Here is a 57671-nt window from a genome sequence, read left to right on the forward strand (position 1 = left end):
TTGGCTGTTACAACATGAGAAATTGCTCCATCTGTTGCAATATCCACTTTAAATGAACCATTGGAATGGCGATCCGCACGAGACAATGCTTGTACGTCAATCATCTCTTGAACACCTTTTTCAGTTTCAATCACAACCTGCTCCTCGTCTGTTGCTTGAACAACTGCCACAATTCGGTGAGGGTTTGCTTTTAACTCTGTTAATACTTTTAGTCCACGTTTTGCACGACTCGCTACTTCAACTTCAGCGACATTCATTTTCTTTACGGCCCCACGCTGTGTCACAATTACTACATAGTGGGTAACATCAGGCTGTAACACATTGACTCCAACTAAGGCTTCTCCATCTTTTAGTGTGATCCCTTTCACACCGCCTGTTTTCACACCTGTAACTGGTAACTCCTCCATAGGGAAACGAATCGCATAGGCTGTATCCGTTGTGAGCATCAGCTCCACGTCATCTGTTACAAATGATGCATAGATCATCGCATCACCAGCCTTGACGTTCATCGTTTTAATTGGCTTTGAATAACGTGTTACCGCATAGTCTGCGAGTGGTGAGCGCTTAATTTGGCCATCTTTTGTGGCTGTGAAGACATACGTATTTGGCTGTTCAAATGTTTCGAAGCCATAAACCGCAATAATGGATTCATCTTCCCCTGTTGGCACAATACTTGAAATATGCTGGCCGAGATCCTTCCAGCGTATATCAGGCAGCTCATGAACAGGCTGATAAATATAATTGCCTCGATTTGTGAACAGCAATAGATGGTGCTGTGTATTTAAGTTTGCTTCATACAATAAATAATCTGAATCCTTCATGGCAAAATCTTGCCCGTTTGAAGCGGCATGAGAACGTGTGGATGTACGTTTAATATAACCATCCTTCGTTACTGTTACGACAACCTCTTCACTTGGCACAAGGACATCCAATGTAATTTTAATTTCTTCAATTTCTTGCTCAATCTTCGAGCGACGAGGCTCTGTAAAGCGTTTCTTAATATCTAGCAACTCTTGTTTAATAACACGCACAAGCTTAGCCTCACTTTGCAGAATCCCCTCTAGCTTCGCAATTAACTTATTTAACTCGTCCTGTTCCTGACGTAGCTCTGTAATATCCGTATTCGTTAAACGGTATAATTGCAGGCTTACAATGGCCTCTGCCTGTACCTCTGTAAAATCAAACTTCGCTTGTAAATTAAGCTTCGCATCCTTCTTATCATTAGAAGAACGGATCGTCGCAATGACTTCATCTAAAATGGAAAGGGCTTTAATTAATCCATCTACAATATGGGAACGATCCTTTGCCTTTTGTAAATCATAAATGGAACGGTTTGTTACCACTTCTTTTTGATGGGCAATATACGCATCTAGCAATAATGGCAATGTCATCATCGTTGGACGACGATTATGAATGGCAATCATATTAAAATTATAAGCTACCTGTAAATCCGTTGTTTTAAACAAGTACTGTAAAATTCCTTGTCCTGGTACATCCTTTTTCAGCTCAATTACGACACGTAAGCCTGTACGGTCTGATTCATCTCGAATTTCTGCAATGCCTTCTAGTCGTTTATCTACACGTTGCTCATCAATTTTTTTCACAAGATTCGCTTTATTTACATCATATGGTAACTCAGTGATAACAATTTGCTCTTTACCACCCTTGATTGGTTCAACAACTGCTTGTGCACGGACGATGATTTTACCACGACCTGTTTCATATGCCTTTTTAATGCCATCAACACCTTGAATGATTCCACCCGTTGGGAAATCAGGTCCTTTAATCACCGTCATCAATTCATCTACAGTAGCATTAGGCTTGTCTAAGCGCATCAACACAGCATCCAGTACTTCATCTAAGGCATGTGGCGGAATATCTGTCGCATAACCAGCGGAAATTCCTGTAGAGCCATTGACTAAAAGGTTAGGAAAACGTGCTGGTAATACAGTTGGCTCCATATCCTGATCATCAAAGTTTGGCACAAATTCGACCGTTTTCTTGCCAATATCTCGTAGCATTTCAGCGGCAATAGCTGATAGTCTCGCCTCTGTATAACGCATTGCAGCTGGAGGATCGCCATCTACCGAGCCATTGTTCCCGTGCATCTCAATAAGCATATGACGTGCCTTCCAGTCCTGACTCATCCGTACCATCGCTTCATACACAGAGCTATCGCCGTGTGGATGATAGTTACCAATTACATTACCCACTGTTTTTGCGGATTTACGGAACGGCTTATCATGTGTGTTGCCTTCCGTAAACATCGCATATAAAATACGGCGCTGTACTGGTTTAAGACCGTCACGTGCATCAGGCAACGCGCGGTCTTGAATAATATATTTACTATAGCGACCAAAACGGTCACCCATTACTTCTTCTAACGGTAAATCTTGAAACTTTTCTGTACTACTCATGCTTGGTCCTCCTCTTGTTGGATGAATTCATTCTCTAAAATGTTAGAATCATCCTCCATACCGAAGTCTACATTGGCTTCGATCCATTTACGACGTGGTTCCACCTTATCACCCATTAACGTCGTGACACGTCTCTCCGCTCGTGCACCATCCTCGATTGTGACACGAATCAATGTCCGTGTTTCAGGGTTCATTGTTGTGTCCCATAGTTGGTCTGCATTCATCTCACCAAGACCTTTATAGCGCTGTAATATGTAACCCTTTCCAACCTTCTTGATAGCCTTTTGTAAATCACTTTCTGTCCAAGCATATTCAATGACTTCTTTTTTCCCTGTACCTCTTGAGACTTTATAAAGCGGCGGTAGTGCGATATAGACCTTTCCAGACTCAATGAGCGGACGCATATAACGATAGAAGAATGTTAATAGCAAGACTTGAATATGTGCCCCATCCGTATCCGCATCGGTCATGATGACTACTTTATTGTAGGCAGAATCCTCCACCGCAAAATCCGTACCAACACCTGCCCCAATCGCATGGATAATCGTTGAAATTTCTTCGTTTTTCATAATATCCTGTAGCTTGGCTTTCTCTGTATTGATTACCTTCCCGCGCAATGGCAGAATCGCTTGGAATGTACGGTCACGACCTTGTTTAGCAGAGCCACCCGCAGAATCACCCTCGACTAAATACAGCTCATTTTTTGCCGCATTACGTGACTGAGCTGGTGTTAATTTTCCAGATAAAATCGTACTACCCTTTTTGTTTTTCTTGCCATTTCGTGCATCCTCACGCGCTTTACGAGCTGCTTCACGCACTTGCTGCGCTCGAATCGCTTTACGAACAAGAGAAGCTGATAACTCTGCATTTTCCTCTAGCACATACAAAATTTGCTCAGACACTACACTATCTACTGCAGAACGAGCCTCACTTGTCCCAAGCTTGCCCTTTGTTTGTCCTTCAAATTGCAGTAAATGCTCTGGGATACGAACAGACACGATCGCTGCTAAGCCCTCACGAATATCTGTCCCCTCAAGGTTTTTATCCTTGTCCTTTAACAGGCCAATTTTTCTTGCATATTCATTAAAGACACGTGTCAATGCTGCCTTTGCACCCGTTTCATGTGTACCACCATCACGTGTACGGACATTATTAACGAATGATAAAATCGTTTCTGAATAACCATCGTTATACTGGAAAGCGAACTCTACTTCGATTTCATCCTGTACGCCTTCTACATATTTTACTGGATGAAGGACATCTTTTTCCTCATTCAAATACGCAACGAAAGCCTCGATGCCATTCTCATAAAAGAACACATCGCTCTTGCCTTCCTCGCGCTCATCAATTAATTCAATTTTTAAGCCCTTTAATAAAAAGGCTGATTCACGTAATCGTTCTGCTAACGTATCATAATTGAATTTTGTGACAGAGAAGATCGTTTCATCTGGTAGGAAATGAACAAGCGTTCCTGTCTGCTTGGTCTGCCCAATATTTTCAAGTGTTGTGACAGGCTGTCCACCATGCTCAAAGCGTTGACGATACTTTTTACCATCGCGATGGATTGTCACCTCTAAAAATGTTGAGAGCGCATTCACAACGGAAGAACCAACACCATGTAAACCTCCACTTGTTTTATAGCCACCTTGACCAAATTTACCACCAGCGTGTAGCACTGTAAAAATAATTTCTGGTGTCGGTTTGCCCATTTTATGCATACCGGTTGGCATCCCACGTCCAAAGTCGCGCACACTCATACTTTGATCTTTATGAATTGTGACAATAATATGAGATCCAAAGCCAGCCAGTGCTTCATCCACCGCATTATCTACGATTTCATACACAAGGTGATGAAGTCCACGGCCATCCGTAGAACCGATATACATGCCAGGTCGTTTGCGTACCGCTTCTAATCCTTCTAATACTTGTATAGCGTCATCATTATAGACGCTAGGTGACTGTTTATTCGTCAAAAAAATTCCCCTCCAAAAAACAAACACATGTTCTATTTATGTTCTCATCCTAATAATAATAGCATTTCCTGTCAATAGCTAGCGACAGGTCCAATAAAATTTTAAAATTTGCTCACAGTTTTGATCTTTTTTATTAATAGTAAACATCTTCAACAGTTGCTTAAAATTGGTATTTGAGCAAGACAGACTGCTTCTAGCTTCCATCATCATTTGACGCATTGAAGCCTACTTAGTTGCAAAATAAAGTTGTGATGCTTGCAAATAAAAGCACACTAACTCGTGCCTTGCGATTAAACAGGATAAAGTTAGACTTCTATTCTACCAAAGGAATGAGCGATTGACAAAATTGCCATTTTGCCTATATTTTTATAAAGGTTTTAGTGCTTCCTACAAATTTATGTCTAAAAGCCTAGTCCTCACTAATAGATTCTCTTTTGTATTGATTCAAGACTTCGGATGAAATCTCCTTCATAACATTGTAGATTAGCAAGAAAAAGTGTAAAATACTTGTTACAAACTATTAGTACCAAGTGATGGACTATGAATGAAAGGAGTCCAACTATGATCAATGGACTTATTATTTTATGTGCTTATCTAATCGGCTCTATACCTTCTGGATTATGGATAGGCAAAATTTTTTATAATACCGATATTCGTGAACACGGGAGCGGTAATCTTGGTGCGACCAATACTTTTAGAACATTAGGGAAAAAGGCTGGTATTATTGTTACGGTGATGGATGTCTTAAAAGGAACTGCCGCTGTCTTACTCGTGACACTTCCTGTTTTCTCTGATACTACACTCCACTCTTTATTACTGGGTCTTGTCGCTGTTATCGGTCATATGTTCCCGATCTTTGCCAACTTCCGTGGTGGGAAAGCTGTGGCAACGTCAGCTGGTGTATTATTAGGCTATTCTTGGCCACTCTTTGTCCTACTATTTATTACCTTTATTGTGACATTAAAAATCACAAAAATCGTCAGCTTAACATCGATGATAGCCGCTTTAGTAGCGCTTATCTATGCAATCGTTTATTATTTTATTACAGGTGACTTTGCATTAGGCATCTTGGTAGCCTTTTTATTTACCTTTATTATTTATCGTCACCGTGCCAATATTGCTCGTATTAAAAACGGCACCGAACCAAAGGTAAAATGGCTGTAGGAAGAGAGGAGCATTTGAAATGAATATTGCATTGACAGATGAAGCCCTACAATGGTTCAAACATGAAATGGAAGTTGAACCTGGTGATACAATTCGTTTTTATGCACGTTATGGTGGCTCAAGTCCGTTTCACGAAGGCTTTTCACTAGGCATGACACGTGAGGAACCTATTGCCATAGGTGTGCAAACAGAAATTGATGGTGTTATCTATTACATTGATGAGAAAGATCTTTGGTTCTTTAACGATCACAATTTACATGTTGATGTTGATACAAGTAATGATGAATTACAATACGACTATCGTACATAAAGCAGTCTGTCCTTTCCATACATGAAAGGACAGACTGTTTTTTTATTTATTACAAAACAAGACACACGAAAGTTGCAAGGAATGTGATATTGCCACAAATAGCTAGATTTTTCATATCTCTTTCGTTTATCTCTCAAAAAAATTGTCCATTCTAAAGGTAATGAACGACCATTTGAGGAGGAAAACACATGTCCATGTCTAACAATAACGAGACCTCCCCATCCCATACAACGAACGATTTATTGTATACTTCCCTATCTAAAAATATAAAAATCATTCAACAGTCACTAGGGCATAGTAATGATATTATCATACGTGAAATTGCGATTGGAGAAACTGATCCCCATAGCCTCGCCATTATTTCCATTGATGGCTTATCGGATAAAACGACTATTTCTGATTCTGTTATCGATAAACTGATGGCAAATATTGAAGAAGAACAAGATATTGAAATAACAACCATTAATCAATATGTTCGGAATTCCTATTTAACGGTAGGCGATGTGACGAATATTGAGCATTTCACAACACTCTACAATGCCATTCTCAATGGTGAAACGGTTATTTTATTAGATGGCTTTGCCGAAGGGATTGTGACAAGTACTAGAAGTGCCAAGGATCGAGCTGTCACAGAGCCATCGACGGAATCCGTAATTCGCGGACCGAGGGAATCCTTTACGGAAACCTTGCGTACGAATACAGCGCTCATTCGTCGCAAAATAAAAAGTCCGAATCTCTGGATAAAATCACGCGTTATCGGAGATGTGACACAAACAGATGTAGCAGTGATGTATATAAATGGCATCGCCAGTGACAAAATCGTCGCAGAGGTATTGGCTCGATTAGATCGTATTAATATTGATGGCATTCTGGAAAGTGGCTATATTGAGGATTTTATTCAAGACTCAAAAAACTCTATGTTTCCTACCGTCTACAACTCTGAACGACCTGATGTCATCGCAGGTGAATTATTAGATGGCAAAGTGGCGATTCTAGTTGATGGCACACCTTTTGTCTTAGTCGTTCCAGCGCTATTTACATCCTTTTTACAATCAGCAGAAGATTATTATCAGCATTGGATGATTAGCTCACTTGTACGTATCTTGCGTTTCTTTGGTATCAGTCTAGCATTAGTAGCACCATCCTTGTATGTGGCGATTACTACCTTTCATCAGGAAATGCTACCGACACCCATGTTAATTAGCATTGCTTCACAAAGGGAAGGCGTACCCTTTCCTGCAGTAGTAGAAGCGCTTATTATGGAGGTTGCCTTTGAGGTCTTAAGGGAAGCTGGACTTCGTATGCCTCGAACAATCGGTCCTGCGGTATCCATCGTAGGTACTTTAGTTATTGGTCAGGCAGCAGTTGATGCAGGCGTCGTATCCGCTGTAATGGTAATTATTGTAGCCTTAACAGCGATTTGTAGCTTTCTATTCCCTGCCTATGGCTTATCGAATACGATTCGTGTACTACGTTTCCCATTAATGATTTTAGCTGCTATGTTTGGTTTATTCGGTGTAATGTTTGGCATTATGCTAATTATTCTTCATCTATGTAGCATTCGTTCATTTGGTGTACCTTATTTAAGCCCATTCGCACCGTTGGTATTACAGGATCAGAAGGATGCGTTTCTGCTGTTCCCGCGTAGAAAGTTACTTACACGACCTCGTTTGGTCAATCAAAAAAATATTGTTAGAGGACATAAATATATCAATGTAAAAAGCAGGAAATAACAACTGGATAAATGAGGAATGGAATATGGCAAAAATAAACTGGATTTGCTTACTATGTATCCTCACAATACTGTTAAGTGGCTGCTGGAGTAAGCGTGAATTAAATGAATTGGCCATAGTCGTAGCATTTGGCATTGACAAAATAGATGAGGAATATGAAATTACAGTTCAAATTGTTGATCCTAGTGAAGTCTCAGTGCGCCAAGCTTCCACTCAACGCTCTCCTGTCGTTAGCTATCATTCGAGAGGCGAGACCATCTTTGAAGCCATTCGGAAAATGACGACTATTGCAGCTCGAAAACCTTATTTTGCCCACCTTCAAGTGGTTGTATTAGGGGAAGATCTCGCGAAAGAAGGCATTAGTGATGCACTTGATTTAATTGTAAGGGACCATGAATTTCGTAAGGATTTCGACGTCATTATGTCTCACGAAGCAACAGCGAAGGAAGTATTAAATGTACTAACACCCATCGAAAAAGTTCCTGCAAATAAAATCTTGAATTCCCTTGATGTCTCTGAAAAGGCTTGGGGCTCCACGATAGCTGTTAATATTGATGAATTAGTCAATACGTTAACCAATAAGCATAAAGGGGCGTTAATTTCTGCTATTGAAGTTCATGGCGATAAGAAATTAGGTGTAGATCAAACAAATGTGCAACGTGTTAAAACACCTGTGCTATTACGTTATACAGGTTTAGCAGTATTTAAAGGGGATAAATATATAGGGCTACTGACTGAAAGCGAAAGCAAAAGTATTAGTTTTCTTAATGACAAAATTCAAAGTACGATAGAAATCATCGCCTGTCCTAATAAAGGGACCTTGTCTACTGAAATCACCCAATCCACTACAAAGGTGAAAGGGTCATTTAAAAACGGGAAACCGAAAATCGATGTCCATATTAATGTAGAGCAGAATGTTGGAGAGGTCGAATGTGATATCGATCTTACCAAAAATAAATCGATTGATTACGTTAATAAAAAAACAGCCCAGGGTATTGATGACCGCATTGAAAAAACAGTAGAGAAAATTCAACAGCAATATGAAGTCGATGTTTTTGGATTTGGGGATGCCCTACATCGGGCAGATCCAAAGCAGTGGAAAAAAATTAAGGATGACTGGACTTCCATTTTTCCAGATTTAGCAGTGGCTGTTCATGTAAAGGTAACAACCCAAGGTTCAGGTACGATGCAAAATTCATTATTAAACAAGCCAAAGGAGGAGTAATGAGATGGTACTAGCAGTAGCTATCTTGATTATTGCAATCATTGTTGCTCTTGTTTTTATTCCAAAGCTAAAAAAGCAACAGGATAGAAAAGCCATTATTGTATTCTCCTTTTTGCTATTTATTGGAACGGCTTTAAATATGGGGATTGCCCTTAAAATCCATATTCCTAGCCCATTAGATTTGATTACCTTTATCTTCACACCGATTAGGGATTACATTGTGTCATTCACAAAATAGAAAGATGGACTGAGAAACGGAGGGTAGCTTGATGGAAAAAGAGATAATTAGTTCAAGACAGTTTACAATCGTTACCTTTCTCTATTCTATCGGTACAGCGATTTTAATTATCCCTTCGAGTATTACTGGTGCCGCTAAGCAAGATGCTTGGATAGCGGCAAGCATTGGTGTTCTGCTCAGTTTACTGGTTCTAAAATTATTTTTAACACTGGCCAATCAAACACCGTCCCTAAACTTTATCGAGGCCAATGAAAAAATTCTTGGGCGTTTTTTCGGGAAAATCACAGCGATTTGTTTCCTGATTATGACCTTTCTTTCGGCTGGAGAATTACTTTATTTTATCGGTATTTTCATGAAAACGGAAGTTATGCCAGAGACACCGACATTAGCATTTGCCCTACTGTTCAGTATCCTTATTATGTATGCCGCTTATTTAGGGATTGAGACCTTTGCCCGTTCGGCAGAAATCCTCTTCCCATTGTTTATCTTTATTTTTATTTTTTTCGTCATTAGTATTACCCCTCAAATTACATTTGAGAATATTCAGCCTCTACTAGAAGCGACCAAAGCATCTATGTTTTATAGTATTGCACGCTTTATGAGTATCTTTTCCTTTCCATTAATTGTATTATTGATGCTCTATCCTACTGGCGTCAATGTACAGCCGTCTGCACAGAAAGGGCTATATATTGGGGCAATCCTTGGCGGAATCGTCTTAGTTACGTTGATTGTCCTATCAATTCTTGTATTAGGTCCTGAAAACACTGCATCAAGGACATTTCCTAGCTATGCCTTAGCGCAAAGAATATCTATAGGGAATTTTTTACAGCGCATTGAAATCATTATGGCATTTATGTGGATTACGTCTATATATATTCGTACATTTATGTATTTCTATACGACCGTTGTTGGCCTCGCACAAATTTTAAAGATCAAGGATCATCGCCCACTCATTATACCGATGGGGATAATTGTTATTGGACTTTCTCAAATTGTTCATCCAGATATTGTGCATTCTACTAATTATAATAATGAAATTTGGCCAATCTTTTCCTTTATTTTCACCATTTTATTACCTATACTTTTGTTGATTGTGGTAGTTATTCGCAATCGTAAATCCAAGGCTCAAAATAACGAAACACCTCAGCAGGAAACAGAAAATGACAATCAAAAAGTCTAATTTCTTCTAAGCTAGAAAAGAAATTAGACTTTTTATTAATTAAATATGATATTCGATTTCATCTACAAAATCCCATTCATATGGTGTTTCTTGGTAAACATAGTAGTTCAACCAGTTAGAGAATAATAGATGCGTATGGGCACGCCATGTATTCATCGGCACTTGTGTCGGATCGTCATTCGGGAAGTAGTTTACAGGAACGGCGATATCTATGCCCTTCGCCACATCGCGACTGTATTCATCGGCTAGCGTTGTCGCATCATACTCTAGATGCCCCGTAATCATAATATTTTTATTATCTTTTGATTGTACAATAAATACCCCAGCATCCTCTGAATAGGATAATAATCGTAGATCTGGATGATTGCGAACCTCGTCAATCGAAACAGATGTATAGCGTGAATGGGGCGCAGTAAATAAATCACTAAAGCCACGTACCAAATCTACAGTTAAATCTGTAATCACATGGGAATAGACGCCTGAGCATTTAGCAGAAAGCTCAACCTTCCCAATGCCATAATGATGATACAATGCAGCCTGTGCCCCCCAACATATATGTAGCACGGATGTCACATTCTTTTTAGACCAATCCATAATTTCTGAAATTTCCTGCCAATAGTTGACCTCTTCAAAAGCCATTTTTTCTACTGGCGCACCAGTTATAATCATACCATCATAGCGTCGGTGTCGAATCTGATTGAACGTTGTGTAGAAAAGCTGCAAATGGGATTTACTCACATTTTTAGACTCGTGTGTGGCTGTATTCAAAAAGGTAATATTGACTTGTAATGGTGTATTCCCCAATAAACGTAATAATTGGAGCTCTGTTTTTTCTTTTTCAGGCATTAAATTTAATATTAATATATTTAATGGACGGATTTGCTGTGTTTTCGCACGATCTTCTTCCATGACGAAGATTTTTTCCTCACGTAAATGTTCTCCAGCTGGTAAATTTTTCGGAATATTAATTGGCATCTTGCTTTCCCCTCTCTATAATCACTCTCTTTTAGCAAATCTTGCTTGCGTAGGATGCAACGAAATTAAAAAATCCTCCTCATTCCATACGAGATAGAATGAGAAGGATTTTTTTCACGTCCACTCTTATCTCTCAAAGGAAAAAATCCTTTGCTGGAATTAGCACCTTTCTAACAATTGTTAGAGGTTGCTGAAGCGTCATCGGGCCAAATCCCTCAGCTTCTCTTGATAAGATTATTTAATTATCTTGAATTGTAACACGAACTAGTTAGAATATCAATAATTCATAGAATATTTTGTGATTCACGCGCATGTTTCTCGGTCATTTGATGTACACTAAGCTTGCTATCTGTGGGGTTTCTACATTTAAAATTTATGGTAAACATGCCGTAATTATGTTACCATATACTTTTAGTAAGAGAGAGGAACGTGAATAGTTTGATTAAAATTGAATTTCCAAAACCAGATCTAGTAATCCGTCAACGTGAACAAGATTTAAAACCAGGTGATGTGCCGATCACACCTTACTTTGGTTTTATTGACTTCCATAAAATCACACGAGATAAAGGCGGCATTTTCTTATTCTATAATGACAAGAATGAGCTATTGTTTGTTGGGAAAGCACGTAAAATTCGTCAACGTATTAAAAAACATTTCGAGGATAATGTATCTCCGATGAAAAACCATCGTGATGAAGTGTTCAAAATTGAAGTCTATGAAGTAGAAGATCCAATGGAACGTGAAATTTACGAAACATATGCGATTAATACTTTCCGCTCTAAATATAACGTAGACAAAGTCTTTTATTAGACATCACGTAAAGAAACCGAAATCTCATTTCTAAAGGGATTTCGGTTTCTTTTATCACATAATGGTCATACGATCAATTGGCGTACTCTGACCGTTAATTCGCAAATCAATGGTATCCAGCTCAGGATTCTTGACGGTGACTTTAAAAACATAGGGTTGTGCCTCTTTCCTTTGCTCGCTGCCTTCTTCTAACTGGATAATAAGCCTATTTCCCTCAGCTGTAATACTTGCCAATACATTCCCTTTTGAATAATAAACAAGGTAATATGGAGCATCCTTTTCATGCAATAGTTGTATTCTGTCATTAGAAACGATATTTTTTTGGACATTATCTGGGACAACCGTTAGCTCATGAATCGTTGGTGGTTCGGTAGGTGGTGTAGCATTACAGGCTCCTAGCATTAGTAGGCTTATTAAACCTAGCAACACGAATTTTTTCAAGTTCCTCCCCTTCCTTATACGACTATTCTAAGAAAAAAGCTTTACGTTCCTTAGCAATCCAGTCTTCTAACTCCTGATCATCACGTTTTACTAACCGATTGATGAGCACATCATGCCATATATAATCCTCTAACAAATAAATATGAACTGGATCATTGGTGATAAAGGCCGTCTCTTGGGTAGATGGAGAATGACCATAAATCATTTCCTGACCATCTATCGATAAGATAAACCAATGCGGTGTAGACGCTTTTTTTGTATAATGTGTGGCTCTATGCTGGTCAATTGAGGCGAGATGCTCTCCTACATACAACGTAATGCCATGAACAGGAACATGCAGCGCCACCTCTTGCAAATCTTCACGTAAGGCATCATACATATCTTCCCACATCGACAGCATCACTTTTTTCTTCGCCTTCTTTAGAAGTGACTGACAATAGTTGATAATGGATTCCTTGCCCTTCAGCATGACCACTTTAGGCTCAGCTTCCTGTACTTTTTCCTCTAATTTCTCTAATTTCCCGCTTATAGACGTAAAATTCGACTCCCAGCGCTGTTGCATTTGCTGTAAGAACACAGACACAGGCATTGCCGAATAGGTCGTTTGTTCTGCGGTCTCTTCTTTTAACACGATGCCCTTTTCTACAAGGATATTTAAAATATCATACACTCTTGCACGTGGTATGCCAGAATTTTTACTAACCTGATAAGCACTGACATGACTTTGCTGAACAAGTGCCGTATAGGCCTTCGCTTCATATTCTGTAAAACCCATTTCTTTCAGCTGGGTGATTAATTCCTCCATGTAATCCCTCCATTATCTTTATTATAGGCTACCAATGTGAAGATTTGCCAATGAAAAAATGGGGTTTACAGCGCAAATAAAATTAGTTACTATTTCAGTAGTAACTAATTATAAAGAGGTGTCATATGTTGTTTGAAATCGATGTACATATTCTCATACTATTAATTTCTTTTGGATTTCTGGCGGCTTTTGTTGACTCAGTAGTGGGAGGGGGCGGTTTAATTTCACTACCAGCCTTACTATTTGTTGGGCTCAATCCAGCTGCTGCGGTTGCCACGAACAAACTAGCAGGAGCTATGGGCTCGCTCACTTCCTCTATTTCTTTCTATCGTTCTGGCCAGCTGGACATTCGCTCTGTCCTCAAATATTTTCCATCAGCATTTATCGGATCATTATGTGGTGCTTGGACTGTGCATCTGATTAATCCAGCATTACTAAAGCCATTAATGCTTGTTATGCTGGCGGCTGTTGGGGTATATACGATCCTTAAAAAGGATTGGGGTGCCGTCTCTACCGTAAAAAATCTATCTAAAAAACATTTATTTTTATTTATGCTGCTATTATTTGCTATTGGTTTTTATGATGGATTTCTTGGTCCTGGGACAGGGTCGTTTTTAATCTTTAGCTTCTTACTGGTAGGCTTTGATTTTTTAAAGGCGGCTGGTAATGCGAAGTTTTTAAATTTGGCGAGTAATGTGGCTGGTGTTTGTATGTTTGCTTACTTAGGTCAAATTCATTATGTTTATGGTCTAGTCATGGGCATTGCGCAAATTGGTGGGGCTATGCTTGGCTCACGGATGGCAATCAAGAAAGGAAGTGGCTTTGTCCGCACGCTATTTATTGTCGTTACAATGACATTACTTGCGAAAAATGCCTATGATTTTATGATGCATTAAAATAAACGCCACAGAATTTGAAATCTGTGGCGTTTTGGCGTTAAATCATAAGCTTTTCGTTTTTAAATTTATGACTAGTGGACAAACTGACAATCACAAAAATAAAGAAGGATGCGACAATTGGTATCGTGACTGTATGCATACCCAAGACAGAAGGATAAAACCGATCAATCATAATATACAACAACATGCCTGAAATCATTGACGCAATCGCTCCGTATTTATTCGCTTTTTTCCAATACAATCCTAAAACGACTGTCCAAATAAAGACAGCCTCTAGTCCACCGAAGGCAAATAAGTTCAACCACACTAATAAATCAGGTGGATTGAGTGCAAAGATGACAACGGCTAGGCCAATGACTGTTGTTACAATAAAGCTTGCACGCTTTATCTCTGCATCACTAGCTTTCGGCTTCATATAATTTAAATAGATGTCTTTGACAACTGTAGAGCTGACAAGCATTAGTAAAGCATTAACCGTAGACATTGTCGCAGCCATTGGTGCAGCTAAAACGATTCCTGCTAAAAATGGCGGTAATACCTTCAATGTCAGGAGCGGCATGACTTTATCACCAATCTCAATGCCCGGTAAGACAGGTCGGGCTAACACCCCAATTAAATGCATGCCAAACATGATTGTCCCTATGGCAATCGTGCCAATAAGAATCGCTTGATGCATACTTTTGGAATCCTTATAGCTCATCGCACGAACCGCAATTTGCGGAAGTCCTACAACCCCTACACCAATGAGAATCCAAAATGTTGAGACATACAGAGGCGTTAAATCTCCTTGTGCGCCAAATGGTGACACAAAGTCAGGATTTTCAGCGACCAGTGAGGCCATTATATTGTCGATGCCTCCACCTGCCACAATCGTGCCGATTAATAAAATAATTGTACCAATCACCATAATTGAACCTTGGACCGTATCTGTAAGTGCAACCGCACGAAAGCCTCCGATAATCACATATACTAACACGGAAATCGCAAAAATAAACAGTGCTGCTGTGTAGCTTAAGCCAGTTAATGACTCAATTAAGCGTGCACCCCCAACCCATTGAGCCATCATAGCCGAAAATAAGAAAACAATGATGCTAATGGCTGATAAAATAACAATGACATGGCTTTTGTAGCGTTCACGTAAAAAGTCGATTAACGTAATGGCCTGGTAACGACGAGCAATAATGGCGAATTTTTTCCCTAAAATCATGAGTACAAAATAACCTGCTGGTAGCTGAGCCATTGCCAGTAATACCCACCCAAGTCCTTTTGTATAGGCTACACCCGGTCCTCCGATAAAACTACTCGCACTGCCATATGTAGCAATCATCGTCATTGCAAGGATAAAACCACCCATTTCACGACCACCTAGGAAATACTCCTGCAGGAATGAATTAGAGGAGCGGACATGCTTATTGGCCCAAATACCGATTCCAAAAATAATAATTAAAAATAATAGCAATGGAAATACAACTTGCCAATGCATTAGCGATCCACCTCCTCATCATCGAATGGTACCTCTTTGAAAAAGAGTTTCATCACAATCCAGATAAGAAGGATCATAAAGCCTGTCCCAGCGATACAGCTATAGAAAAACCAGGCAGGAAAACCAAATACATACGTATAATTTCTTGGATCTCCTGAACCTAATCCATAGGCAAAGCCAAACCAAATCGCAAAGTTGACTAGGACGAGTCCAATTCCGATAAGCGCCTCTCGATGCGCTATTTTAAAGCGTTGATCTTTCACATGTAATCCCCCTAACCTACTCTATTTTACTGATATGTCGGTCTGATGGGAAGAGATGTGAGTAAATAAGGATAAGTTATATGGAAATGATTTTGTTATACTAAGTAAAAGGTAAGGAGAAGAAAGTTGCTTGATCCTGACGTTTTTCACACAAACCTAACTATCCCTCACAATTATGTAGACATCTACAACAAACTGATAATGGAGATAAGTAAAAACCTTCGTCCATCTAGTTAGACGAAGGTTAGTTAGTTTATAATGGTCGCTTTTCCCAAGGTTGTAGCGTCCCGACAATATGGATAGGTTGATCCTGTTGAATAGCAGCAACGACACCTTGCGATATTTCCTCATGCGTAAGCCATCTCGCATGACCTTCTTCCATCATAAAACCTAGCTGGATTTGCCTGTATTGCGAACGAGCAGGGAGCTTCAATTTCTCTTGGACTTCACTTAAATTCGCCTTACTCCCCAACACATGAAACAGTTTCCATTCCCCGTTATTCTCTATTGAAATTACATTGGAGATGTTCTCTAATGTAGTATCCGCATAGGAATGAATCCAAGCAACGACCAATTCAATGGGCCCATTATGCTCGAGCGTTTCTTCTAGCTTCTCTTTTAATAAGGCTATATTACAATAATCAACTAAAATCGGCGTTAGAAGGGCAGGTTTGGTTGTTCTATTTCGCAAATCTTCCATTCGATGGGCACTACGTCCAATTACTGAGACATGGTAGCCATCATTCACTAACCAACAGGATGTGTCAGCCAACATCCCTGTTCCACCAATAACTAATGCGTGGGCCATTTATGTGTCCCTCTCTTATTTCGGATTTAGAAAGACGAGCTTTTCTTCCTTCTCATCATACTTAACAGATAGATGAGTCGACAAGCCTATACAATGCCTTTTTATCGATTTTACCAACGCTTGTTTTTGGTAGTTCGTCTAAGAAAATCATTTGTTTTGGAATCTTATAACGTCCTAATTGTTGATGACATAGCTCATTAAGATCATCTATTAGAGAGGCTACTTGGTGGGGACAAACAATAAAAGCTGTCACGATCTCACCCCAATAGTCATCACCTACACCAATCACGGCCACCTCCCGCACATCTGGATGCCGTAGTAGACATTGTTCTACTTCCTGAGGATAGATATTTTCACCACCTGAAATTATCATTTCTTTTCTACGCCCAACAATATAAAAATCGCCTTCCGCATCCATCATCGCTAAATCCCCTGTTTTCAACCAGCCATCTTGCAGGATATTGGCAGTTTCTTGCTTGTTATTCCAGTAAAAGCGAAACATATGCTTCCCTCTTACCAATAGCTCTCCTACTTCTCCAGGTGCACAACTTTTTCCTGTATGACTGATGATTTTAGCTTCATTGAATTGCATGCTTTTCCCGACAGCCCCCTTTTTTGCATAGGCACGCTCTCGGTCAATATAAAAATTATTGGGTCCTGCTTCTGTTAAACCATATCCCTCTTTAAAAAATAATCCCTTATTATAAAAAGCATCGTAAATAGGATGAGGGCACGGGGCACCTCCAGATAAAAATACCTTCATGGAAGGAAATTGATTTTCCTGAAAATACTTCGTAGCAATCATTGCTTGATACATTGTTGGCACAAAAAGAGAAATTGTCGTTTGATATTGGTTCGTTGCTTGTAGTGCCTCTTCTGCATCAAATTTATCGCCAATAATGACGGTTCCTCCCGCCATCAGTAAGGGAATGCATAAAGCATTTAAGCCACCAGTATGAAACATCGGCATATAATTTAATGTCCGATCTTGAGCATGTAAACCCCAGCTAATAATAGTATTCATGGCATTCCAATTGACCGACTGAAAGGATAACACTACTCCCTTTGGCTGACCCGTCGTGCCTCCTGTATAAATCATTAACCATGGATCATCCACATCCACGTCTTGCCTACTTGGTTGTATCTCCTTCTCATGCTGGCTAACATGAAGTGAAAACATTTTTTCTAAAACTAAGGGACAATGACTATCCTCTTCGTATAATAGGATAGCAGGAGTTGCATCCTCCAAAATTTGTGTTAGCTCCTCCTTGCTTAAGCGCCAATTTAAAGGTACATAAATGAGCCCACGTAGCCCACAGGCAAATAAAACAGCAAACAATTGGATATGATTTTTCGCAAAAACAGCGACTCTACTTCCCTTTTGTAGCTGCTGCCGTTCGAAAAATTGACTCCATTTGCCGATTTCCTCAGATAATTGCTGGTAGGTCAATTGTTCCTTTGATGTTAAATTAATTAAGGCGATGTGGTGAGGTGTTAAAGCTGCACGTTTTAAAATCCATTCTTGCTCAACAAACATCTTGACTACCCCCTATCACATCATAATTGCGCCATCCACATGCAGAGTATGCCCATGAACATAGGAGGCCTCATCAGATGCTAAAAATAAATAGGCATTGGCAATATCACGTGGTGTCCCTAGGCGTTGTAGGGGGACGATTGATCGCATTTGAGCCAAAATATTTTCAGGCATTTTTTTGACCATATCTGTTTCTGTAAAGCCAGGTGCCACTGCATTAACATTAATCCCCTTACGCCCTAATTCCTTCGCCCATGTTTTTGTCATACCTACAATCGCTGCTTTTGTCGCTGCATAATTGGTTTGACCAACATTGCCATATACTCCACTAACTGAGGATGTATTTATAATTTTGCCTCCACCTGCTGCCACCATATAGGGAATGACCTCCTGTGTACAATGGAAGACACCTGTCAAATTGACATCTAGCACCTGCTGAAATTGATCCTCCGTCATTTTTGTCAGCATCGCGTCTCTTGTAATCCCCGCATTATTCACTAAAATATCAATCCGTCCTGCCTGTTCGATCACTGCCGTCACCAACTGATTAACGCTCTCTCTACTTGCAACATCTACTTGTATAAATACAGCATTTTCGCCTAGTTGTTGTGCTGCTAGAATGCCTGCTTTATCGTCATAATCGGCGATAAATACCCATGCCCCCTCCTCGATAAAACGCTCAGCAGCCGCATAGCCAATACCATTTGCAGCGCCTGTAATGATAGCCACTTTATTGTTCAAACGCATACTGTCTTCCTCCAATTTCTAAAAAGGCTTCAATTTCAGCTGTCAATTGTGCTAAATCATCGACCAAAGGCGAATGTCCACAATTTTTTAGGCTTACAAACTGTGCTGTTTTGCCTAAATCATGTAATATCTCTGCATTCATTTCCTCTGTAATCACCAAATCACGATCCCCTCGGAGCACTAAAATTGGGATATGAAGCAACATGGCCTCCCGAGAGCCTTTTGCCACCTCATTGTCAACAGCGCTTATATTAAATGTATTGAGTGCATGATATACTTCTGCTAAATTGCGCTGTGTAAGCATATCCTCTACATATTCTTGATATTTTCCCTCGTTTGGTCGATGATGCGTATAAATTAATGCATTCCATATAGACTGTAAGCCTTCCGCATTTTTTTCATCGTAGAAGCCTTGAATAAGCTTTGTTTTGGATGTATCCACCAATACCTCCTCATAATGATAGGCTCGCTTAAAGGAGGCTGGATTGCCTGTTCCTAAATCCGTGTAAAATGGATAACCACGTGTAGAAGCAGACGCAAGTAAAATTAGTCGTTGACAGTGTCCTGGATAATTTGCTACAAACTGCATACAGACAGCTCCACCTGTTGACCAGCCAATCATATCAAAGCTTTGCAGTTGCAGTGCATCCACAAATAGTTTGACATCGTTACTAAAATCTTTAATAGCAGTGATTGGCTTAAGATAGGATGATTCACCAAAACCACGTAAATCTATCGCGTAAATGGTGTATTTCTCGTCTAAAGCATCCATCAGAATATCCCAATGCTTAGAAGATGTCATATTGCCATGTACCAACACTAAAGGATGACCTCCACCTGATCGCTTGCGATAGGCCATTGTTTCTCCATTTGCTAGTTGAATCGTTTTTACCATGCCATTTCCCCCTTATCCCCAACGTATTGTGATAGCTCCCCATACATAGCCAATGCCAGCACTAACAAGCGTCACAATATCGCCTGCTTGAATTTGGTTTTGCTCCTGTGCTAGCTGTAGGGACAATATTTGATCGATCTGACCAATATGTCCATAGTCTTGCAAATAAATAGACTGCTCCTGCTGTAAGCCAAGCTCCGTTAAAATATAATCATGCGCAGATCTTTTCATATGCAGCATCGCTAAATAATCTAGCTGATCGTCACTGTATCCACTTTTCGCTAAAGAACTGCGAATGACCTTCAAAAAATTGCTTAAAGATTTTTGTTCTAGCCGCTCCTTCATCCCAATGGGGTCCAAAACGTCAAGCTTATATAAATTTTCGGTTAAATGGGTTGGGGTTAATGGATTTTTCGTTCCCCCGACTGGCACGACTACATCCTCTGAGAAAGAACCATCCGTTATAATATCTGCCTCTAGTAGCAAATTTTTTTCATAGTTTTTTTGTAATAATATGGCCCCTCCACCAGCTGCTAAATTGTACATAAAGCGCGTTCGTGGATTGCTGTAATCGATAAAATCAACATTGCGATAACCACCTGCTAACAGAATGGTTCGTATCGTGTCATCTGAGGCCATTAGGCTTTTCGCCACTTTCAACGCCATGATTGTAGTGCCGCAGCGTAATTGCACATCAAATGCCCATGCATTCACAGCACCAAGCTCCTCCTGCATTTTAATGGAGGCTGTCCAAAGTGGATATTCCTTATGCTCCTCCCCCATATAGATGACAACATCAATATCCTTAGGGTCTATATTCGCTTTTTGAATCGCCTCCTGTGCTGCCCATATACCCATTTGCACGGTATGATCAGACTTATCAGGAATTGGCTTTTCATGAATGCCCATTTTTTGACGGATAATGGCCTCAGGAATATTGGAAAGAGCCGCAATTTCCTGCGACGCCATCTTCTGTTGAGGTAGATAAATACCTGTACTAACAATACCAACTGTCATTCAAATCGCTCCTTTTCCTGAGGCAAGGGACCTGTCGTTTTTCGTTGCTTTAGCCTTCCTCGCCACTTCCAAAAGAGCAATCTTAATGAGCCAATAATACCTTTTGGGAAGAAGATAACGGCTAAAATATAGAGAATCCCGAAGAAGATAATCCAACGTTCGAAAATAGGATAATCTCGTGCAAGCCCTGACAGTGCATGTTGCGCATATTCAATGACCGCCGAGCCTAATAACGGCCCCACTAAAGTACCAACCCCACCGATAATCGTCATTAACAATGCATCCAGCGTAATATCCATGGCCATCACACTCGTGTTAACGAAGCGCAATGACACTGCATATAAGGAGCCAGCAAAACTTGCTACAATGCCTGCCACAACTGAGGCAATGACTTTATAATGCAACGTATTAAAGCCTAATGATTTGGTCCGCTGTTCATTTTCACGAACGGCAATTAAAATACGGCCTGTTGGTGAATTAACAAAGCGGTAGAGCGCCAAAAAGATGACCACCAAGCTTGCTAGCACAAAGAAATAGAAGGTCATTCGATCTCTAAATAGATCAGGTGCTCTGAATGTAAAGCCATCATTGCCATACGTAACAGAGCGCCACTTTTCAGCTAAGACTAAAAATAACCCCGAAAAGGCTAGCGTCAGCATCGCAAAAAAATGACTTTTTAAGCGTAAGGTTAATAAACCTACTAAAAAGCTAATGAAGCCTGCTAGTAGCATACCAATCACGATGGACAGTACAAAGATCAAGAGTGTGTGATCCATCTGCTTAAGCATGACTGCTGTTGTGTAGGCACCAATGCCGAAGAACATGGCGTGCCCAAAGGAGACGATGCCTGTATAGCCTAGTAAAATATCATAACTCATTGCCAATATCCCAAAAATAAAGATTTGTGTGAGTAAAATAAGTAGTGTCCTTGAATCATTGACAAAAGGAAGGATAATAAAAATGACAAGTAACAGGAAAAAAGCGAAAACGCGTAAAGATATTTTGTTGTTCATGATGTCCGCTCCTTTCGCATCGCAAACAGCCCCTGAGGACGGAAAATTAAAACGATGGCCATTAAAATCATATTGACCGCTAGTGACAGCACAGGGACATAATAAGCCATAAAGCTACCTGCTAGCCCCACTAAAATCGCTGCAAGCAGGGAGCCAGAAAAACTACCCATACCGCCAATTACCACAACAATAAAGCCTAAAATGGCATACTCCATGCCCATTTCCGCATAAATCACACCTGAATAGGGAGCCATCAACATGCCACTAAGTGCCGCCAGAGCAGCGCCCACCATAAAGACGTATAAAAATACACGCTTAATATGAATACCGAGAGCCTGCGCCATTTCCTTATCCTGCACCCCAGCCCGAACGATCAAGCCAATCTTCGTGCGCTTCAGCATGTATTGGAAAATACCAAAAATCACAAACCCTATGACAATAATAAATAAACGATATTTAATGATGATCACATCACCAATTTCCCAGCTTCCTGCTAAATAACTTGGTGTTTTTACTGCCACCCCATTTGGTCCAAAGACCACCTTAATAAGCTCCTGCAAAACAAGCATCAGCCCTAAAGTAATTAAAATTTGCTGAATATGATTGCCGTAAACAGGCGTAATAATGAATTTCTCTGTCAACAGTCCAAGCAACGCTCCAGTCACAATCGCGCCTATAATCCCAACGATAAAACTTTCTGTCAACATATAGGTAAAGATGCCCGCATAGGCCCCCCAAACAAAGAGCCCACCATGCGCAAAATTCAATACATCCATTAAACCGAAAATTAATGTCAAACCAGCTGCTAGCAGAAAAATTAACATCCCAGTGGCCAAGCCATTAATGATTAAATTGACCAATAGCTCCAATGATAGTCACCCCCCTCTATCCAATGCCAAGATACTTGCGTTTTAGCTCTTCATCATAAATCAAATCCTGCATATTGCCCGAATTTACTGTTCTACCATCATCGATTAATGTATAGGTATCACCAATTCGACTAGCCATTATAAAGTTTTGCTCCACTAGAACAATGGACGTTTTCTTTTTCATTTCCACAATTGCTTCCATCACTTTTTCCACAACTATCGGAGCAAGTCCCTTGGAAGGCTCATCTATCAATATTAATTGGCTATCATTGATAAAGGCTCTAGCCATGGACAGCATTTGCTTTTGACCACCCGATAAATGCCCACCAGCCTTTTTCCAAAACTTCTTTAAGTCAGGAAACAGCTCTAGCACATATTGCTGTCGCTCTAATGTGGCTGTATCCTCCTTGCGCATCGCTACCTTCATGTTTTCCTCTACCGTTAAATCTGCAAAAATCCCTTGATTTTCAGGTACATAGCCGATTCCTAATTTCGCCACCTTATAGGTAGGACTTTTTTTAATCGATTGGGAGCGAAAGGCAATGTCACCCTTTGTTGCAGGCGTTAAACCCATTATTGTTTTCAGGGTGGTCGTTTTCCCTGCGCCATTGCGTCCGAGCAGTACCGTAACCTGCCCCTCCTTCGCTTCAAAATTAACGCCCTGCAAAATATGATATTGACCAATATGCGTGTGTACCTCATTTAATGTCAGTAAGGTGGTCATCGTACAGCCCTCCTAAATATGCATGTTGCACAGTATCATTATTCATAATTTCCTCTGGTGAGCCATCTGCTAATAGCTGACCATTGAACAACACCATAATAGAATCCGATAAATCCAAAATCATATCCATTTTGTGTTCAATGAGCAAAATGGTTTTATCCCCCTGCTGTTTTATGCTTCGAATAATTTCTAAAATCGTAGGTACTTCCTCTAATGACATCCCTGCAGTGGGTTCATCGAGCAGTAGAATTTCTGTATCTAACGCGAGTAGCATGGCAATCTCAAGCTTTCTTTTCTCTCCATGGGATAGCATTGTTGTCAGGGCATCTCGTTTATTGTCGAGTAACACAAGTGCCAATAACTCCTCCGCTTTGTCCGTAATCGCCTGATAGCTTTTGTAATGGCGGAATAGCTGATAACGAATTCTCTCCTTGGATTGAACGGCTAAACGAACATTTTCGAGAACCGTTAAGTTTGGAAAAACATTGGTAATCTGAAAAGATCGTCCCAATCCCATTCGAGTTCTTTCAATGGCCGACTTTTGTGCAAGTGATTGCCCTTTAAAATAAACATCACCCGCAGTTGGCTTTAGCTCACCACTAATCAAATTAAAGAAGGTTGTTTTCCCAGCACCATTCGGCCCAATAATGGACTTTAAATGCTTCTCAGGCATTTGAAAATTAACGCCATCTACAGCCGTATGTCCCCCAAAACGAATTGTTAAATTATCTGTATATAATATAGGCTCCATTCTCTACTCCCTTCCTTCTCACATTTATGTAGAGAGACAGCTATGCTGCCTCTCAATTCTTTAATTCATAACGGGAGGTGCTGTCTCTTCAGGACTAAGCTCCCGAATAAGTACTGGTACTGGATAATCCACACCATCTTGTTGCTCTAAGCGAATCGAATACATGGATTGTAGAGCCTGGTGATCCTCTTCACGGAATGTCATTGTCCCTTTTGGTGTTTCAAAGGACATACCTTCCATAACGTCGATTAACTTGTTGGCGTCTGCATCCCCATCCGATTGTTTCAATGCCTCCACAATAGCAATCGCAGCAGACATGCCGCCAGGAGTAAATAAGTCGGGCACTTCATTGAAACGTTTTTGATGTTCATCTACTAACCATTGATTGACATCATTTTGAGGAAGTGTATGATAATACACTGAGAAGCCTTCCATCCCAACCAATGGATTCATAAATTGAAGCGCAATAATATCCGGCGCACCCGTCGAAATTTTAATGCCCTTTTCTTGAATTTTAAGATCTGCAATTTGATTCCATGGTGAATTTGCTCCTGCCCAAACCACAAACAAATAGTCTGGCTTCGCATCAATCACTTTTTGCAAATTGGAAGTAAAATCTGTTGCGGCAGGATCTGCATACTCCTCTAGTACAATTTCAGCCCCTAATTTCTCCGCTGCCGTTTTAAAGGCATTCACACCATCCCAGCCAAACGAATAATCTGGCGCAAATGTAGCAATTTTCACACCTTTGCCTGCAATAGCCGCTGCTGCCGCATAGGCATCCTGTGATGAATTACGACCTGTTCGGAAAATATACTCATTGAACTCTGAACCTGTAATACTGTCAGCCACTGCAGGCTCTACCACCATAATTTTTTCATACTCCTCGGCAAGTGGTAGAACAGCAAGCGTATCACCCGAGCTTGAAGAGCCGACTAAAAAATCAACCTGATCATCTTCTAAAAGTTTTGTCGCTTTTTGTACAGCCACCTCGGGCTTTGTTTCGGTATCCTCATATACAATTTCTATTTTCTTACCATTGACCTCCATCGTGCCGCCTGTTGCATACTCAATTCCTAAATCAAATCCTCGCTGCGTCTGCTTCCCATATGACTCAAGCGCCCCAGTTAACGATGCAAGCACACCAATCTTAATTGTGCCGCCTTCCGCAGTAACCGCCTTCGTCTCCCCATCAGAAGAATCCGCTTCCGTTGCGCCGTCTTTCGTATCCCCATTACAAGCCACCAACACCACAGCCAACATCACTAAAAGAAACCAATACCACTGCTTCCTCATCCCATATCCCCCTTCAAAATAAGCTCCCTAGAAAGCGCTTTCTTGCTATGACAACACTATATAAAAGTCCAGTTACAAATTAGTTACAAGCTAGATGACTCAAATATGAGCCACCTAGCTCTGTCCCAAAATGGAGCGAAGCAGAATGGCAACTAAACAACATTTCTTAAAACAAAAAGCAAGAATGTTTAGAAATCAACATTCTTGCTTTTTAGAGTCCACATCTATTTTTCTTATAATTTTTTTCTCATTCCCTACTGCATTTAATTGCAGTGATACATCGGATTCTTATTGCTCTTTTCCTTCTGCATAGCTTTATACCCCTAAATAAAGATGACTTTTAATCGTACGCTTCATGATAACCATTCTTGTTTCAACATACTATACAATAATGAATCTCGCCAAACGCCGTCTTGCATTAGCATGTTTTCACGTAATATTCCTTCCTTTGACATTCCTATTTTCTCTAATACTTTGGATGATCCAATATTTTGAGGGTCGCATGTTGCATAAATACGATGGAGCTTTAATGTTTCAAAGCCGAAAGTCATCATCAATTTAGCACTCTGCGTTGCTATTCCCTTACCCCAATAATCAGGGTTCACGATATAGCCAATTTCCCCGACTTCATTTACAAAATCCCTAATCATGATTTCTACCGCACCTATTAATGTTTCTTGATGAATAATAGCAAAAACATATCGTTCCCTTGGTGTTTGTGTTGCTTCATCGAGAGCATCCTGAATGAATTCTTTTGTATCCTCTTCTGAATTCGGTCCCCATGTTTGATACCTACAAACAACCTCCTGAGAGGCATATTTATGCACATCAACCCAGTCTTGCTGCCTGAATTCTCTTAAAAATAATTTATCATTTGCAAGTATCACTTTAATCCATCGCTCCCTCTACACGATTCAACCATTCACTCATCAGCTCGGTAAACAATTCAGGTTGTTCGATCTGCAAATTGTGACCAGCACTATCTAAGATTGCAAAGCTTGCTCTGGGAAACTTCTCTAGAAGTGAAAACGCGTCCTTATAGCCAACCACAGAATCTTGTTTACCAAGCAAAAAGAGACTTGGCTTATCAAAGGACTTTTCGTCAACGGCAAAGGAAAATCCGTAGCTTTGCTGAATTTTTTCTAAAAATGCCAGATCTGCTAGATTACACCCTGCCAACACCTCTGTTGAATAACGCTCCCAATTATAGGCATCTAAGACAACTTGATTAGCCATAAAATCATCTTGCTCCTGCTGACTTAATGTTGATAAAAAAGCCGTATCTGCTTGTACAATACAATGCGGTGGCACCGTACGTTGTTCTTTTTCAGGAATGATGAGAGGGCAAATAAAGGCAGTACCTAAAAGTTGATCCACTGATTTCCTCATAATACCGCGCGCTAAATAGCCACCATAAGATTCACCAACCAACAAGTACGATTCTTGTGGAATGATTGTGTGTATCAATTCGATAATCGCTTCTAGCATTTCATCCGAGTTTTGAATTGATGAATAGTCTGTTGTTTTTCCCATTCCCGGAAGATCCAGATAAATACGTTTCCACCCTTCACGTTCTTTAAAAACAGGCTCCATACAGCCCTTCATCAAACGATGATCAGGAGAAAAACCATGTAGCATGATGATAGGTATCCCTGTTCCAATTATTTCGTAGTAAATTTTCGCTTTATTTGTCTGACAAAATGGCATTGTTGTTCCTCCATATAGGTTACATTTTTATAGTATTGTCTACCCCACTGTTGGAGCGGATTGACATAGTTTATAAGTGAGTTCCTCATAGAATGAGCGCTTTGACTAGGAGGGGGCACCGCCTCTGTTGGAGTGTTTTCACATTACTTAGGAGCGGCTCTACTCTCTGTTGGAGCGGGTTTCCACATATGAATGAGCATTCCCACAATCAATGGAGCACTTCCAAACACTTGAGCAAGCCCATCCAATACAAAATCACTTCACCTAGCCTTAATAACAACACCAATTACCCCATTATCAAGTCATAGACCGTCATGGTGGATTCCATCGGGGTTGTGTTTAGCTCCTGTTGTAATTGCTGGACACATTTTTCATACCATTTTAAGGCAAGAGAACGATTATGGAGCTGGTAGTGGCTGTACATGAGCAGGCGATACGCTTCTTCCCAGAGTGCATCCTCGCGTAGCATCTTTTCTGCGAAAAAAATGGCTTTTTTATATTGCTGTTGTCTTGTTGCATTTTGTGCTAGTCGTTCTAAGACTTCGATATATAAAAATTGTTGCTTTTCACGGTCCTGCGTTAGCCAGTCGATTTGCTTTTTTTCCGCATAGAGCGCATCCGTATAGCTCGCTTCCGCTAATAAGAGCCACTCATTGGACAGCTGTGGATCAAATTCGTCGATTCCTAAGCTGTAATAATAGTGAAAACGTTCAACATCAATTTGGAGAAAAGCAATATTTTGTAACTGATACATATTATTTTTCCGCTGAATGAAAAAGCTCTCTTGTCTTGCATGTCGTTGCGGCTCCAACACTTTAAGTAACGTATTTAACACCACCTTAAAATCACGATCCAAGGACTCGACACTACGATCTGGCCATAATGCCTGTGCTATTTCTTCCTTTGGTGTAAAGCGATGGCGATGGCAATAGAGATATACGAATAATTCCTTTGATTTATCACGTTGCCATTCTTTGTCTTCTAGCTTTCGTTGTGTACGAATTAAATTTAAACTCCCGAAAAGATTCATCTGTATTTCATCATGCGGATAACTAATACTATCCTCGACCTGAAAATGATTTTGCAATGCTAATATAGCTGGATGCTCCATCTGGCATTTTTGACTAAATTGCAATAGCTCGTAAAAAACCATTCGATTGCTCGGACCAAGTATCGTTGGCCTTTGTAAGAAGTATTCATAGCCATTTGAGACACATAGTTGTGCAAACTGTTGAAAATACTGTTGAAACGGCTTCTTATTACACTCTTTCAGGGCAATCATTGATTGATAAAATAAGACATGCATCAAGCCATTGCGATCACCGCACTCCTGAAATAGTTGCTGTGTCTTCTTTAATAATTGCTTCGCTCGCCCTATTTCTTGCTCAGAAAGTATTATTTTTACTTCTGCTAAAAGAATAAGCGCTGTCATCCAAGCATCTTGAACTTGCTCCGTTTCCTGTAAGCCCAGTGCTAAGTATTTCTTAGCCGCTACCATATCTCCTAACAAATGTTTGACAATGGCTAACCCCATATATGGCTCCGCCTTCACACGAGAAATATTAATGGCATTCATGAGGGTCAACGCTTTTTCATAGGCTTGACATGCCCCATAATGATCTGGGAAATCCATTAACAGCAGAGCATGAGCCTTTCTGATATAGCCAACCGCCTCTATGAAAATAGACTTCTCTTTTAATCCTCTTCGAATACCATGCTGGGCAGCATACCAGGCTTCTTTGCCTTGACCTAACAGTGCATAAACGAAAGCTGCTAGCAGTTCACTTTCTCGATGGGTTGAAACAAGCTGAGGCGGTAATTCAAGTCGCTGTGCTAATAACTCCTTGGCCTCCCGTAGTTGTCCTGTTCGTAGTAAAACACGTACATCAACATTTGCTCGCTGTATGACATCCTCTGGCAATGCGACGTCCTCCATAAAGAGCTGTGCACCCTTGGCCTTCCCTAGATTCACTAAATTTTCAGCGTATTGCCGTTGAAGTTCTAGTAATTCCTCTTTGCGCAATGGTGTATGTTTCGCTAGCTCTAATGCTTTCTCGAGATATGGCTCTGCTAAAGCAGGTTGAATGGTGTCTAAGTAAATATGGGCTATCCCAGCTTGTGACTTTGTCATAAATAGGTGATCCCGCTGCTGTGCGGGGATTGCACATTTTTCATAGGATTGTTTCGCTTTCTCATAATAAGCTCGGTAGCGATGACATTCACCCTCAAAATAATTTAATTTATAAAATTTATCTTTTTCCTGTGCACTAAATCGATTGATTTTTTCGAGCAACCATTCAAATTGACCAGCCCGTACGATTGATTCTGCATGAAGCTGTAGGAGCTCTCCGCAAAAATGATGATCATTCGTTTTAAAGGCATGATACAGGACAGCTTGAATATTTTGAAGTTCTACATAATACAATGCTGCTTGTTTATGAAGGTCCGCATGTTGTGTTGGATACTGTCGCCATTTCATTTCTAAAAATCGACTAAACAATGCATGAAAACGATAGAAGCCATCTGTTGTCACAGGTTGGATAAATAAATGACGCTGAGTTAATACATTCAGCATTTGCGCAATCTCAGCGCCATAAAACGCTTTCAATAGCTCCGCAGAAAAGGTAGGAAAAATCGCTAATTTTAAGATCGTCTCCTGCTCAGTAGCAGTCATCCTACTATAAACTTCCTCTGATAAATATGTGAATAGCTCATTTGTGGGAATCGTCAGCCAATGATCTAGCGAAGCATGATGCCATTGCTCTGCCAATAAGGAAATGCTAATGGCCCAGCCTTCAGTGATCTCTAATACTTTTTTCATTTCAGACTCGGATAAATGTACATCTACATATTCTTCAAAAAACACCGCAATCTCCTCAGTTGAAAATGCCAGTTCGTCCTCTTTTATAACGAGCCATCTTTTTTGTAGCTTTAATTTCCTCATAATATCCCAATTGGGTAGTGTTCTCGAAGCCAAAATAAAATGAATGCTGGGTGGAGCAAATTCAATGATTTTTTCCATGAAATAATTAATAGGAAAAACATGATCTACTAGGTGAAAGTCGTCAATCACGATGAGAAGAGGCTCGTCTATATCGCAGAGGCAATTGACAAAAAGCTTATACCATCGATTGAGCTCATCCATTTTTGGAAAGCGCGATAATTGGTTCCACCCATCAAATGTATGACCAAACTTCGGTACGACGCGCTGTATACTAAAAAAGAGGTGCCTCAAAAAGGGTAATAAATTATCATCTTCATCAGAAATACTATACCAAGAAAACGTACTTGATTCGGTTGCAAGAAATTGAGTTAGAATGGTTGTTTTACCGTACCCTGCACCACTATGCAAGAAAGTACAAGTATGATGATGACTTTTCTTTAGCGTTCGCATTAGTGTTGCTCTATTAATACAATGCGTCGATGGATTGGGGGCCATACATTTTGATTGAATAATAATATCTGCTGTCATATAAACATAACCTCCATATTTTGTAAGGTTACAAAAATTTCTACAAAAATTCAGATTATTAAATTATTGACAGTTTACCATATTTTTTATGTATTTTTATAGATTTTATCCCCATTTTTTGTTTGAGGGATGGAAGTAGAATTCAGTTGGTATTTTCTTCCCAATTTTAGTATCCTGTTATATTACTAAAATTTAGAAGGAAAGTGGCTAAATGAACCGCCTTTAAATATAGAGATTATACGAGTTCCGATTATAATGGAACTGCTTTACCGAGCAAAGGAATTTGAGTGAAGTATGGATATATGGTTATTGCAATTCCAAAAGACTTAGTACCATTTATGAAAGAAAATTTAACAGTGGCAACTAGAAAGGCTATTCTTGCTATAAAGGAAGCATTACTTCATTTTCCCACACAATACGCCTCCATTTTTATTGATCAAGCAGTCTTAGAATTTGGCATTAGACATGTAGATGAATCGTTTCATTGGCAACCTACTTTAGCAAAAAATTAGGCTTAAAAAAATTCCCGATTATCAACTCAATGATAATCGGGATCATTAGCTACGTTTATAGTAATTCTTTACGTAATTCAGCAGCTGATTTTGGCGAAAGTAGGCTGAATGGGATATCAAATACTGTTTTCGCACCTTTATCACCCTCTTGACTTAAACGGTGTGCTGCACGTGCATAAGCCACTAATACGCTAGATGTAAAGTTTGGATTACTGTCCAGTTTTAATGAGAATTCGAGAATTTGTTTATCGTTTGCACCACTGTCACCACTGCGAATGACAAAACCACCATGTGGCATACCAGTATGATTTGCTTTAAATTCATCTTCAGAAATGAAGTTCACTGTTGTGTCATATTCATCGAAATAGTTAGGCATTGTGACAATTTCTTGTTCAACCTTTGTTGCATCTGCACCTTCTTCTAATACAACCCAACATTCACGTGCATGTTTTTCACGTGTTGTTAGTTCAGGGTTTTCACCGTTACGAACTCGTTCTACCGCTTCTTTAATCGGTAATGTGTATTGAACAGCATTTTTTACGCCTTCAATACGACGAACAGCATCTGAATGTCCTTGACTTAGGCCATCGCCCCAGAATGTATATGTTGTACCAACTGGTAATACTGATTCTCCAAGTAGACGATTTAAAGAGAATAGACCTGGATCCCAACCAACTGAGATAACAGATACTTTACCAGATTTTTGTGCCGCTGCATCTACAGCATCGAAAAATTCAGGAATTTTCGCATGTGTATCGAAGCTATCAATTGTATTAAACCATTGTGCAAAATGTGGACCTTGCTCTGGTAAATCTGTTGCAGAACCACCACATAAAATCATAACATCAATGTCGTTTTGGAATTTTTCAGCGTCATCTACTAAATATACGCTTGCATTGCTTGCTACGTTTACTGTTGAAGGATCACGTCGTGTGAACACTGCTACTAATTCCATATCTGGATTTTGTGAAATGGCATACTCCACACCACGTCCTAAATTTCCATATCCTACAATACCTACTCGAATTGCACTCATTAAAAATTCCTCCTAACGATTTCGCGACTTTGTGAAAACTTTCACGTTAAATCTAATTACAATAATACTTCGTGTTAGAAAAATTCACAATAGTTTGAGTATGAGTTTTTTAAAAAGAATTTATATCAGTTTTCTATGGTTTTTATCCCATAATGGTATGAATACGGTTACAAATCACTAAATTTTCCATGAACCTTAAAGTTATTGTAAAAGCCTTGTAAATAACGGCTATTTTCCCACTTAGTCTTGTACAATAACTGTAACGACAAAAGGGGGCATGTTGAATGAAAAGTACTGGTTACTCATCAAGCACAGCATTGGCACAAGGAGAACTACTTGCATTCCATATGACACAAAACTCAATGAACAAGCATAGTGAATCGATACAAAGTGGCAGTAAGCAACAAGGAGATTTTCCAACAAATAATCATTTATGTATCGGTGTTTTACCTTTTGACGTTTTAGAAAACATCCCTGACCTCTCCATCCAAAAAAACAAGGTAAATGAAGTGGACTTTTACCATAGTGGTAAGGATATCGCTCGCTGGTTAATTAAAAAAAGTGAATACAACAAAAATGGATTTGACTTCATTTAAAGAAGTCAAATCCTTTTTAATTTATAACTTATAAAATTGAATTAATTCCCTCAGCTGATCTGCACTAATAGACAACCTTTATGGAATGGTTGTTTTCATAGTACTTCCTGTGCCAGTTGTGCGAGACGATTTTTATCAATAATTTGGTAGCCTGTCTTACGCTTTTCCAATATCCTCTCTTCACAAAACTGTGCCAAGACATATAGTAAATGGCGATAAGAGACCCCTAAATATTCGCAGATTTCCGTATGTTTTTCCTTGTAGACACCTTGGTCGGCTGATAATTGGATAAAGGCTGCTAAGCGATTTTCCAGCGGATAGGCCTGATTTTGTGTATATTTAGATGTCATTTTTGTCGCTTTTTCCCCTAAAAATACACAAAGTCTACGTAAAAACAAAGCATCCGCAAGTAACTTCTCCTTACATGACTGTGTAATCGAATAGCAAATTGTTTTGGTGACGGTTTGTATCCCCTTTGTATACCTAGCCTCATTTAACAATTCAATTTCCCCCATAAAAAGAGGAGCCTCTAGGTATTCAATAAGTGAAACCTTCCCATTTTTATGTGTCATATAGAGCTTCGCCTTTCCTTCTATCATGTAATATACGGTGTCTGGAAAGGAGCCTTCCTGGAAGATCCACTCCCCCTTGTCAAACTGGCGGACTTCTAAATAGGGATTGATATCAAATGAGAAAAAATCATCAATCGGATATTTTTCAAGATAATGGGTACGGGCTTCAGCTGTTAAAATATGCATTTTTTACTCTCTCCTATAAAAAATATGAGATATCTCACATTATTGTAGCGATGAACATGCTATTATTCAACATAGTTAATGGAGGTACGGAAATTATATGAACAATCAACGATGGCTTTCTCAGAATTTCTTTACATTTTTTATCACTTGGGGCATTTTCTTACCCTACTGGACAGGTTGGCTGGTGGATGCGAAACATCTAACCGTCTCGCAGGCAAGTGTAGTGATGGGCTGTGGGCTCCTAGCTCGTGCCACATCCAATCTCTTCTTCTTCCCAACACTTGCAAAATACGTACACAATAAACGACTCATTACAATTTTAGCAATAGGTTCGTTGCTAACTGCCTTGCTCTATATTCCAAGCACAGGCTTTACAGCATTATTAATCGTGACCATTTTATTTAGTGTTTTTTACCCAGCGCTATTACCTGCTGTGGAAAGCAGTGCCGCTACGCTTGTGCAGTATGGCAATATTCATTATGGTAAAAGCCGTTCCTATGGTTCATTTGGCTTTGTCATCGCTGTTTTAATTATTAGTATGCTGACAGGCGTTTTTGGAAAGAACATCATCTTCTGGAGCATGATTATAGGGTTGGTGGGCATGTTACTTATGCAACAATTAGCAACACCAAAGGAATTACTCGTAGTACCAACAAAAGAACAGCGTGCAAAATCATTGTCGATGAAAACACTATGGACTATCAAAGGCTTCCCGATTGTTTTATTCATCGTGATCTTGCTACAGGGTGCACATGCCTCCTATTATAGCTACGGTTATATTTATTTAGAAGATTTACAGGTTGATCCATTCTATATGGGTATGATTATTAATATCGCTGTTATTTGCGAAATTCTTTACTTTATGAAGGCTGATACGTTATTGACGAAATGGCGCTCATCATCCTTATTACTCTTAGCAGCGAGCGGCTCTTCCCTACGTTGGTTACTTATCTTTTTGTTCCCAAATGTCTGGGTATTTATCGCTTCGCAAACCTTGCACGCATTATCCTTTGCATTAGCCCATTTTGCCTTTATTCGCTACTTAACAAAAGCGCTACCAAAGGAACAAATCCCCAATGCACAAGGTTTATACTCTGCATTAGCTATGGGCTTAAGTACCGCCATCCTTACATTTTTAGGTGGCTATTTATACGAAATATCACCAGGTCTGTCCTTCGCAGCCATGCTCATTTGTACAATACCAGCCATCACTATTTTGCTAATGACACGCAAAAAATATCAATATTAAACTAAAAGCAGGTGAGAACTTCCTCACCTGCTTTCTTTATTTCGGATAATAGGAAAAACCAGGATATTTTACAACCGGCCATTTTTCTTTTCTGAGAGCCTCAAGCAGCTCAGGACCGACCTGTAAATTACTTTGCACCAATTCTGTCGGCGTTAACGCCATCCATTGATTTAAGGACACATCCTGGAATCGATCACTTTTAAACATTTCTAAAAACCATAATGGCTCTGTTCCAGTATTTTCAATATAATGCCCCGTCGCAAATGGCACATAGCCAACATCTCCCGCCCGATAATCAAATGTTCGAGCCGTTCCATTCCCTGTGAAAACTGTCATACGGCCTTTTCCTTGCAGATAATATTGCCATTCATCGTTGTTAGGATGCCAATGCAACTCCCGCATCGCCCCTGGCTCAATTTCCACCAGTGCAGCCGCGATATTTTTAGAAATTGGAAAATTAGTCGAATCGACAATGCGCACACTGCCTCCAGGTGTTTTTAATGGAGGCTGTGCCAACAAACGATGTTTAAAGGTTTGCGGAACCTCACCATATGGAGATTGCACTTTCTGAGAATCAATTGGCCCCGGAACCCGATCCTGATAAATATATACCTGTTCACTCGGGATGTGATCGAAAGCATGAATGGGAACCCCAAAATTCGCTGATAACACTTCTTTTGGCGTATGAGCAAACCAATCTGAAATTGACAGTGTGTTCAGATCGGAGAAATGCCCATCATCAAATACTAATAAGAATTCACAGCCATCCTCAAGTCCTTGAATGGAATGAGGAATGCCAGGTGGAAAATACCATAAATCACCGGGTCCCACATCCGCTATAAAGTTACAACCATTCTGATCGACAGCTGTAATGCGAGCATGGCCAAGCAGCATATAAGACCACTCTGCCTGTTGATGCCAGTGCAGCTCACGTACGCCCCCTGGTGTCAAACTCATATTCACACCCGCCAAAGTCGTAGCAATCGGTAATTCACGAACCGTAATTTCCCGTGACCACCCACCTTGATTTAAGGTCATATGCGTGTCTGAAAACGAGAATCGTAAATTAGGAATCAAACCCGCATCAGTCGTTGGTGGCACTAGCATATCAGGATTTTCTAAGTCCCTCATAATATCCCGTGGCCCCTTATCCACCCCTCCAGCCCCATCACCTCGAATAGGCTGAGGCACCTGAAAATAACCCGGTGGCAAATTTTCCAATCGTTCACCTCTTTATGTTTGTAATCAAAATAAAATACTTCTATTCTTCTAAAATGTATGGATACACAGCTTGGATTATTCACTTTCTTTTCTGGCAGTGGGTTGGCTACTAAGCATAGATACTTTATTGAGAGAGGAGCTTGCTATATTGATCACTTTTCGCTAATTTTCGAGCGGGTTCTTCAGTTGTTTGATCACTTCTCATCTACTTTGGAGTGGATTCCTTACTTGTTTAATCGTTTCTCAACCACTTTAGAGCGGGTTTCTCACTTCTTTGATCACTTCTCAACCTATGTAGAGCAACCTTCTCTCGTTTCCCTAACTTCAGGACAAGCCCTTATTTACTCTTTCGTCCAATAGCCTCCACCGCACATTCATGTAGGATTTGTAAGCCTTCCTGTAATTCTTCATAGGTTGCATAGGCGTAGGATAGACGAATATGATGATGATCTTGTGGATCATAGATATAGCCGGGATTGATTAATACTTGCCGCTGCAACAGCTTCATAAAGAAGTCTTTATCTACAAGCGGCTCATGAAACTTGAGCCAAATATAAAAGCCTCCCCTTGGTTTGCTCCAATTCGCCACATCTGTAAACTTCTCCTTTAAAAGCTGTTCCGTAAAATCGGCTCGCTCCTGTAATTGTTGACGTAATCCTGCGAGATGCTTTTCATATTTTCCTGATTGCAGCCAATGTAAGACAATTTCCTGAGAAATGGCACTTGAGCCATAGTCTGTTTGCATTTTTATATCGGCTAATCGCTCAATCACAGTGGTTGGACCGATGAGCCAGCCAATGCGTAGCCCTGGGCTTAAGGTTTTAGAGACGCTGCCAATATAAAGAACTTGCCCGCTATTATCCATGGCCTTAAGCGGCGGTGATGCCTCTTCAAAAAGCAATTCATGATAAACATCATCTTCTACAATCGGAATCCGTGATGCCTGACAAGCTTCATACAGCTGTTCTTTTTCTTGTGTTGTCCATACATGACCTGTTGGATTATGTAAAGTAGGAATGGCATAAAACACGGCTTGTTTCTTTCGTTTCCTTTGCGCTAATGTTTGAGCAAGCTGTACATCACGTTCAATGCTAATCATTTGCATGCCAACTGACTGAAAAGGGTGAACAGAATTTAAATAGGAGGTTGGCTCCTGAAACACAATAGACCCTTGCTCTAATAAGCCAACAGCAATCAATTGTAGTGCCTGAAGTGCACCTGAAACAATACAGACGTTTTGAGGCTCAGCGGGAATGCCTCTTTTTTGAACATATTTACAAATAGCTTTACGAAGCTGATCATTACCTTGTGGAGAAGAGTAGCCTAATGCTTTGGGTTGGAAGGATAGCTCTCGCAGTGAAGCTTCTATTTCCTCGGTAGGCAACAAACTGGGTGCTAGCTCTCCCGTTCCTAAACGAATTACATCCTCGCGCTGTTCGTATTCGTTAATTAATTGGATGGTGTGGTAGTTTGGCTTGTGGATGCTTGTTTCGATATAAGTTTGCCAGTTCGGCTGTGTTTGTTGGATTAATGCATGCCAGGAATTGTGCGTAACATAAACACCAGAGCCTACCTTTGCTTCAAGAATGCCCATTGCTTTTAATTCCTCCAAAGCCTGCTGAACTGTGCTACGATTCACATCGAACTGCATGGCCAGCTGTCTTTGGGTAGGTAGTTTTGTCCCTGCTGCCCAGTCTCCTCGCTCCACATTGGCTGTTATCCACTGTACAATCTGCTGCTGTAATGTATTATCACTTCGTCTATTCGGCTGCCAGCTCATGTTCCTTCTCCTTCCATGCAATGAAATTGGGTGGATAAAAAACCATCCAATTGGTCGTTTTCTTTTAGTTATACCATATCTAAAATAAGTAAAGAAAGGAGGAATGGTCATTGGAAGCTTTTCTTCATGGGATCATTTTAGCATTTGGACTCATTTTGCCATTAGGTGTACAAAATGTTTTTGTTTTTTCACAAGGTGCTACACAACCAAGTTTATTACGCGCTTTGCCAGCAGGTGTGACTGCTGCGATCTGTGATACACTGCTTATTCTACTTGCGGTATTCGGTCTGTCATTAATTGTTCTACAGTTTGAATGGTTGCGTATCACTTTAATGACTATTGGTATCATCTTTTTACTTTACATGGGCTATAGCATTTGGCGTTCAAATCCAGCAAACACTGAAAATAGCGAAGCATTGCCTATAAAAAAACAAATTCTCTTCGCACTCTCTGTGTCACTTCTAAATCCACATGCTATTTTAGATACAATCGGTGTTATTGGTACAAGCGCATTAAAATATAGTGGAACCGAGCAAATAATGTTCACTGTTGCTTGTGTGTTCATTTCTTGGCTATGGTTTTTCGGTCTCACATTGACTGGCGTCTCGTTCAAAAAACTAGACGGCTCTGGAAAATTGATGCGACTATTTAATAAATGCTCCGCCGTCTTTATTTGGGCAACAGCATGTTATCTGGCAAGTGGCTTATTTTAACGTACATAGAAAAAGCTCAGGAGGTAACCCTGAGCTTTTCTTTTATAGAGAAACAAATAAAGTGAGCTTTTCATTAAACAATGCCGTCTCAATGGATTTTGCATGAGACCATTGCTCACCATAATGAATAGCTTTGACTAATACATTTTCTTGTAATAAAGCTTCGTGCTGCTGAATCATGAAAAGTACCCCTGCACTACCATTAAAGGCAATCGATACATATTGCGCCACTGGTAGCTGCCATTTTTTTCGTGCATCTTGTATTGTACGAATTAATTCTCGTATTTGCCCTTCTTGTAGTAAGCTCTCTGTAAGTTGAACATTCATCAAGACACGGCAAGTGCTATCCTCCGCTAAAATATAATGGTCCTTGACGATCGATTCAGCTATTACATGTTCTCTTAATAATGTTAGCTGTTGACCGTCCATCATGAGATCCACAGTTTCATAATGTTGTAACCTTTGTTTCTCTTCCTCTGTTAATGCCAACACATACTCTTTTACTTGATGAACCTTTGGACCAAATGCCGCTCCCGCTGTTTTAAAATTTAATTTATAATGCACGCTTTCATAGGCTGAAAAATCATGTGTCCAACTACAAGCTTTGATGTTTAACTCATCCTGAATGAGTTCGTTATAGGCTTGGTAATCCGACAGTTCACCTTTTAGGGCAACAATGAGTTCACTTAAAGGCTGCTTGACCTTTATTCCCTGACTATTGCGAATGCTACGTCCAAGTTCCACAACTGTTAAGACCGTTGCCATTTCTTGTTCAAGCTTCACATCCACTAGTTGATCGTCGAATAGTGGATATTCCTCAAGATGAACACTTTTTCCAGATAGTTGACGGTAGATATCCTCTGCTATAAATGGTGTAAACGGTGCTATTAATTGACAAATGGATGTCAGTGCCTCGTAAAGTGTGCTAAATGCACCTCGTTTATCTGCTGTCATTCCATTTGCCCAAAATCTAGCACGTGAACGACGTATATACCAGTTGCTTAACTCTTCCACCAATTGACCAATTTCCCGTGTAGCCTGTGTAAATTGATAATCATCCATGAAGGTTGTGACAAGCAAGATAGTGTGATGTAAGCGAGACAATATCCAATGATCTAGCTGTGAACGTGTACCTGTATTTGTAGCATCATACGTAAAGTCATCAATCTGGGCATACATGTCATAAAATTTAAACGTATTGTCGAGTGTATCCACCAGTTTAGATTTCGCATCTAAGACAATTTTCTTCGAAAAACGCTTTGGATTCCATGGTGAGCTATCAACTAAAAATGCCCAACGTAGAGCATCTGCTCCATACTCCTGTATTAACTCAACAGGCTCTAATGCATTGCCTTTACTTTTGGACATCTTCTGTCCATGCTCATCGAGTACATGCCCTAACGATAGCACATTTTTATAAGGTGGTTTTCCTGTAAACAAGGTCGATACTGCTAATAAGCTATAGAAAAATCCTCGCGTTTGGTCGATGCCCTCAATGACCACATCTGCTGGAAACTGATGCTGAAAGTTCGCTACGTCTTCAAAAGGATAATGCTGTTGGGCAAATGGCATCGAGCCACTGTCAAACCAAACATCGATAACTTCAGGCGTACGTTTCATGTCGCCCTGGCAGACAGGACAGGTACAGACAATAGCATCTATAAATGGCTTATGGAGCTCTAATTGTTCATTGACAGCTCCTTTGGCTAATTGTTGTAGCGCAGCAACACTGTTAGGTGCCTCCTCATGATTGCAATCCTGACAGATCCACACATTGAGTGGTGTCCCCCAATAACGATTACGACTAATATTCCAATCCACTAAGTTTTCTAGGAAGTTGCCAAATCGTCCATCCTTAATATGGCTAGGGTACCATGTCACCTGCTGATTATTTTGTAAAAGCTGCTCTTTTAATGCCGACATTTTGATAAACCAGCTATCTGTTGCATAGTACAATAATGGTGAATCACAGCGCCAGCAATGCGGATAGCTATGCTCATATTTTTCTTTAGCAAATAAAAGCTCTTTTGCTGCAAGCATTTTAATGATATCGACATCACAATCTTTCACAAATCGTCCAACAAGCTCAGGTACCGCTTCTGTATAACAGCCTTTAAGATCAACTACATTGACAAAGGACAAGCCATGTTGCTGCACCGTTTTATAATCTTCCTCTCCATAAGCAGGTGCTATGTGTACAATTCCTGTTCCACTATGCTCTGTCACATAATCTGCCATGACAATGATATGCCCTTTATCGACGGTTACATAGGAAAATGGTGATAGATAGGAAACACCTGCAAACTCCTGTCCGTCATGCTCACTTAATATTTCTACAGGCTCTGAAAAAACCTTTGATACCAACGATTTGGCTAGTATATAGATGCTGTTTGCATGCCTTACACGGACATATTGAAGAGCAGGATTCATAGCCAAGGCTACATTGGCTGGTAATGTCCAAGGCGTCGTTGTCCAGCCTAAGATATATTCGTCTCGATCCTCTAGCTTAAACATTGCAGTAACGGATAAATCCTTAACATCCTTATAGCCCTGTGCCACCTCATGAGAGCTTAAGGAAGTTTGACAGCTAGGGCAATAAGGTGAAACGCGATGTCCTTTGTATAACAGTTTTTCCTTGTGAACATGGCTTAAAATATGCCACACAGATTCAATATAGTCATTACTTAATGTTAGGTAAGGATCATCCATGTCAAGCCAGTAGCCAAGCTGCTCTGTAAAAGTACGCCATTTTTGCTCATAGGTAAAAACGCTCTTCTTACATGCTTGAATAAATTGCTCCACCCCATAGTTCTCAATCTCCTGCTTTCCTGAGATTCCTAATGCCTTTTCTACCCCTAATTCAACAGGCAACCCATGTGTATCCCAACCTGCTTTGCGTTCAACTAAATAGCCTTGCATTGTTTTATAACGTGCCACCACATCTTTTATGGTTCTACCAAATGCATGGCCAACATGTGGTAAACCATTCGCTGTTGGGGGTCCCTCATAAAATACAAAGGGCTGCTGTTCAGCACGATTACTTACGGATTTTGCAAAGGTCCCTTCTTGCGCCCATAATGTACGAATCCTTGTTTCTCGTTCAACCGTTGTTTCTTTCTTTTGTTCTTTCTGCATATTAGTTCCTCCTATACAAGCAAATTTGTATAAAAGGCATACAAAAAACCCCGTCCCAAGGAAAAGGGACGGGGTTAACCGCGAATACCACCCTAATTCTATTGACACGATGGCCAATAGCACTCAGCAACGTACAATCATACGTGTTCTTTTTAACGGTAGACACCCGGATTAGCTTACTCCATTCAGCTAATCTTCTCAGAGAGGATTTTCATGTAACACCTGCACACCGACTTCCACCAAATGTCGGCTCTCTGTAGAACAAAATGAAACACTACTCTTTCTCATCAACGAATTTGTATGCTTTTATTGTCCTTCATCTTAGCAAATTACCAATTGTCTGTCAACGGTGGACAATCTTAAAAAATTTCGTTGAGACAAGTGGCAATACTTTAATGGAGATCAGCATATTGTGGCTGTTGAATGGTTTGAATCAAAAAGCTCTTCAGCAATGTTTTACTATTGAATAGCACTAGAATGTCTAGCTTCTTGTTAGGGAGATTCCTTTACTATTTTCATTTCTACGATATCCTTATAATCAATGAATGGCTGAGCGTCATCGTTCCCAATCGACTGTCTATATTGAACTTCTACTCGATCACCAACTGATAGTGTTTGCGGGACATCCACTAGAGGAAACCATGTACCATTACTATGTTTTTGCACTAATTCATCGACAGATTTTTGCCCAACCTCGCTAGCCAAGACGCCTGAGACAACTAAAAATTCATGTTCCTTGATCGCTAAGACGGTTCCACTTCTGATGAGCTTCATTTGGCTGTCCTTTTCAGGGATTTTATATTTTTCTCGTAAGGAAGCAATGTCTTTATGATAATGTTGTTCTAAATAATTCATGGCTTCTTGCTCGACAAGCCATGTACGAATGGGACTACTTACATCCTTATAATCGGCTTGGCTTGCCTCCCATAACAAGTCAAATGTAGCCATTTTATAGGCAATTGGCTTGCCATAGTTCTCTATAAACCCTTCGTTTGTGACTTGCAACATTTGCAGAAGCTTATCATAAGTTGGCCGAGTATCATCCTCATAGCTCCACTCTTGCATGAACTGTTCGAGTGCCTTATCTACTTGCTCTTGTGTAGGTACTAGTTTTTTCGATTGCGCATAAGCAAAGGTCGATTCAAAATATAAAAAATTATCAAAACTTGCCTTATATAAACGATTCTTTCCGTTCATAAAAGAATCAAGTTGTAAATATAGCTCTAAAATCCGCTCATCTAATACGGGTGGAATAGTAGAAGCTTGCTGTTGTTGTTCATTATATTGCTGATATATAAACAGCCCTATGCAGACACTTAAAATCATAGCCAAAACACCGTATGTCCAGCGTTTTGCAGATTTTTTTTCTTGGCGTTGCTGTAAATGCTGAACCACATTTGTCATCACACGCTTTTTACTTTCTGATAAATCCTTTACTACGCGAGCATCCATTTTACTCATGCAGGAGCACCTCCCATTCAACATGCTGTAATTGTAGCTTCAATAACTCTCGCCCACGACGTAGCCTTGTTTTGACGGTGCTTTCAGGAATCGTTAACAGCTCTGCAATATCTACCACAGGCATTTCTTCAAAATAAAAATGTATAATGACCTCTCGCTGTTTGAAAGGGAGAGCTAGAATCGCATTTTCAATCAAAGTACGTTCATCTTGCTGTACAAGCATATCTCTTCTCATAACGGTTTGCTGCGGAAAAATCTTCTGTTGCACTTGAATTTTCCGATAGGTCCAGCTGCGTAAATAATCTTTACTTCGATTACTAACTAATTTCGATAAATACGCCTTTAGCTCCCCACGTTCCTCATAGTTTTGCTGATTATCATAGAATTTAATAAAGACATCCTGTACGATATCTTCAGCACTTTGTAAATCTCTCACATAGTAAAAGGCAAGACGAATAAGCCTCTCTGTATGCTGTTCCATTATTTTTTCCAGTTCATGAATTAGCAACATTCTTCCTCCTCTCTACCCTATAAACGGTGCTCCCGGCTTCGAGGTTTGCTTTTTTTGTCATTTACTCCAAATCATTGTCAGTAAATGGTGTAATCACTTGTTTTTCCGTTGAAGATAACACGATATTAGTAGAAGGTGTGCCATAGGGCATAGCCGCATCAATAAATTGTTCTAATGTTTCTACTGAATAGGTCGCTAATTTAACAATATAGCTAATTTCCCCAGCCACTCGATAACATGCCAAAACATCAGGATGAGCATTACAAAATGAAGAAAGACTTTTACAATCAATGGACTTAAATAAAATAATGGCTTCAATCGTACGCTCCATTTTTTTCAGATTTACCTTTGCATGATAGCCCTCAATCACACCCTGCTCCTCTAGCTTTCTGATTCTTTCAATAACGGCAGGAGAGGATAAATGAACGGTAGTGGCTAATTCCTTCATAGAGATTTTGGCATTTTGCTGTAACTGCTGTAATATTTGTGTATCAATATGATCCATGGTCCTTCACCTTTCTAAATAAATTATTTATGACATAATACCTTTTCAAATAAAGTTTTTTACCTAAAATCCATTATACAACGTATGTAATCTTTTCTCCCTTTTGTTTACAATAATATCAATAAAGGAGGCAAATCAACATGAAAAAAATATTGTTACTATTAGCAAATGGCTTTGAAGCGGTGGAGGCAAGCGTCTTTACTGATGTGCTCGGCTGGAATAAGTGGGAAGGTGATGGTACAACAGATGTGGTTACGGTCGGCCTGCATGAACAGCTGCAATGCACCTGGAATTTTAAAGTCACTCCTGAAAAATTGCTCCATGAAATTGTATTAGAGGATTTTGATGCATTAGCGATTCCTGGAGGCTTTGAGGAAGCCGGTTTTTATGAGGATGCGTTTAGCGAGGAATTTCAGGCAGTCGTTCGTCACTTTGATGAACACAAAAAACCGATTGCAACAATCTGTGTAGCTTCTCTTATTTTAGGCCACAGTGGAATTCTTCAGCATCGTCAAGCAACAACCTATAATCATCCAACAAGTAAACGTTTAGCACAGCTAAAGGGCTATGGTGCAGCAATTGTCAACGAGCGCATTGTGCAAACTGATCATATCATCACCTCCTCCAATCCAGGAACAGCCTTTGATGTTGCCTTTCGCTTACTAGAAACTCTAACATCTGCTCCAAACACAGCGAAAGTAAAAGAATTAATGGGCTTCCACTAAAGCATAAAAAAGTAGGCTTATACCAATATACTTGGCATAAACCTACTTTTTGTATTATTTACTTACTGGTGCTGTTTCTGATGCACTTAAATCCATTTCCTTTGCATTGTCTAGCACATCTTTTGGAATCGTAATTGTCGTTACCGCATTGAAATCATGATATTTGATCGTTGTTTGCTGTCTTGTTTTGATCGAATTGCCTTCTACTTGCATCTTTAATGTCATGTCCATAGCAATTTCTTCTACATCGAATGTTTCTTTATTAATCAATAATTTATATGTGAGACCATCAAAGGAAATATTGCCTAATTGTGCCTCTAGATCCGCTTCCATTCCTAAATCCATTGCGCCAAGCTGCTGCTTCACTAGCTCTGTGAATTTATCGCCAGAGCCTTTTAATGTTAATTCATAACGGTTTGCTGATTCTACTAATGTAAAATCTTCAGCAAATGCTTGTAGCATCTCCAATTGTTCAGTTGCATCTGGCTGCATCCCTGTTTGGCTCAGTACATCTTCAAATAATTGTTTCGGGAACTTTACCCAGGCCTTTTGTTCTGCCTCATACATATACATACCATCTTTAGCCGTCATATACATTTTAATTGGCAAATTAATCGCTTCACCACTTGTTGGATCTGTTAAAGCCATTGAACCATCAGCAAAGAATTGCATTGGCTCTGTAACAATTTCCATCTTCATGTTGCCTTTAGAATCCATTTTCATGGTTTCCTTACCATCGTTTGCCTCTACTGTCTGAGAGATCGTCATGGTAGCCTTCATGCTTTTTAGCTCTTTTTGCTTGGCTAATGTTTTCGTAAATACTTCCTCTAACAAAGCACTATCCTTTGTTGTAGTAGGTTGTTCTTCTGTTACTTGCTCCTCTTTAGGCTCTTCCTCTTTTACTTCTGTTGTAGGCTGCGTATCCTCAGCTAAGCCTAATGCGTTCACAATAAATGTTGCTAACTGACCACGAGTAACATTTTTATCTACACCAAATTCTGTGGCAGTAACACCCTTCGCAATGCCTGCCTCATACAAAGCTGTTACTGCATCTGCAAATGGACTATCTTGCTGTACATCTGTGAATGGACTTTTACCTTCTGCTGTTAAACCTGCAGCCTCTGCTACCATTACTGCCATTTGACCACGAGTAATTGTGTCATCTGGACGGAATGTATCATCCTCATAGCCTTGTACAACGCCAAGATTAACTAATGTAACAATCGCTTTATAGTATGGGCTAGATGAGTCGACATCCTTGAAATTCGGATTCTCGACAGCCGTATCCGTTGTAGTTAGATGAAAAGCACTTGCTATCATCTTTGCTGCTTGTCCACGTGTCACATCCTTTGAAGGCTTAAATGTACCATCTGGAAAACCATTAATGATGTCTGCTGCATGCAATGTAGAAATACTATTAAAATGCGCATAATCCTCACTCACATCTGAAAATGGACTAGCCGCCGATACAGGTACTACCGCAACAGCAGTAACCGCCATTGCAGCTGTTGCCGCTGTATAAAACTTATGTTTTTTCTTTGTCATAATCAATCGTCCCCCGTTTATGTAAATTTAATGCTTACCTATTAATTTTAGCGAAAGAATTGGAAAAATGCTAGGTTCATTGGAAATTAAATTATAATTATCCATTAAATCCGTCATTTGGTGCTATTTATACATATTTTGGTCACTTCTATCCAACACTCTCTTAATAAATAAAAAACCGACCTCCTAAGAGATCGGTTTTTATGGTGATGATTACTCAGCAGCTTTTGCGCGTAGAACCATTTGTAGGATACCACCATGGCGGTAGTAGTCTACCTCTACTTCTGAGTCGAAACGAGCTAAAGCTTGGAAAGTTTTAACTGTGCCGTCTTCAGATTTAGCAGTTACTGTTAAGATTTCACGTGGTTTTACGTTGTCAGTAATGTTAACAGAGATTTCTTCTTTACCAGTTAAGCCTAATGTATCAGCAGATTCACCTGGCATAAATTGAAGTGGAAGAACACCCATCATTACTAGGTTAGAACGGTGGATACGCTCGTAAGATTGTGCGATAACAGTTTTCACGCCAAGTAGGAATGTACCTTTCGCAGCCCAGTCACGAGAAGAACCCATACCGTAGTCGTTACCAGCAAGTACGACTAAGCCAGTACCTTGCTCTTGGTATTTCATACATGCGTCATAGATGTACTCTACTTCGCCTGTTGGCCAGTAAGTAGTGAATCCACCCTCTGTACCAGGAGCAACTTGGTTACGGATACGGATGTTTGCAAATGTACCACGCATCATTACTTCGTGGTTACCACGACGAGAACCGTAAGAGTTGAAGTCACGGATTGCAACACCGTTTTCAATTAAATATTTACCTGCAGGTGTATCTTTACCGATTGCACCAGCTGGAGAAATATGGTCAGTTGTGATTGAGTCACCGAACTTCGCCATAATGCGTAAGCCATCTAAGCCTTTAATAGCTTCTGGCTCTTTTGCAAGACCTTGGAAGAATGGTGGGTTTTGGATGTAAGTTGATTTGTCATCAAATGTGTATAGAGACTCAGTTGATGTTTCAATTGCATTCCATTTTTCGTTCGCTGTGAATACAGTTTCGTATTCTTTTTGGAATAACTCACGGTTAACAACAGTACCTAATACTGCATTAACTTCTTCAGTTGATGGCCAGATATCAGCGAAGAATACTTCGTTACCATCTTTGTCTTTACCGAATGAATCTTTTTGTAGATCGATATCCACTGTACCAGCAAGTGCATAAGCAACAACAAGTGGTGGTGAAGCTAAGTAGTTAGCTTTTACAAGTGGGTGTACACGACCTTCAAAGTTACGGTTACCAGAAAGAACTGAAGTTACGAATAAGTCATTTGCTTTAATTGCTTCTTCGATTTCAGGTAATAATGGACCTGAGTTACCGATACATGTTGTACAACCGTAACCTACAGTGTTGAAACCGATTTGGTCAAGGTATGTTTGTAAACCTGAATCTTCAAGGTAACCAGTTACAACTTTAGAACCTGGTGCTAAAGAAGTTTTTACCCATTTCGGCACTGTTAGACCTTTTTCTACAGCTTTTTTCGCAACTAAGCCCGCAGCAATTAATACGTATGGGTTAGAAGTATTTGTACAAGAAGTGATCGCAGCAATTGCAACAGCACCTGTTGGAATTTCTACATCGCCTTCAGCGAACTTCGCTACAGAAGTTTTTTCGAATTCATCTTCTGTTAAACCGAAACCTTGTGTACCTTGTGGTGCCACTACTGCTTCTTTGTAACGAGAACGCATTTGAGATAGTGGAATTAAGTCTTGTGGACGTTTAGGACCAGAAAGGTTTGGTTCGATTTCAGCTAAGTTTACTTCTAAAACGTCTGTGTAAACTGGCTCTAATGTTGGATCAAAGAACATGTGGTTCGCTTTTAGGTAAGCTTCTACAACCGCAATGTGCTCTTCGTCACGACCAGTTAAACGCATGTAGTTTAATGATTCTTCGTCGATTGCGAAGTAACCACATGTAGCACCATATTCAGGAGCCATGTTAGAGATTGTCGCACGGTCAGCTAGTGGTAATTTAGATACGCCAGGTCCGAAGAACTCAACGAATTTACCAACTACGCCACGTTGACGTAATACTTGTGTTACTTTTAATGCTAAGTCAGTAGCAGTTGTTCCGTTTGGAAGATCGCCAACTAATTTAACACCGATAACTTCTGGAATTGGGAAGTATGAAGGCTGACCAAGCATACCTGCTTCAGCTTCGATACCACCTACGCCCCATCCAAGAACGCCGATACCGTTGATCATTGTTGTATGAGAGTCAGTACCTACTACTGAATCTGGGAATGTTTCGAATGTGCCGTCAGCATTTTCGTTTACGTGTACAACTGGAGCTAAGTACTCTAAGTTTACTTGGTGAACGATACCTGTTGCTGGTGGTACAGCACGGAAGTTATTGTAAGCAGTTTGAGCCCATTTTAAGAAGTTATAACGCTCAGCGTTACGTTCAAATTCTAGGTCCATGTTTGCTTGTAATGCAGATGCATTACCATATTTGTCAACTTGTACTGAGTGGTCAATTACAAGGTCAACTGGAATAGCAGGGTTGATTTTGCTTGGGTCGCCGCCCATTTCTTTCATTGCAGAACGAAGAGATGCAAGGTCAACAACTACTGGTACACCAGTAAAGTCTTGTAATACAACACGAGAAGGTTTGAATGGTACTTCTGCCTCTGGGTCAGCACCGTTACCCCATTTTGCTAATTCGTTTACGTGTTCTTCTTTAATTACATACGCATCATATTGACGTAAAACAGATTCTAATAATACTTTAATTGAGTAAGGAAGGTTTGAAACTTTTGCAACGCCAGCTTTTTCAATCGCAGCTAAGTCATAGTAATTGTAAGTTTTACCATTCACTTCGAATGATGCACGGCTGTTGTGTAAATTACCTTGTGCCATTTGCGGATCCCCCTAATATATCTTTTTGAAAAGGCTTTAAAAATGTGTAGCATCTTTTCTCCAATACCCATGATAGCGCATTTATATTCATAAGTAAATTACATTAATATTATCTTTTTTGATAAGCATAACTTATGACCTTGGTTTCTATCCTGATGTTTTTAATTTTTTGATGTGCATAATATCAAGGTTTTGTATTAATGAGGGTTTCTATACCTGTCTAACGAAGTGTATCTAAATGTATTTAACTGGGGCACTTTTTGGGGCACTTGCTGGGGCACCTGTAACTTTTTTTAAAATGGTGCCCCAGTTCGTAAAAATGTAGATAAAGAAGGTTTGGACAGGTACTCTCTTATAAGGAAAGAACGATATAAATTCCTTTAAAGTTAATATTATTTCTTTGCCACAATCTGTGGCATTTTTATTTTTTAAAATACAAAAACATTCTACTATATTAATACATTTTTATTATTACAAATAACTACCAACAGAGTAAATACATTATGAAGAATTTCTTTTTTTATTCGACACTTTTTAATTCTCTAATAATTAGTAGGAGGTGTAGATTCTTCAAAGGATAGTATTTATAAACCTGATAATTTACCAAGGCTGGCCTAAAGAAACACTTTATCGTCGGTAATTTCTCTAGTCAATATTCTTGGTTGTCAGACCAAATCAGCCAAAAGTCCTCAATCCTGTTTTATCAACGGTTTGAGGACATATCTCATCACTTCATCTTCTCCAAAAGTTTTAATAGCTGTCATAATCACACTGTAATGATTTGATGGCCATATCAAGTTTTATATACACGTTTAGTACCAAGTGATCTTCTCTTTAAATCATTAGCGTTTAGTAAGGAAGCTTTTTAAATCTGATCAAATGTAATACACTTCACTTAAACTATAGCCAAGTTCCTCAAGATCAAACTAGTCACGTTCAGGGTGTTTAGGTGGTTGTTTCAGTTTTTCGGCAACCTTTTTAGGTTAAGAACGTTTGTTTGTACGCATTGATCTGTTTTATCAACCCAACTGTTATTTGCCTCCCTAGTACAGAAGTGTTTTTTATAGTTTAGAACCAAAACGGTAGGCGAATACTAAAGGTACATTTTATTAATAAAAGTAGGCGAAAAAATGACAATGAATAAATTATTATTTCTTATTTTATCCTCTACTCTGCTCCTGGGAGGCTGTTGGGATGTAACGGAACCTCAAAGAATGTACTATATCAATGCCGTTGGGGTTGATTTTGAAGACGATAAATATAAAGTTTACTTACAAATTATCAATTTTGCTGATGTAGCTAGATCACAGCAATCGGGCGGTGATGTTGAACCTGCTGAAGTCGGGTATGCTGAAGGTAAAACAATTGAAGAAGCGATTTATAAATTGTATCGTTCATCTGATCAAGAGATCTTTTGGGGGCATATGAGATACCTAATATTCTCAGAACGAGCCATGGAAAATGAACGAAGCATTCCTGTTATTGATACTTTTATTCGTTTTCGAGAAACAAGATATCATATTTGGGTTTATTGCACAACGGACCCTATTAATGACTTAATGCTTGTAACACCAATTTTGCGAAACTCTATGACAGCTTCGAAATTAAGTAATCCAATTAGTACTACTAAACAATTAACATTTGTTCAACCTATAAATTTAAGGGAATTAATTATTGGTTTAAATGAACCGAGCCATGAGATTGGTATACCTTATGTAAAGATAATGAAAGGTTGGGAAAATGATGAGGGAGAAATGGATGAAACCACCTTTTCCGGTATAGGCATTCTCTCAAAAAATGGGATTAAAGGTTTTATTAAAGATTCATCAGCAAGAGGCAATCAATGGATGAATGAAGAGACAAGTCGGGGAGAAGTTACCTTTAAATTAGAAGGTGGTGAAAGGGATTATCTAACTGTTGACATAGATAATTTAAATCTCGAAGTTAAGCCCATTGTTAATAAAAACGATCAAGTTGAATTTGAAATTGATATCAAAATACAAGGAACACTCAATGGATTCAAAGGAAAGATTACTACGGATGAAGTGAGAAAAAATATCGCTCAACAAATAGAAAAAGAAGTTAAAGAAACTTATCAAGAAGGTCTAAAATTAGATGCTGATGTATATCGTTTATCAGAATATCTATACAGAAGTAATGTAAAGGTGTGGAAAAAAATCGAGCATAATGGAAAAATACCTTTAACGGAAGATTCAATAAGTAAAATAAATGTTCATGTTAATAAAATAAATCCAGGAAGGAAAACTTTTGATGAGACAATTGAAGAATAAAAAAGCCCGTTACCAATTAAGGTAACGGGCTACTGCTATTAAGCGCTACGTTGTGCAATGATAATCTTCAATCCTTCAAAATCACCACTTGTCATAGTACCATTATCGAATTTCTTCAACCAAGATTTATCGACCAGTTTTTTATCAACTGATTGTTTAATATAATCACGCACTGCATTTTCAGTTGTTGGATTCGTAAATTTCATAATATCATCATCCTTTTCTTTTGGTTTATCTTCAACAAATAGTTGTACTTTTAATTTGCTATTAGATGGAACAATTACTTGTCCTTCTAACTTGTATCCTTTTGGCATCTTCCATGATGTAGGAATCTCGAAATGAGGGGCATCATATTGTCCAGCAGGCCAATACCCTCCCCATGTGATTCCTAACCTTTTGGCGATTGCGCCGACCCTTGACAATGTAGATTTATCATATAAATCGCGAGGTGGAGCTACGGCAATATCCCACGCTCTACGTGATGTGTGATTGCTTAATAAAGTCCATGTAACTTTATATAATTTATTTCCTGCATCATCAAATAACCTTGTACGGCCTTGCTCATGTAAGTAATTTTGGCGTGCTTGACTGCGATATGTCTCTGTGATAAAAATGTCCGTTATACCTGCTTTGAAGCATTCCTGAAAGAGTAGCCGACAAGCTGTTTGAGCAGCTGCAGTTAATTCACTTAAATCTCTGCATGTTTGAGTTACGCTTGTACTCATTTATCATCATCCTTTCGGCTGTATCTCATCGCTCTTTCGCTATCATTTAGTCCTGGCGTTGTTGGATCACTCACTACGCCAAATAAAACTAACAATGCAAGCACAGTATTAAAAATATCTGTTACTTGCTCATTGTAAATCGTAGTATCAAATTCAAATAAAGCTGCAATTTGTTGAATTAATAACAGTAATAATGAAAATGCTCCCACTAAGAATGGCCCATGTTTTAAACGTACTTTCCAATTAATCTTCATTATTGTTATCCTCCATTTTATCAATTCGTTTATGTGCTTGCTTTGCTGATTCTTCTACTCGGATCAAGCGCTCATTTTGTGCTTCAATCTTTCGACCCTGGTCTTTAAAATCTAGTTTAATATCATCCACTCCCCGAGCTATGTAATCTACTTTAGCTGAAATACTAGCTTCGGATGCACCTTGTACTTTACTATCTTTTTTCATCGTTGCAATGACACCAATAACACCTAGCAATGCACCAATTGCCCCAAACAGCAGTGACATTTCAATATTCATAGAACACCTACTTTCAACAATATAAAAAGGACACGTCGATTGACGCATCCTTAAATTCCCTAAATGTTAATGGAATAAAAAAATTCCAGATTGATAAAGAATATTTATTATTTAATTTGTCTACCGCTATATCACTGGATTATTATAAGTTCTGCTTTGTTGTCTGTTACAGACTTCACTCGAAAACTATAAGAATATCCATTGATTAATTCATCACTTTTATAAAATTCAATGTCATTTATCACGACATCTGTTTTACGCAACGCTTCAAAATAGTTTTTCATCCCGTCGCATTCTATTACTAACTTGTCGAGAATAATCTCAAAGTAACCAGATGAGCGATGGAAATGATTAGCTAGAAAAATTTTATCAAAATATTCCATGAAAACCTCCCTTTCATCTACTCATTTCTTCAAAATGGACGGTATTTCCTGCTAACTAGACAATAAAAATAACCCTAAGCTTCTGCTTGCGTCTCGAAATCTTGCCCTGTAATTTCCTTGTACTGTTTTGGCGTGATTTCACCAAAAGGATTTGCATCTGTTTTAACTGCTAATCGTAACTGTGCTGCAGTCACCCATTTATACATAAAAGCGATTTGCCAGAATTGCATCATGAAACACCCCCTTTCAATGCCATTACTTCTAGCTTTAACTGTGTAACTGTTTTACCAAGACTATTTATAAGAAGATCCTTTTGAATGCCCTTAATCTTCTCCTGGGCCAACTGCTCACCAAGTGACGATACTTGTTCATCTATGCTCAATCCAGTTCCAACCTTTACAGGCTGCCCTATAGAGCCATCAGATTCACGTTGTTTATATTCAAAAGCCATTATTCAACCGCCCCCGATATTAGATGGATTTTGTGATTTACCATTACATCTGACCGTGTTGTAGAGATTTTCAAAATGATGTTGTCTTTCGGCTCTGTCGTCTCAAAATAAAAAGTATCTTCAACGATGCCTTTTGTAGGCATAGGAGCCGTATTATTGGCCGTTAGCGTTTCATACTGCTCTTGCTCACCAGCTAATGTCATGGAAAGTTCAACTTTAAGGTCCATACCCTCGTCTCGCTCAATGAATAACAAAACGCCCTTTGCAGATCCAGCAGGAGGTGTAATCTTGTACCTCGCCACAGCATGCAAAATAGGCGTTTTCACTTCATTCTTTTTAAGTTTTATTGTTTTACTTGTCTTAGCACCATAGTTGTCTATTACTTCAATAACGATGGTATTTTCACCTACTACAAGTTCAGCAAGTGATACATCAAACTCCCAAGGACCACCTGGTCCGTTATAGATTTCAACAGGATTATTTGCGTTTACTTTTTTGGTTACTTTAACATTCGCGTTTGCATCTGGATCAGACGAAGTACCACTAATTTTAAATTTGTCTGCATCGACAACTCCTGCAGGTACAACAGCATCAACAGATAGTAAAGGAGCTCGGTTAGGCACGACATAAAATGTACGTTCAATAGTTGCAGACTGGCCATTTTCATTATCGACTGCCCATACTTTTAACGTGTGTGCTACCCCTTCAGCAAGTGTTCCAGTGAGAGCTGTTTCACCATCAAAGAGCTTGCCGTTTTTAAATGTGAGCTGCTTGGATAGTGTAATTTGTGTTTGACTGACGTTGGTTGCTAAGACTTTTCTTTGGTCCCCATTAATTTGGTAGAAAACTGTTACTGATTGATCTTTGTCTGCATCATAAGCATCGCCTGTGAGGTTTATTGTGTCGTTTTCATACAACGTCTGATTGTCAGAAGGTGATATTAGGGTAACTGATGGCGCTTTGTTGATACTTAATGTCCCTCTAAACATCGGACGAGGTGCATTAGAAGCCCCACTGATGTTTTGTATATACAGTGTGGCAGGCGGGTTTTGCAATGTTACCGAAAATGTAGGGTCATAAACTACGAAAGGTACTGTTAGGTTGTCTACGCTAGATGTGGCGACAAATTCGCCTTGCGTCCAACTATCACCGCCATTACTACTGTAAAAACTTGCAATGTCGTTATAACCATCACTTTGTATGAGGGCGCTTGTAGACACCGCAACAACAAGTTTATTAGAGGCATCTACCGAAATAGTTGCATCGTGGCTATGTCTACCAAATACAGCATTGGTTAGATATTTAGTGCCGCCCCAAACAACGCCACCGTCAACACTACGGCTGTATACAACGTTGTACGTCGAATTGCTAGCGCTTGTGTAGACGCTACAAACGGCATGTAAAACTCCGTTTTTGTCTACTGCTAACGATAGTTTGCCTAGCGGTAAACTGTGAGCAAACACTTCGTAATTTACAGACGAACCATTACTGCTATTGATAACATGGGAATATATAGTATAAGTGCCGATTGACTGATTGTAATGTTGACTTAATGCAATCGGCACACCATTTCTTACTACCAGATCAATGTATGTGTAGTTAGTTGCGCTTGCGTTCAATTGGGTTGTATTTGCAGCACCGTTCCACGTACTACCGCCATTGGTACTCTTGGTATAACGTAAATTCCAGGAGTTCGGATACGTCGTTGTTTTAGCTAACCATAGTAGGTGGATTGCGCCGTTTAATGGGTCTGTAGCAATAGACACCGAATTGACTCCCGTCTGCTCTGTGCTTGTGATAGTTATAATAGGTTGATTTGCGTTGCTAACTGTTGTTGCGTCAAACTTCACGACACCTGTAGTATTAAAGGCGGAAACAACCGTGTACACGGTTGTTCCATAGCTAGCTATTGCGAAGTGTGCTGTCCAGCCTCCGTTGTTATAGGATAGTAATGACCACGTAGTCCCTCCGTCTTTAGATACATACCAATAAACTGTACCTACAGCTTTATTCGCTGCAACCATAACAAGCCACCCGTTGCTTAGTCGTGTGACTTTTCTGCCACCTGTGTTTTCGTATGTGATTGCGGACGTCGTTATCGTTCCAGGCTCACCAACCACTTCAGCGCCTCTAACGTACCAATAACCGTCTGTATGACGTCCGTTGGCGGGATATGTGCCATTCTCAGCCACGATGTTAGATTGCACTAGTGAACCTTTGTTGTAACTCGGTACTGACGTGACCTCACTCGCCTTTTTTTCTGCTATCGTTACATTATGTGATGCCCCTGATAAGTTACCTTCGTTTTGCGCGTAGATAGTAAAACGTTGTAAAGTAGAACCACTTATTCTATAGGCTACATCACCTATATTAAGTGGTACGCTGTACCCTATCTGATTAGATACACCATAACTCCCGTTCTGGCTATAGAATGTATAGTTTCTATACAAATCCCAAAATGTCATTGGCGTCCAACCAGCTTCACTGCTCCACGGACCTTGGGAATAAGTATAATTGGTTATCGTATTAAATTTATCGTAATAATACTGTGCTGCCATTCTTAAACCACCTCCACTAACTCAACATTAAATGTCTGCCAATCACCGACACCCATTTCAGCGTTGTCCGTATCAATCAAGACATTACTACGAACAACTTTTGCACCTTTTTTGTATGCATTTTTAAGAGCTTGTACTTTGATAGTGTTTGTTCCTACCTCAGTGATCACAACGTCCTCAATGTGTTCATCATCAAAAATAGTGACCTGTGTAAATGGTGTAAAGCCATCAACACTAGCCACTTTTAAAGTAGTTGTGCCTATTTCAACAGCCTCGATAATATCCGTTAGTGCTTTGTCCAAACTAATTTTGTTTGAGCTGCCATCTAAAACATCAGCAAATGTTCCAGAGTTCCCAGGTACTCGCCCGTCCAATTCCAATTGCACACGCATACGCTGCATTTGCCGATATATTTCGATCATAAAGCGATATGCGTTAAAAATCCCCCACTCAAGATTATTTCCATATTCCGCCCAAAAAATTGTGCCCTCTTCTAGCACTTCACCAGTGTTGGGGTCCGTTAAATCATCCTCCCATTTCACCCGTTTATATGGATTTGTTTTAAAATTTAAAGGAATTTCTTTTGTCATAAATTCAGCCACTTACTTTCACTTCCTTTGCTTCAAGTGTGAGTGGGAATGCAATGGTATAGCCCTGTGTTCCTTTTTGGTAGTTCATACTTTTCACATATAGCTCTCGACCCATCGAATCTACTAAAACTACTCGAGTAATAAGACCTTTTTCAGTTGTTAATTTCACATATTTTCTCAATCCATAACGATCACTAGTATGTGAAATAGGTTTATCATAAACCACCCCATCAATTGTTACCTTTGCCCCAACTACCAATTTACTTAAAAACGCTTCTGTAAGTTGTATTAATAAAGGCTGTATTTCGCTCACACTAATCCACCTCCTGCTCTAAATCGCCCACAAGTCCGTGCGCGAAGTAAAAAAGCATACGATCCATCTCGTACGCTTACATTTTCTTTGCCTATGATTGCTGATTTTGAAGCTGTTTTAAATCGTCCACATATACGATTATTGTTAAAATTCCAAGCATATGTTCCAGCGTTCAACACTAAAGAATCATTAATAGCAAGTATTGTCGCCATCAAGTCGATATTTAAAGGCACAATGCGCTCAATTATATTTATTACCTCTTTATAGTAAATGGTTTGCTCCACATCAATGGCTACTTCCATCTCGAAATGATCAATGTCTAGTAAAATTTGATGTTTATTTTCACCCAATAAATTAGTAAGTACCTTAATTAAGTGTTCAAGTACATAGGGCGCTTTATCTTGCATACGA

The 57671-nt window shown here is 39.6% G+C and carries 54 protein-coding genes, 1 riboswitch and 1 other annotated feature (2 of these 56 cut by a window edge); of the genes, 14 read left to right on the forward strand and 40 right to left on the reverse strand.

The features are described from left to right. Both parC and parE read right to left on the reverse strand, forming a co-directional pair. Positions 1–2417, reverse strand: partial view of a DNA topoisomerase IV subunit A gene (parC, locus tag MKY76_RS12370; RefSeq protein ID WP_342556612.1) — the 5' portion only. 22 nt of this gene lie to the left of the window's left edge; 2417 of the gene's 2439 nt are visible here — the first part of the coding sequence; its start codon is at positions 2415–2417; its stop codon lies beyond the left edge, outside the window. Continuing rightward, positions 2414–4390 (reverse strand): DNA topoisomerase IV subunit B, encoded by a 1977-nt coding sequence (parE, locus tag MKY76_RS12375; protein ID WP_048393067.1) that lies wholly within the window; start codon positions 4388–4390, stop codon positions 2414–2416. Before parE ends, parC begins: the two co-directional genes overlap by 4 nt. Before the next feature lie 561 nt (positions 4391–4951). Here parE and plsY point away from each other — a divergent pair. The 6 genes from plsY (at position 4952) to MKY76_RS12405 (ending at position 10240) form a co-directional block, all read left to right on the forward strand. Beyond that, the gene (gene plsY, locus MKY76_RS12380; RefSeq protein WP_048393068.1) at positions 4952–5554 is read left to right on the forward strand and encodes a glycerol-3-phosphate 1-O-acyltransferase PlsY; all 603 of its coding nucleotides are present in this window, start codon (positions 4952–4954) and stop codon (positions 5552–5554) included. A gap of 19 nt (positions 5555–5573) precedes the next feature. Beyond that, complete coding sequence (locus MKY76_RS12385; protein WP_048393071.1) at positions 5574–5864, forward strand: HesB/YadR/YfhF family protein; 291 nt, start codon at positions 5574–5576, stop codon at positions 5862–5864. A gap of 188 nt (positions 5865–6052) precedes the next feature. Next, positions 6053–7597: a spore germination protein gene (locus tag MKY76_RS12390; protein ID WP_054550233.1), complete on the forward strand. Its 1545-nt coding sequence runs from the start codon at positions 6053–6055 to the stop codon at positions 7595–7597. A 25-nt stretch (positions 7598–7622) separates the two neighbouring features. Beyond that, on the forward strand, positions 7623–8822 hold the full coding sequence (locus MKY76_RS12395; protein ID WP_054550234.1) for a Ger(x)C family spore germination protein: 1200 nt from the start codon (positions 7623–7625) through the stop codon (positions 8820–8822). A gap of 4 nt (positions 8823–8826) precedes the next feature. Beyond that, positions 8827–9060 carry a hypothetical protein gene (locus MKY76_RS12400; RefSeq protein WP_054550235.1) on the forward strand — a complete coding sequence of 78 codons (234 nt, stop codon included), beginning with the start codon at positions 8827–8829 and terminating at the stop codon, positions 9058–9060. 31 nt (positions 9061–9091) lie between these two features. Continuing rightward, complete coding sequence (locus tag MKY76_RS12405; protein WP_066036678.1) at positions 9092–10240, forward strand: endospore germination permease; 1149 nt, start codon at positions 9092–9094, stop codon at positions 10238–10240. Between the two features lie 39 nt (positions 10241–10279). Here MKY76_RS12405 and metA read toward each other — a convergent pair whose 3' ends face one another. After that, positions 10280–11215: a homoserine O-succinyltransferase gene (metA, locus tag MKY76_RS12410; protein WP_004227915.1), complete on the reverse strand. Its 936-nt coding sequence runs from the start codon at positions 11213–11215 to the stop codon at positions 10280–10282. Between the two features lie 123 nt (positions 11216–11338). Next, positions 11339–11450: riboswitch (SAM riboswitch) on the reverse strand. Positions 11451–11653: 203 nt separating this feature from the next. Here metA and MKY76_RS12415 point away from each other — a divergent pair. After that, positions 11654–12025 (forward strand): nucleotide excision repair endonuclease, encoded by a 372-nt coding sequence (locus MKY76_RS12415; RefSeq protein ID WP_004227912.1) that lies wholly within the window; start codon positions 11654–11656, stop codon positions 12023–12025. Between the two features lie 54 nt (positions 12026–12079). Here MKY76_RS12415 and MKY76_RS12420 read toward each other — a convergent pair whose 3' ends face one another. Both MKY76_RS12420 and MKY76_RS12425 read right to left on the reverse strand, forming a co-directional pair. Then, positions 12080–12466: a hypothetical protein gene (locus tag MKY76_RS12420; RefSeq protein ID WP_281216383.1), complete on the reverse strand. Its 387-nt coding sequence runs from the start codon at positions 12464–12466 to the stop codon at positions 12080–12082. A 22-nt stretch (positions 12467–12488) separates the two neighbouring features. Then, positions 12489–13271, reverse strand: coding sequence for a TrmB family transcriptional regulator (locus MKY76_RS12425; RefSeq protein ID WP_054550238.1), 783 nt, complete (start codon positions 13269–13271; stop codon positions 12489–12491). Positions 13272–13396: 125 nt separating this feature from the next. Here MKY76_RS12425 and MKY76_RS12430 point away from each other — a divergent pair, with 125 nt between their 5' ends. After that, a complete protein-coding gene (locus MKY76_RS12430; RefSeq protein ID WP_342556613.1) occupies positions 13397–14167 on the forward strand; it encodes a TSUP family transporter in 771 nt (256 codons plus the stop codon). Positions 14168–14207: 40 nt separating this feature from the next. Here the strand turns inward: MKY76_RS12430 and panF are convergent, their stop codons facing one another. From panF to MKY76_RS12505, 15 genes are all read right to left on the reverse strand, one after another. After that, positions 14208–15653, reverse strand: a complete 1446-nt coding sequence (gene panF, locus MKY76_RS12435; RefSeq protein ID WP_115673664.1) for a sodium/pantothenate symporter — start codon at positions 15651–15653, stop codon at positions 14208–14210. Beyond that, a complete protein-coding gene (locus tag MKY76_RS12440; protein WP_004227902.1) occupies positions 15653–15916 on the reverse strand; it encodes a YhdT family protein in 264 nt (87 codons plus the stop codon). The genes panF and MKY76_RS12440 overlap by 1 nt, the downstream gene beginning before the upstream one ends. A gap of 253 nt (positions 15917–16169) precedes the next feature. After that, positions 16170–16724 carry a short-chain dehydrogenase gene (locus MKY76_RS12445; RefSeq protein ID WP_281216381.1) on the reverse strand — a complete coding sequence of 185 codons (555 nt, stop codon included), beginning with the start codon at positions 16722–16724 and terminating at the stop codon, positions 16170–16172. A 61-nt stretch (positions 16725–16785) separates the two neighbouring features. After that, on the reverse strand, positions 16786–18261 hold the full coding sequence (locus tag MKY76_RS12450; protein ID WP_066036675.1) for an AMP-binding protein: 1476 nt from the start codon (positions 18259–18261) through the stop codon (positions 16786–16788). A gap of 15 nt (positions 18262–18276) precedes the next feature. Continuing rightward, complete coding sequence (gene fabG, locus MKY76_RS12455) at positions 18277–19008, reverse strand: 3-oxoacyl-ACP reductase FabG (RefSeq protein ID WP_048393085.1); 732 nt, start codon at positions 19006–19008, stop codon at positions 18277–18279. Then, positions 18992–19903: an alpha/beta hydrolase gene (locus tag MKY76_RS12460; protein ID WP_342556614.1), complete on the reverse strand. Its 912-nt coding sequence runs from the start codon at positions 19901–19903 to the stop codon at positions 18992–18994. The genes fabG and MKY76_RS12460 overlap by 17 nt, the downstream gene beginning before the upstream one ends. A gap of 12 nt (positions 19904–19915) precedes the next feature. After that, positions 19916–20920 carry a 3-oxoacyl-ACP synthase gene (locus MKY76_RS12465; RefSeq protein ID WP_342556615.1) on the reverse strand — a complete coding sequence of 335 codons (1005 nt, stop codon included), beginning with the start codon at positions 20918–20920 and terminating at the stop codon, positions 19916–19918. Next, positions 20917–21933: a branched-chain amino acid ABC transporter permease gene (locus MKY76_RS12470; RefSeq protein ID WP_342556616.1), complete on the reverse strand. Its 1017-nt coding sequence runs from the start codon at positions 21931–21933 to the stop codon at positions 20917–20919. The genes MKY76_RS12465 and MKY76_RS12470 overlap by 4 nt, the downstream gene beginning before the upstream one ends. After that, on the reverse strand, positions 21930–22802 hold the full coding sequence (locus MKY76_RS12475) for a branched-chain amino acid ABC transporter permease (RefSeq protein ID WP_004227888.1): 873 nt from the start codon (positions 22800–22802) through the stop codon (positions 21930–21932). Before MKY76_RS12475 ends, MKY76_RS12470 begins: the two co-directional genes overlap by 4 nt. 16 nt (positions 22803–22818) lie before the next feature. Continuing rightward, complete coding sequence (locus MKY76_RS12480; protein ID WP_103118208.1) at positions 22819–23526, reverse strand: ABC transporter ATP-binding protein; 708 nt, start codon at positions 23524–23526, stop codon at positions 22819–22821. After that, complete coding sequence (locus MKY76_RS12485; protein WP_004227883.1) at positions 23501–24277, reverse strand: ABC transporter ATP-binding protein; 777 nt, start codon at positions 24275–24277, stop codon at positions 23501–23503. Before MKY76_RS12485 ends, MKY76_RS12480 begins: the two co-directional genes overlap by 26 nt. A gap of 60 nt (positions 24278–24337) precedes the next feature. Beyond that, positions 24338–25573, reverse strand: coding sequence for a substrate-binding domain-containing protein (locus MKY76_RS12490; protein ID WP_103118210.1), 1236 nt, complete (start codon positions 25571–25573; stop codon positions 24338–24340). A gap of 353 nt (positions 25574–25926) precedes the next feature. After that, positions 25927–26460: a GNAT family N-acetyltransferase gene (locus MKY76_RS12495; protein ID WP_342556617.1), complete on the reverse strand. Its 534-nt coding sequence runs from the start codon at positions 26458–26460 to the stop codon at positions 25927–25929. 1 nt (position 26461) lies between these two features. After that, positions 26462–27280 (reverse strand): alpha/beta hydrolase, encoded by an 819-nt coding sequence (locus MKY76_RS12500; RefSeq protein ID WP_342556618.1) that lies wholly within the window; start codon positions 27278–27280, stop codon positions 26462–26464. A 286-nt stretch (positions 27281–27566) separates the two neighbouring features. Further along, entirely contained in the window at positions 27567–30752 is a 3186-nt protein-coding gene (locus tag MKY76_RS12505) for a BTAD domain-containing putative transcriptional regulator (RefSeq protein WP_342556619.1), read from the reverse strand. A gap of 302 nt (positions 30753–31054) precedes the next feature. Here MKY76_RS12505 and MKY76_RS12510 point away from each other — a divergent pair, with 302 nt between their 5' ends. Next, positions 31055–31264, forward strand: a complete 210-nt coding sequence (locus MKY76_RS12510) for a hypothetical protein (protein ID WP_054550250.1) — start codon at positions 31055–31057, stop codon at positions 31262–31264. A 55-nt stretch (positions 31265–31319) separates the two neighbouring features. On the opposite strand, the gene MKY76_RS12515 is transcribed toward MKY76_RS12510, so the two are convergent. Beyond that, a complete protein-coding gene (locus tag MKY76_RS12515; RefSeq protein WP_342556620.1) occupies positions 31320–32300 on the reverse strand; it encodes a diaminopimelate dehydrogenase in 981 nt (326 codons plus the stop codon). A gap of 284 nt (positions 32301–32584) precedes the next feature. On the opposite strand from MKY76_RS12515, the gene MKY76_RS12520 reads away from it, so the two are divergent. Continuing rightward, on the forward strand, positions 32585–32896 hold the full coding sequence (locus MKY76_RS12520) for a hypothetical protein (RefSeq protein WP_048393103.1): 312 nt from the start codon (positions 32585–32587) through the stop codon (positions 32894–32896). A 95-nt stretch (positions 32897–32991) separates the two neighbouring features. Here the strand turns inward: MKY76_RS12520 and yeiL are convergent, their stop codons facing one another. Beyond that, the gene (yeiL, locus tag MKY76_RS12525; protein WP_279495168.1) at positions 32992–33654 is read right to left on the reverse strand and encodes a transcriptional regulator YeiL; all 663 of its coding nucleotides are present in this window, start codon (positions 33652–33654) and stop codon (positions 32992–32994) included. A 97-nt stretch (positions 33655–33751) separates the two neighbouring features. On the opposite strand from yeiL, the gene MKY76_RS12530 reads away from it, so the two are divergent. Beyond that, on the forward strand, positions 33752–34903 hold the full coding sequence (locus tag MKY76_RS12530; protein WP_342556621.1) for an MFS transporter: 1152 nt from the start codon (positions 33752–33754) through the stop codon (positions 34901–34903). 36 nt (positions 34904–34939) lie between these two features. Here MKY76_RS12530 and MKY76_RS12535 read toward each other — a convergent pair whose 3' ends face one another. Beyond that, complete coding sequence (locus MKY76_RS12535) at positions 34940–36124, reverse strand: oxalate decarboxylase family bicupin (protein ID WP_103118216.1); 1185 nt, start codon at positions 36122–36124, stop codon at positions 34940–34942. Between the two features lie 337 nt (positions 36125–36461). After that, positions 36462–37904, reverse strand: a complete 1443-nt coding sequence (locus tag MKY76_RS12540) for a PLP-dependent aminotransferase family protein (RefSeq protein WP_342556622.1) — start codon at positions 37902–37904, stop codon at positions 36462–36464. 110 nt (positions 37905–38014) lie between these two features. Between MKY76_RS12540 and MKY76_RS12545 the strand changes: the two genes are divergently transcribed. Next, on the forward strand, positions 38015–38617 hold the full coding sequence (locus tag MKY76_RS12545; protein ID WP_342556623.1) for a LysE/ArgO family amino acid transporter: 603 nt from the start codon (positions 38015–38017) through the stop codon (positions 38615–38617). 42 nt (positions 38618–38659) lie between these two features. Here the strand turns inward: MKY76_RS12545 and ileS are convergent, their stop codons facing one another. The 4 genes from ileS to MKY76_RS12565 all read right to left on the reverse strand — a co-directional run bounded on the left by ileS (position 38660) and on the right by MKY76_RS12565 (position 44229). Then, positions 38660–41752, reverse strand: a complete 3093-nt coding sequence (gene ileS, locus MKY76_RS12550; protein WP_342556624.1) for an isoleucine--tRNA ligase — start codon at positions 41750–41752, stop codon at positions 38660–38662. A gap of 61 nt (positions 41753–41813) precedes the next feature. Then, positions 41814–42052, reverse strand: a binding site (T-box leader). Positions 42053–42244: 192 nt separating this feature from the next. Next, a complete protein-coding gene (locus tag MKY76_RS12555) occupies positions 42245–43213 on the reverse strand; it encodes a DUF3221 domain-containing protein (RefSeq protein ID WP_342556625.1) in 969 nt (322 codons plus the stop codon). After that, entirely contained in the window at positions 43206–43721 is a 516-nt protein-coding gene (locus MKY76_RS12560; protein WP_112118816.1) for a sigma-70 family RNA polymerase sigma factor, read from the reverse strand. Before MKY76_RS12560 ends, MKY76_RS12555 begins: the two co-directional genes overlap by 8 nt. 64 nt (positions 43722–43785) lie before the next feature. Beyond that, on the reverse strand, positions 43786–44229 hold the full coding sequence (locus tag MKY76_RS12565; protein ID WP_103118218.1) for an Lrp/AsnC family transcriptional regulator: 444 nt from the start codon (positions 44227–44229) through the stop codon (positions 43786–43788). Between the two features lie 140 nt (positions 44230–44369). On the opposite strand from MKY76_RS12565, the gene MKY76_RS12570 reads away from it, so the two are divergent. Then, complete coding sequence (locus MKY76_RS12570) at positions 44370–44954, forward strand: DJ-1/PfpI family protein (protein WP_054550256.1); 585 nt, start codon at positions 44370–44372, stop codon at positions 44952–44954. Positions 44955–45008: 54 nt separating this feature from the next. Here MKY76_RS12570 and MKY76_RS12575 read toward each other — a convergent pair whose 3' ends face one another. Beyond that, the gene (locus tag MKY76_RS12575; protein ID WP_048393125.1) at positions 45009–46499 is read right to left on the reverse strand and encodes an S-layer homology domain-containing protein; all 1491 of its coding nucleotides are present in this window, start codon (positions 46497–46499) and stop codon (positions 45009–45011) included. A gap of 213 nt (positions 46500–46712) precedes the next feature. After that, entirely contained in the window at positions 46713–49418 is a 2706-nt protein-coding gene (gene acnA, locus MKY76_RS12580; protein WP_048393126.1) for an aconitate hydratase AcnA, read from the reverse strand. Positions 49419–50548: 1130 nt separating this feature from the next. On the opposite strand from acnA, the gene MKY76_RS12585 reads away from it, so the two are divergent. Beyond that, complete coding sequence (locus MKY76_RS12585) at positions 50549–51709, forward strand: Ger(x)C family spore germination protein (protein ID WP_342556626.1); 1161 nt, start codon at positions 50549–50551, stop codon at positions 51707–51709. A 38-nt stretch (positions 51710–51747) separates the two neighbouring features. On the opposite strand, the gene MKY76_RS12590 is transcribed toward MKY76_RS12585, so the two are convergent. The 10 genes from MKY76_RS12590 to MKY76_RS12635 form a co-directional block, all read right to left on the reverse strand. Beyond that, entirely contained in the window at positions 51748–52434 is a 687-nt protein-coding gene (locus MKY76_RS12590) for a M15 family metallopeptidase (protein ID WP_342556627.1), read from the reverse strand. Beyond that, positions 52431–52688, reverse strand: coding sequence for a phage holin (locus tag MKY76_RS12595; protein WP_342556628.1), 258 nt, complete (start codon positions 52686–52688; stop codon positions 52431–52433). The genes MKY76_RS12590 and MKY76_RS12595 overlap by 4 nt, the downstream gene beginning before the upstream one ends. After that, positions 52678–52965, reverse strand: coding sequence for a hypothetical protein (locus tag MKY76_RS12600; RefSeq protein ID WP_342556629.1), 288 nt, complete (start codon positions 52963–52965; stop codon positions 52678–52680). The genes MKY76_RS12595 and MKY76_RS12600 overlap by 11 nt, the downstream gene beginning before the upstream one ends. 131 nt (positions 52966–53096) lie before the next feature. Next, the gene (locus MKY76_RS12605) at positions 53097–53348 is read right to left on the reverse strand and encodes a hypothetical protein (protein WP_342556630.1); all 252 of its coding nucleotides are present in this window, start codon (positions 53346–53348) and stop codon (positions 53097–53099) included. 74 nt (positions 53349–53422) lie between these two features. Beyond that, the gene (locus tag MKY76_RS12610; RefSeq protein WP_066037055.1) at positions 53423–53578 is read right to left on the reverse strand and encodes an XkdX family protein; all 156 of its coding nucleotides are present in this window, start codon (positions 53576–53578) and stop codon (positions 53423–53425) included. Then, the gene (locus tag MKY76_RS12615; protein ID WP_342556631.1) at positions 53578–53799 is read right to left on the reverse strand and encodes a hypothetical protein; all 222 of its coding nucleotides are present in this window, start codon (positions 53797–53799) and stop codon (positions 53578–53580) included. The genes MKY76_RS12610 and MKY76_RS12615 overlap by 1 nt, the downstream gene beginning before the upstream one ends. Beyond that, positions 53799–56357: a sialidase family protein gene (locus MKY76_RS12620; RefSeq protein WP_342556632.1), complete on the reverse strand. Its 2559-nt coding sequence runs from the start codon at positions 56355–56357 to the stop codon at positions 53799–53801. Before MKY76_RS12620 ends, MKY76_RS12615 begins: the two co-directional genes overlap by 1 nt. Before the next feature lie 2 nt (positions 56358–56359). Then, positions 56360–56947: a hypothetical protein gene (locus MKY76_RS12625; protein WP_342556633.1), complete on the reverse strand. Its 588-nt coding sequence runs from the start codon at positions 56945–56947 to the stop codon at positions 56360–56362. A gap of 4 nt (positions 56948–56951) precedes the next feature. Next, positions 56952–57260 (reverse strand): hypothetical protein, encoded by a 309-nt coding sequence (locus MKY76_RS12630; RefSeq protein WP_342556634.1) that lies wholly within the window; start codon positions 57258–57260, stop codon positions 56952–56954. After that, positions 57257–57671: the 3' portion of a putative phage tail protein gene (locus MKY76_RS12635; protein WP_342556635.1), read on the reverse strand. 242 nt of this gene lie beyond the right edge of the window; 415 of the gene's 657 nt are visible here — the last part of the coding sequence; its start codon lies beyond the right edge, outside the window; it ends in the stop codon at positions 57257–57259. Before MKY76_RS12635 ends, MKY76_RS12630 begins: the two co-directional genes overlap by 4 nt.

The organism is Lysinibacillus sp. FSL P4-0201 (genome assembly GCF_038593425.1).
Taxonomy (GTDB): Bacteria; Bacillota; Bacilli; order Bacillales_A; family Planococcaceae; genus Lysinibacillus; species Lysinibacillus capsici.

Coding starts and splice junctions, on each gene's coding strand:
- MKY76_RS12405 (WP_066036678.1), top strand. CDS start 9,092: ATGGAAAAAGAGATAATTAGTTCAAGACAGTTTACAATCGTTACCTTT.
- MKY76_RS12585 (WP_342556626.1), top strand. CDS start 50,549: ATGACAATGAATAAATTATTATTTCTTATTTTATCCTCTACTCTGCTC.
- MKY76_RS12500 (WP_342556618.1), bottom strand. CDS start 27,280: ATGCCATTTTGTCAGACAAATAAAGCGAAAATTTACTACGAAATAATT.
- MKY76_RS12615 (WP_342556631.1), bottom strand. CDS start 53,799: ATGGCTTTTGAATATAAACAACGTGAATCTGATGGCTCTATAGGGCAG.
- metA (WP_004227915.1), bottom strand. CDS start 11,215: ATGCCAATTAATATTCCGAAAAATTTACCAGCTGGAGAACATTTACGT.
- MKY76_RS12490 (WP_103118210.1), bottom strand. CDS start 25,573: ATGAGGAAGCAGTGGTATTGGTTTCTTTTAGTGATGTTGGCTGTGGTG.
- MKY76_RS12480 (WP_103118208.1), bottom strand. CDS start 23,526: ATGACCACCTTACTGACATTAAATGAGGTACACACGCATATTGGTCAA.
- MKY76_RS12470 (WP_342556616.1), bottom strand. CDS start 21,933: ATGAACAACAAAATATCTTTACGCGTTTTCGCTTTTTTCCTGTTACTT.
- MKY76_RS12510 (WP_054550250.1), top strand. CDS start 31,055: ATGGTTATTGCAATTCCAAAAGACTTAGTACCATTTATGAAAGAAAAT.
- MKY76_RS12605 (WP_342556630.1), bottom strand. CDS start 53,348: ATGGAATATTTTGATAAAATTTTTCTAGCTAATCATTTCCATCGCTCA.
- MKY76_RS12390 (WP_054550233.1), top strand. CDS start 6,053: ATGTCCATGTCTAACAATAACGAGACCTCCCCATCCCATACAACGAAC.
- MKY76_RS12595 (WP_342556628.1), bottom strand. CDS start 52,688: ATGAAGATTAATTGGAAAGTACGTTTAAAACATGGGCCATTCTTAGTG.
- ileS (WP_342556624.1), bottom strand. CDS start 41,752: ATGCAGAAAGAACAAAAGAAAGAAACAACGGTTGAACGAGAAACAAGG.
- MKY76_RS12625 (WP_342556633.1), bottom strand. CDS start 56,947: ATGACAAAAGAAATTCCTTTAAATTTTAAAACAAATCCATATAAACGG.
- MKY76_RS12450 (WP_066036675.1), bottom strand. CDS start 18,261: ATGTTTGTTGAGCAAGAATGGATTTTAAAACGTGCAGCTTTAACACCT.
- MKY76_RS12515 (WP_342556620.1), bottom strand. CDS start 32,300: ATGAGTGCAATTCGAGTAGGTATTGTAGGATATGGAAATTTAGGACGT.
- MKY76_RS12445 (WP_281216381.1), bottom strand. CDS start 16,724: ATGGCCCACGCATTAGTTATTGGTGGAACAGGGATGTTGGCTGACACA.
- MKY76_RS12600 (WP_342556629.1), bottom strand. CDS start 52,965: ATGAATATTGAAATGTCACTGCTGTTTGGGGCAATTGGTGCATTGCTA.
- yeiL (WP_279495168.1), bottom strand. CDS start 33,654: ATGCATATTTTAACAGCTGAAGCCCGTACCCATTATCTTGAAAAATAT.
- MKY76_RS12570 (WP_054550256.1), top strand. CDS start 44,370: ATGAAAAAAATATTGTTACTATTAGCAAATGGCTTTGAAGCGGTGGAG.
- MKY76_RS12565 (WP_103118218.1), bottom strand. CDS start 44,229: ATGGATCATATTGATACACAAATATTACAGCAGTTACAGCAAAATGCC.
- MKY76_RS12530 (WP_342556621.1), top strand. CDS start 33,752: ATGAACAATCAACGATGGCTTTCTCAGAATTTCTTTACATTTTTTATC.
- MKY76_RS12520 (WP_048393103.1), top strand. CDS start 32,585: ATGAAAAGTACTGGTTACTCATCAAGCACAGCATTGGCACAAGGAGAA.
- MKY76_RS12425 (WP_054550238.1), bottom strand. CDS start 13,271: ATGGAGGAATTAATCACCCAGCTGAAAGAAATGGGTTTTACAGAATAT.
- panF (WP_115673664.1), bottom strand. CDS start 15,653: ATGCATTGGCAAGTTGTATTTCCATTGCTATTATTTTTAATTATTATT.
- MKY76_RS12460 (WP_342556614.1), bottom strand. CDS start 19,903: ATGGTAAAAACGATTCAACTAGCAAATGGAGAAACAATGGCCTATCGC.
- MKY76_RS12465 (WP_342556615.1), bottom strand. CDS start 20,920: ATGACAGTTGGTATTGTTAGTACAGGTATTTATCTACCTCAACAGAAG.
- MKY76_RS12540 (WP_342556622.1), bottom strand. CDS start 37,904: ATGAGCTGGCAGCCGAATAGACGAAGTGATAATACATTACAGCAGCAG.
- MKY76_RS12505 (WP_342556619.1), bottom strand. CDS start 30,752: ATGACAGCAGATATTATTATTCAATCAAAATGTATGGCCCCCAATCCA.
- MKY76_RS12400 (WP_054550235.1), top strand. CDS start 8,827: ATGGTACTAGCAGTAGCTATCTTGATTATTGCAATCATTGTTGCTCTT.
- MKY76_RS12575 (WP_048393125.1), bottom strand. CDS start 46,499: ATGACAAAGAAAAAACATAAGTTTTATACAGCGGCAACAGCTGCAATG.
- MKY76_RS12610 (WP_066037055.1), bottom strand. CDS start 53,578: ATGCAATTCTGGCAAATCGCTTTTATGTATAAATGGGTGACTGCAGCA.
- MKY76_RS12430 (WP_342556613.1), top strand. CDS start 13,397: ATGTTGTTTGAAATCGATGTACATATTCTCATACTATTAATTTCTTTT.
- MKY76_RS12590 (WP_342556627.1), bottom strand. CDS start 52,434: ATGAGTACAAGCGTAACTCAAACATGCAGAGATTTAAGTGAATTAACT.
- MKY76_RS12395 (WP_054550234.1), top strand. CDS start 7,623: ATGGCAAAAATAAACTGGATTTGCTTACTATGTATCCTCACAATACTG.
- fabG (WP_048393085.1), bottom strand. CDS start 19,008: ATGCGTTTGAACAATAAAGTGGCTATCATTACAGGCGCTGCAAATGGT.
- MKY76_RS12385 (WP_048393071.1), top strand. CDS start 5,574: ATGAATATTGCATTGACAGATGAAGCCCTACAATGGTTCAAACATGAA.
- MKY76_RS12555 (WP_342556625.1), bottom strand. CDS start 43,213: ATGAGTAAAATGGATGCTCGCGTAGTAAAGGATTTATCAGAAAGTAAA.
- MKY76_RS12620 (WP_342556632.1), bottom strand. CDS start 56,357: ATGGCAGCACAGTATTATTACGATAAATTTAATACGATAACCAATTAT.
- MKY76_RS12485 (WP_004227883.1), bottom strand. CDS start 24,277: ATGGAGCCTATATTATATACAGATAATTTAACAATTCGTTTTGGGGGA.
- acnA (WP_048393126.1), bottom strand. CDS start 49,418: ATGGCACAAGGTAATTTACACAACAGCCGTGCATCATTCGAAGTGAAT.
- plsY (WP_048393068.1), top strand. CDS start 4,952: ATGATCAATGGACTTATTATTTTATGTGCTTATCTAATCGGCTCTATA.